This is a genomic window from Planktothrix sp. FACHB-1355 (genome assembly GCF_014748295.1).
Taxonomy (GTDB): domain Bacteria; phylum Cyanobacteriota; class Cyanobacteriia; order Cyanobacteriales; family Aerosakkonemataceae; genus Aerosakkonema; species Aerosakkonema funiforme_A.
This window is the reverse complement of record NZ_JACJUP010000002.1, coordinates 1-54511: the sequence shown is the minus strand read 5'-3', so window position 1 is coordinate 54511 and position 54511 is coordinate 1. Positions and strand designations below refer to the sequence as shown.

35 protein-coding genes are annotated in these 54511 nt (G+C 48.9%); 6 read left to right on the top strand and 29 right to left on the bottom strand.

Annotation, left to right across the window (positions count from 1 at the left end; translation table 11 throughout):
- The 4 genes from H6S82_RS00570 to larA all read right to left on the bottom strand — a co-directional run.
- Positions 1-2469 (bottom strand): condensation domain-containing protein (locus H6S82_RS00570; protein WP_191055936.1); only part of this gene is annotated, 2469 nt, incomplete at its 3' end.
- 25 nt (positions 2470-2494) lie between these two features.
- Positions 2495-7780: a non-ribosomal peptide synthetase gene (locus H6S82_RS00565; RefSeq protein WP_191055935.1), complete on the bottom strand. Its 5286-nt coding sequence runs from the start codon at positions 7778-7780 to the stop codon at positions 2495-2497.
- 66 nt (positions 7781-7846) lie between these two features.
- Positions 7847-8653, bottom strand: a complete 807-nt coding sequence (locus H6S82_RS00560; RefSeq protein ID WP_191055934.1) for an alpha/beta fold hydrolase — start codon at positions 8651-8653, stop codon at positions 7847-7849.
- A gap of 3 nt (positions 8654-8656) precedes the next feature.
- Positions 8657-9949, bottom strand: a complete 1293-nt coding sequence (larA, locus tag H6S82_RS00555) for a nickel-dependent lactate racemase (protein WP_191055933.1) — start codon at positions 9947-9949, stop codon at positions 8657-8659.
- A 522-nt stretch (positions 9950-10471) separates the two neighbouring features.
- Here larA and H6S82_RS00550 point away from each other — a divergent pair.
- From H6S82_RS00550 to H6S82_RS00540, 3 genes are all read left to right on the top strand, one after another.
- Positions 10472-11095 (top strand): glycosyltransferase, encoded by a 624-nt coding sequence (locus H6S82_RS00550; protein WP_191055932.1) that lies wholly within the window; start codon positions 10472-10474, stop codon positions 11093-11095.
- A 289-nt stretch (positions 11096-11384) separates the two neighbouring features.
- Complete coding sequence (locus H6S82_RS00545) at positions 11385-12161, top strand: ParA family protein (RefSeq protein WP_347339445.1); 777 nt, start codon at positions 11385-11387, stop codon at positions 12159-12161.
- Position 12162: 1 nt separating this feature from the next.
- Positions 12163-12825 (top strand): hypothetical protein, encoded by a 663-nt coding sequence (locus H6S82_RS00540; RefSeq protein WP_191055930.1) that lies wholly within the window; start codon positions 12163-12165, stop codon positions 12823-12825.
- Positions 12826-12885: 60 nt separating this feature from the next.
- Here the strand turns inward: H6S82_RS00540 and H6S82_RS00535 are convergent, their stop codons facing one another.
- The 7 genes from H6S82_RS00535 to htpG form a co-directional block, all read right to left on the bottom strand.
- Complete coding sequence (locus tag H6S82_RS00535; protein ID WP_191055929.1) at positions 12886-13671, bottom strand: metallophosphoesterase; 786 nt, start codon at positions 13669-13671, stop codon at positions 12886-12888.
- Between the two features lie 179 nt (positions 13672-13850).
- Positions 13851-15047, bottom strand: coding sequence for a PLP-dependent aminotransferase family protein (locus H6S82_RS00530; RefSeq protein ID WP_191055928.1), 1197 nt, complete (start codon positions 15045-15047; stop codon positions 13851-13853).
- 32 nt (positions 15048-15079) lie between these two features.
- A complete protein-coding gene (locus tag H6S82_RS00525) occupies positions 15080-21622 on the bottom strand; it encodes a non-ribosomal peptide synthetase (protein WP_191055927.1) in 6543 nt (2180 codons plus the stop codon).
- A gap of 9 nt (positions 21623-21631) precedes the next feature.
- Positions 21632-22633 (bottom strand): 2,3-diaminopropionate biosynthesis protein SbnA, encoded by a 1002-nt coding sequence (sbnA, locus tag H6S82_RS00520; protein WP_191055926.1) that lies wholly within the window; start codon positions 22631-22633, stop codon positions 21632-21634.
- Positions 22630-23865, bottom strand: a complete 1236-nt coding sequence (locus H6S82_RS00515) for a nucleotide disphospho-sugar-binding domain-containing protein (RefSeq protein WP_191055925.1) — start codon at positions 23863-23865, stop codon at positions 22630-22632. Before H6S82_RS00515 ends, sbnA begins: the two co-directional genes overlap by 4 nt.
- A gap of 92 nt (positions 23866-23957) precedes the next feature.
- Positions 23958-24992, bottom strand: coding sequence for a 2,3-diaminopropionate biosynthesis protein SbnB (gene sbnB, locus H6S82_RS00510; RefSeq protein WP_191055924.1), 1035 nt, complete (start codon positions 24990-24992; stop codon positions 23958-23960).
- Positions 24993-25034: 42 nt separating this feature from the next.
- Positions 25035-26978: a molecular chaperone HtpG gene (gene htpG, locus H6S82_RS00505; protein WP_191055923.1), complete on the bottom strand. Its 1944-nt coding sequence runs from the start codon at positions 26976-26978 to the stop codon at positions 25035-25037.
- Positions 26979-27183: 205 nt separating this feature from the next.
- Here htpG and H6S82_RS00500 point away from each other — a divergent pair, with 205 nt between their 5' ends.
- Together H6S82_RS00500 and H6S82_RS00495 are read left to right on the top strand one after the other, a co-directional pair.
- A complete protein-coding gene (locus tag H6S82_RS00500; RefSeq protein WP_191055922.1) occupies positions 27184-27942 on the top strand; it encodes a thioesterase in 759 nt (252 codons plus the stop codon).
- The gene (locus H6S82_RS00495; protein WP_191055921.1) at positions 27890-28708 is read left to right on the top strand and encodes a 4'-phosphopantetheinyl transferase superfamily protein; all 819 of its coding nucleotides are present in this window, start codon (positions 27890-27892) and stop codon (positions 28706-28708) included. The genes H6S82_RS00500 and H6S82_RS00495 overlap by 53 nt, the downstream gene beginning before the upstream one ends.
- Before the next feature lie 13 nt (positions 28709-28721).
- Here H6S82_RS00495 and H6S82_RS00490 read toward each other — a convergent pair whose 3' ends face one another.
- The 6 genes from H6S82_RS00490 to H6S82_RS00465 form a co-directional block, all read right to left on the bottom strand.
- Positions 28722-29243 (bottom strand): transcription termination/antitermination NusG family protein, encoded by a 522-nt coding sequence (locus tag H6S82_RS00490; protein WP_191055920.1) that lies wholly within the window; start codon positions 29241-29243, stop codon positions 28722-28724.
- Positions 29244-29581: 338 nt separating this feature from the next.
- Positions 29582-29806 (bottom strand): MbtH family NRPS accessory protein, encoded by a 225-nt coding sequence (locus H6S82_RS00485; RefSeq protein WP_191055919.1) that lies wholly within the window; start codon positions 29804-29806, stop codon positions 29582-29584.
- Between the two features lie 1045 nt (positions 29807-30851).
- Positions 30852-31904 (bottom strand): hypothetical protein, encoded by a 1053-nt coding sequence (locus H6S82_RS00480; protein WP_191055918.1) that lies wholly within the window; start codon positions 31902-31904, stop codon positions 30852-30854.
- 495 nt (positions 31905-32399) lie between these two features.
- On the bottom strand, positions 32400-33263 hold the full coding sequence (locus H6S82_RS00475) for a nucleotidyl transferase AbiEii/AbiGii toxin family protein (RefSeq protein ID WP_191055917.1): 864 nt from the start codon (positions 33261-33263) through the stop codon (positions 32400-32402).
- Positions 33223-34320: a type IV toxin-antitoxin system AbiEi family antitoxin gene (locus H6S82_RS00470; RefSeq protein ID WP_191055916.1), complete on the bottom strand. Its 1098-nt coding sequence runs from the start codon at positions 34318-34320 to the stop codon at positions 33223-33225. Before H6S82_RS00470 ends, H6S82_RS00475 begins: the two co-directional genes overlap by 41 nt.
- Before the next feature lie 221 nt (positions 34321-34541).
- Positions 34542-34805, bottom strand: a complete 264-nt coding sequence (locus tag H6S82_RS00465) for a hypothetical protein (RefSeq protein WP_191055915.1) — start codon at positions 34803-34805, stop codon at positions 34542-34544.
- A gap of 361 nt (positions 34806-35166) precedes the next feature.
- Here H6S82_RS00465 and H6S82_RS00460 point away from each other — a divergent pair, with 361 nt between their 5' ends.
- Entirely contained in the window at positions 35167-35400 is a 234-nt protein-coding gene (locus tag H6S82_RS00460) for a hypothetical protein (protein ID WP_191055914.1), read from the top strand.
- A 69-nt stretch (positions 35401-35469) separates the two neighbouring features.
- Here the strand turns inward: H6S82_RS00460 and H6S82_RS00455 are convergent, their stop codons facing one another.
- The 12 genes from H6S82_RS00455 to H6S82_RS00400 form a co-directional block, all read right to left on the bottom strand.
- Positions 35470-36948, bottom strand: a complete 1479-nt coding sequence (locus tag H6S82_RS00455) for a hypothetical protein (RefSeq protein WP_191055913.1) — start codon at positions 36946-36948, stop codon at positions 35470-35472.
- A gap of 47 nt (positions 36949-36995) precedes the next feature.
- On the bottom strand, positions 36996-37694 hold the full coding sequence (locus H6S82_RS00450) for a YggS family pyridoxal phosphate-dependent enzyme (RefSeq protein WP_191055912.1): 699 nt from the start codon (positions 37692-37694) through the stop codon (positions 36996-36998).
- Between the two features lie 2 nt (positions 37695-37696).
- Positions 37697-38689, bottom strand: coding sequence for a cysteine synthase family protein (locus tag H6S82_RS00445; protein ID WP_191055911.1), 993 nt, complete (start codon positions 38687-38689; stop codon positions 37697-37699).
- A complete protein-coding gene (locus H6S82_RS00440; RefSeq protein ID WP_191055910.1) occupies positions 38686-39300 on the bottom strand; it encodes a phosphoribosyltransferase family protein in 615 nt (204 codons plus the stop codon). Before H6S82_RS00440 ends, H6S82_RS00445 begins: the two co-directional genes overlap by 4 nt.
- A 158-nt stretch (positions 39301-39458) precedes the next feature.
- On the bottom strand, positions 39459-39773 hold the full coding sequence (locus H6S82_RS00435) for a hypothetical protein (protein WP_191055909.1): 315 nt from the start codon (positions 39771-39773) through the stop codon (positions 39459-39461).
- Between the two features lie 215 nt (positions 39774-39988).
- Positions 39989-40762 (bottom strand): cupin-like domain-containing protein, encoded by a 774-nt coding sequence (locus tag H6S82_RS00430; RefSeq protein ID WP_191055908.1) that lies wholly within the window; start codon positions 40760-40762, stop codon positions 39989-39991.
- Positions 40763-40795: 33 nt separating this feature from the next.
- On the bottom strand, positions 40796-41773 hold the full coding sequence (locus tag H6S82_RS00425; RefSeq protein WP_191055907.1) for a TauD/TfdA family dioxygenase: 978 nt from the start codon (positions 41771-41773) through the stop codon (positions 40796-40798).
- A 105-nt stretch (positions 41774-41878) separates the two neighbouring features.
- Entirely contained in the window at positions 41879-43315 is a 1437-nt protein-coding gene (locus tag H6S82_RS00420) for a condensation domain-containing protein (RefSeq protein WP_191055906.1), read from the bottom strand.
- A gap of 65 nt (positions 43316-43380) precedes the next feature.
- Positions 43381-49212 carry a non-ribosomal peptide synthetase gene (locus tag H6S82_RS00415; RefSeq protein ID WP_191055905.1) on the bottom strand — a complete coding sequence of 1944 codons (5832 nt, stop codon included), beginning with the start codon at positions 49210-49212 and terminating at the stop codon, positions 43381-43383.
- 119 nt (positions 49213-49331) lie between these two features.
- A complete protein-coding gene (locus H6S82_RS00410; RefSeq protein ID WP_191055904.1) occupies positions 49332-51407 on the bottom strand; it encodes a S46 family peptidase in 2076 nt (691 codons plus the stop codon).
- Positions 51408-51525: 118 nt separating this feature from the next.
- A complete protein-coding gene (locus tag H6S82_RS00405; protein WP_191055903.1) occupies positions 51526-53349 on the bottom strand; it encodes a hypothetical protein in 1824 nt (607 codons plus the stop codon).
- A gap of 193 nt (positions 53350-53542) precedes the next feature.
- The coding region (locus H6S82_RS00400) for a condensation domain-containing protein (protein WP_242056751.1) at positions 53543-54511 on the bottom strand (969 nt) is incomplete at its 5' end.

Genomic DNA, 54511 nt, shown 5'->3' with positions numbered 1-54511 from the left:
GCCGATATACAGCTCCCCACAAACCCCAGCCGCCGTCATCCGCAGCTCCTCGTCCAGCACATACACCCGCACGTTCCCGATCCCCCTCCCGATCAGCGGCTCCTCCCCCTCCTCGGCGACCGCCGCCGCCGTCGCCACCACCGTCGTCTCGGTCGGTCCGTAATGATTATACAGCCGCCCGCTCAGCTCACGATTCGCACCTCGCACCAGCTTCTCGCCCCCCGTCAACACGTATTTCGCCGCCAGCGCCGTCCCCTGCGACAGCGCTTCCTCGAGCAGCGGCGTCGGCAAAAATAAATGCGTCACCCCTTCGCGCTCCACCGTCCGCCCTACCTCGCGCACGTCCATCCGCTCCTCGTCGCCGATCACCACCACGCGAGCGCCCGCCTCCAGATAAACCCACAACTCCCACACCGAGGCGTCGAAACCCGTGCTCGCCAGCAAAGCCCCTGTGCTCTGCTCGCTCACCTCATAGCTGAGCTTATGCCACTCGATCAGATTCCGCAGATTCCTCCGCTCGATCCCCACGCCTTTCGGCTTCCCGCTCGTCCCGCTCGTGTAAATGACATACGCCAGCTCGCGCTTCTCGTCGCGCCAGCCACACGCCTGCCACGACCACTGCGCCGCCTCGTCCTGCCCGCCGCTCGTCCGGGCGTCGTATCCGACGACCTCCGCGCCCCAGCCGCCATACCGCGCCGCCTCTGCCTGACGACAGACAATCACGCGCACGCCCGCGTCCCGACACAGATACTCCTGACGATGCGGCGGCAGCTGCTCGTCGATCGGCAGATACGCCCCGCCAGCCAGCCACACGCCGAGCGCCGCACAGACGTATTCGACCGACCGCGGCAGAATGATCGCCGCAATCTGCTCCTCGCAAACGCCGCGCGCCCCAACGAGCCGCGCCACACGCAGCGCCTCTGCCGCCAGCTCGCCGTAACTGAAGCGCCGCTCTGCCTCGACGATCGCCGTCGCCGACGGATGCGCGTAACACCGCCGCAGAATCTCCGCCGTCAGATTCGACCCCTCGCCCGCTGCCGCACCAACCCCGCTCATTGCGCTTACCATTTCCTCTTCTTCAGATTTTGTTAATTGGCTGATGCTGCTCAAACTTCGTTGATCTTCCGTAAGAATTCCCGACAAAATCCGAACGAAATTTGCAGCCATGCCCTCAATCACCCAATCTTCGAAGAGCTCCCCCAAATATTCGAAATACCCGGTGATCCCGAATTCCCGATTTTCGAGATAAAGGGTGAGGTCGAATTTTGCGGTTTCAGTGGACAATTGTTCGATTTCAGCCGTTACCCGACCGAAACCGACTGTTCCGGGAATCGAATTCTGATAATCAAAGACGACGTCGATCAGCGGCGTTTGGTTGACGTTTCTTTCGATTTCGAGCCACTCGATTATTTTTTCAAACGGAATGTCCTGGTGCTCGATGGCTTCCAGCATCGTGGATTTGGTTCTTTCGAGCAGTTCCCCGACGCTTCGACAGGCTTTCAAATTCGTTTTCAGCGGCAGCAGATTTACAAAAAACCCGACCTGGTTTTCGAGCTCCGATTTCGTTCGATTGGCAAAGGGCATTCCGATGACGAATTCTTTTTGCCCTGTATATTTCTGCATCAGAAGACTGAAACCAGCCAGCAAGATCATATTCCGGGTCAATTGTTTTTCCCGGCAGAAAGTCTCCAGCCGAGCGCTGAGATCGGGCGGAATTTCGACGCCGATTTTTTTGCTGCGGTCTGAATTTTTGGAGATTTTTCCGGTTTTGAGGGGCAATTCCAATCTGGGAGGTTTTTCGGAAAATAGATCGCGCCAATACTCGAAGGTTTGCTTGTATTTCATGCTCTGGCGTTCGGTTCGCTGCCAAACCGCATAATCGCCGTATTGAATCGACAGTTCGGGAAGTGCGACCTGCGAACCTTTCGCCAGCGCTTCATAAATGCATGACAGTTCATCAATCAAAAGCTGCAGCGACCATCCATCGCAAATGATATGATGCATGACGACGATCAGGACATGCGAATTTTCCGATTCAACGATGAGTCTTACCCTCAGCAGCCGGTCCCGTTCGAGATCGAAAGGACGATTGACCGCTTCGTTTATCAAACTTCGACAAAGTTCCGCCTTTTCGTCCCCGCTCGATTCGTTGAGGCTCGTTCTTTCGAAATCAACCGGCGACTGCGCGAAAATGATCTGCGACGGTTCATCATCGATTAATTTAAAGTTCGTTCTGAGGATTTCATAACGTTCGGTTAAATATTCGAAAGACCTTTTCAACAGCTCTTCACTCAACCCGCCGGCAAAGGTCAGTTTTCCGGCAACGTTGTATTGATTGCTCTGCGGAGTGAGATTTTGGACGAACCACAATCTCTGCTGCGCATAAGACATCGGAAGCACAAAGACTTCGCTATTGTTTCCGTTGGAAACGCCGGCTGATTCAGAAACCTTCAGACTTAAATCGGTCATAATTATCGTCAGTTCGTCGGACTTTTTATTCGATCGTAATTACCGCCTTCCGGTTCGTGCGCGCCACCGGGGAAATCGCGTCACGTTCATTGACAGCCGGCGGCAGCGAAGGCTCTGTTGCGAGCAGCCTGGCTTGCTCTTCAATCGTGAATGAGTTAAAGAGTTTCCGGAACGACATTTCTCGCGGGTAAAGTTCCCTAATACGCGAGGCGATTTGCATCAGGTGGAGCGAGGTTCCGCCCAATTCGAAAAAATTGCTTTCCACCCCGACCCGTTCCAATTTCAAAACTTCCTTCCAAATTCCGGCAAGTTCGGCTTCAATCCGGTTTCGCGGCTCGACAAAAGCGTTTTCGGGCGCGGGCTGATCGAATTTCAGATTTCGCAGCCGGCTCCGGTCGATTTTGCCGTTCGGCGTCAGCGGCATGGTTTCCAGTATCGAAAAATACTGCGGGACCATAAATTCGGGAAGTTTCGTTTGGAGAAATGATTTTAATTCGCCGACCGAAAATTCTTCGCGGCGAGCTGAGTTTAAAACCAGAAAACCCGCTAACTGAATAATCCCCTGATGCTTTTCAACCGTCATCACGACCGCTTCACCGACCGCCGGATGTTCCGTCAGTACGGTTTCAATTTCGCCGAGTTCAATCCGAAAGCCGCGAATTTTTACCTGGCTGTCCGACCTGCCGAGATATTCCAGCCTGCCGTCCGCCAAGAAACGCCCGAGATCGCCGGTTTTGTACATTCTGCCGCCCGGCTCGTTTGCAAAGGGATCCGGCAAAAACCGCTCGGCGGTCATCTCCGACTTTCCGAAATAACCTCTCGCCAAACCTTGACCGCTGATGTAAATTTCCCCCTTATAACCTTCCGGAACAAGCTGTAGGCTTTGATTCAGAAGATAAATACGGGTATTTTCCAACGGCGTCCCGATAGTTATTTTCTCCGCCTTCGGCTCGATTCGGGCGACGGTCGAATAGGTCGTGTCCTCCGAAGGACCGTAGAGATTGAAAACGTTTTCAACGCCGAAATCGACGTATAACGAATTCGCCAGCCATTTCGGCAGCGGCTCGCCCGCGAGATTGATCGTCCTGATATTTCGCGGCAAATTTTTCGTTCTGACCAGTTCGGCGATTGCCGACGGAACCGTGTTGACCAGCGAAATTTCTCGTTTTTTCATTACTTCCGGCAAAAACAACGCGTTTTCCGACATCACGACCGTACCGCCGGTAGATAACGGGGCGAGCAGCTCGAAAATCGAAAGATCGAAATTCAGCGAGGTCGAAGCCAATGTTTGACGGAAGGTTTCCGGGGGGAAGTAATTCCGGCACCATTGCAAGAAGGCGACGACGCTCCGATGTTCAATCGCGACGCCTTTCGGCAAACCGGTCGAACCGGAAGTGTAAATAATATAAGCCAGATTGCCGGGAAAGTTTTTGACAGCCCTTTTTCGCCGCCCTGCGCCGTTTATCCGGATTTCGCTTTCCTCGATCAATATGCGGCGGGCGATTTTATCCGTCCATATTCCGGCGCTTTCCCTGCACGTGATGACCGTCTCGATCCCCGAATCCTCGACGATATATCGAAGCCTCTCAACGGGGTAATTGGAGTCGAGCGGCACGTATGCCCCGCCGGCTTTGAAAACCGCCAGGATACTAACCGGTAAATCCGTCGTTCGCGGCAGACAGATTCCGACCGGCTTTTCTCCGCCGATGCCGGCGCGGATCAGAACGTCCGCCAGATGCTCGGCTTTTTCGTTCAATTCGCGGTAAGTTATTTTTCCGCTTTCCGAAACGACCGCCTCGGCGTCAGGCGTTTTTTCTGCCTGCTCTTCAAAAAAATGCTGGATCAGTTTTGAATCGGGCACCGCCGCACGATTCCCGGAAAGGCTCGAAGTCAGGCTGGCGGCTTCGCTTTGATCGAGAATCGACAGCCCGTTAATCGGAGTTTCCGGATTTTCGACCGAATTTTTCAACAAATTCGACCAAAAACCGATCAGTTTTTCGATCGTCTCTCTTTCGAACAAATCCGCATCGAACTCGAATTTTCCGAGAATACCGTCTTTCGTTTCCGAAACATGCAGTGCCAGTTCGAATTGCGAAGCCAGTAATGGCAAATCAAACCCCTCGAACTCGGCGCTGCCGATTTTTATCGTTTCCTTCTGCGCGCCGAGCGCCAAAGCGTTCAAAGAATCGTTTTCGATCTGATTTTGAAAAACGAACATCGTTTGAAAGATCGGACTTTTTCCCTTTGCCCGCTTCGGCTGAAGTTTTTCGACGAGCAGGTGAAACGGGTAATTCTGGTGTTTTTTGCTCTCGCCGATTTCCCTTTCGAGTATTTTTAGAATTCCGATAAAATTGTCTCGCTCGGAAATGCTTAATCTGAGCGGCAGGGGATTTACGAAATACCCGACGGCGCTCGTCCAGCGGATCGAGGTTCTGCCTGAAAACGGCGTCCCGACGATCTGTTCCGGCTGCCCGGTCAGGCGGTAAAGTATCGAAAAATATGAAGCCAAAACGACCTTAAAAAGCGTCGTTTTTTGACGACGACAAAACCTTCGCAACTCAGCGCCCAAAACCGGATCCAGGACGAAATCAATTTTTTCGCCTTTGAAAACCGGCTCCGCCGCGTTGTTTTTCCTGATCGGAAAGGAGAAAACTGGCAAATCTCCGCTTAATTTTTTCCCCCAAAAAGTCAAAGCCTCCTTTCCCTTTGGGCTTTCCACCCAGTTATTTTGCCAAGCTGCAAATTCGGCAAATTGCGCTGCCGGCTCCGGAATTTCGCGTTCGTCTTTCTCTTCGACGCAGCGGTAATAAAAATCGAGTTCCGCCGCGATGATGCGCAGCGACCAGTAATCGACCACGCTGTGATGAAACTTTATGACCAGCACCCTGCCGGCATCGTTCGATTTGAATAAACGAATCTGAAAAAGCGGTTTTTCCTCGATTTCAAATTTTTCGTAAGCGAATTCGGCGATTGTTTCGGCAAAGTCCTCCCCGCTGTCGGTCAAACCCAGAACTTCCGGCACGGTTTTCGGGCTTTCCCAAAATCGGCTTTTTAATTCGTTTTCCTGTAACACGAAACCCATTCTTAAAATTTCGTGCCGGGCAACGACCTTTTCAAAAGCTTTTCCGAATATTTCGATGTCGCAATCGTTTTTAATCCGCAGAGCGATTATCACGTTGTCCGGCGAATATTTCTTATAAAGCTGGTGGCGGAACCAAAATCCTTGCTGACCGTAAGACAGGGTCTGCCAGACATCCGATCTTAAAACCTCGTCAAACTTTTCACCGGATTCCTGCGAAATTTCTCCCGCTTTTTCCAGCAATTCGCCCAGAGTCGTGCTTTCTTCGATTTCCGTGAAACCGATCGCCCGATTGTTTTTCTCAAAAAGATGGATCAATTCCAAAATCCGCAGCGAATCCAGCCCGCTCAGTTCATACTTTCCGAAAGCGGCAAAACCGTTCGGTTGTTCGACGATCCGGTTCGAGTTTTCGTCTTTCGACAGCCAGTCGTTCAGGTCGGCATATAATCCCGCGATTTTCTTTTCTCCGACTTCTGCCGGCGGAATTTCCGTATTTTCGGGCGACCCGGATTTTAGCGCCCCTTCATTTTTCTGCGCTATTTCCTCAATCGAGCCGTCGAGAAACCGCTCTCGACAACGGAAGCGTTGAATTTTTCCGCTCGTCGTTTTGGGAATCGAATTCGGCTTGGTAAATAATATTTTTCTCGGTTCGATTCCGTGTTTGAAAGCAATCGCACGGCTGATCGCGGTTCTCAAATCCGCCAGCTCATATTTTCGAGGGCGTCTGATCTCCAGCACGACGACCAGATATTCTTCCCGCGCTTCGTTGATCGAAAAAGCCGCGCAGCCGTTCGAGGCAAAAGTCGGATCGAGACCGACAACCGTCTGCTCGATGTCCTGGGGGTAATGGTTGACGCCGCGAACGATGATTAAATCCTTTATGCGTCCGGTGACGTAAAGCATTCCGTCACGCTTAAAGCCCAGGTCACCGGTCGCTAAGTGGTCTTCGCTTTTTCCCGGAAGCCTCGCACGAAAGACTTTTTCGGTTTCTTCAGGGTTATTCCAATATCCGTCCGCGACGCTTTTTCCGCGCACCCAGATTTCGCCGATTTCATTCTCGGCAGCTTCTTTTCCGGCAGTCGGATCGAATATTATGACGCTTTGTTCCGCATCGTAAATTTTACCGGACGAGACGAAATCCCCGGCTCCGACGCTCGAACCGGATGCCGGATCAGGATTCTTTTCTTCGGATAAACCGAGCCGGGAATCTGTCGTTCCTTCACCGGCTTTTCCGCCGGAAACGAACAGCGTCGTTTCCGCCAGACCGTAGCACGGGAAAAAGGCTTTCGGATCGAACCCGCAAACGGCGAATTTTTCGGAAAATGCCCGCATCGTTTCGCTACTCACCGGTTCCGAACCGTTGAAAGCGATTTTCCAGCTGCTCAGATCCAACCCCTTTAATTCTTCCGCAACGATTTTTTTGACGCAGAGTTCGTACCCGAAATTCGGCGACCCGCTGATGGTCGCCTTCCGGTCAGAGACCAGCTGCAGCCATTTGACAGGCGTTTGCAAAAAGGCAGCGGGCGAAATGATCGAGCAGGAATAACCTCCGTAAATCGGCTGGAGAATGCTGCCGATCAAACCCATGTCGTGGTACATCGGCAGCCAGCTGACGCAATGACTTTCCGTATCGTATTCAAACGCCGTTTTCATCAAAGATGAATTATGGAAGAGGTTTTCGTGTTTAACGATGACGCCGCGCGGGTTTCCGGTCGAGCCTGAAGTGTATTGAAGAAACGCAATATCGGCGGAGTCAATTTTAATATTTGCCCAGTTTTGCCCCTGTTCTTCATTCAAACAGTCTGTTTCGACCAGCGTTAAATTTTTATACTTCTCGCCGTCATTGATTAATTGACCGACGGTGTTCGATAAATTTCCGGTCGTCAGTGCCAGCTCCGCCCCCGAGTTTTGGATGATGGAGTCGAGTCTTTCAAAATTCCGGTTATTTCGCGGCGGATAGACCGGAACCGCTATTACTCCCGCGTACAGGCATCCGAAAAACGCCGTTATATACTCCAAACCCTGTGGATAAAAAAGCAGCGCCCGCGCCCCTTTTTCGCAATATTTACGGATTTCGAAAGCAATCGCACGAGACTTTACCGACAAGGCTTTAAAACTTAAAAAATCGAAGCTTGTTCGGTCCCGGTAAAAGTAAAAACCTTTATCGGAGGTTTTCCCGGCACGATAGTCGAGCAGAGCGACAAAAGTTTCCTCATTATCTAAATCCTTCAAATTATGATTTTTTGTGGTCAACACTTTTATTTGCGGAGAAATGCAGGATTCGGTTTTCGAACGAACTTATAAATTCGGTTTGCTGAAAAAAATTGCCGAGCTTTTTTTTAACCTCATATTTTTGACGGCGGCTTCCAGCTCCTCGGCGAAGCTGTTCAGAAACGCCTCGCGTGAGTTTCTGAAATAAAAATGATCGCCTTCGAATAACTTTAGCCCGGCGTAATTTTCGGTGACGCGTTCCCAAGCCGCAAGTTCTTTTTCATTTACCCCGGCATCCGTTTTTCCGCCGTAAACGCTGATCGGCACCTTGAGTTTGGCTTTTTCCCGGAAGACGTATTTTTCACACATTTCAAGATCAGCCCGGAGAGTCGGGAAAAACAAAGCCCGCAGTTCGACATCATTCAGAATTTCAGCGGGGATCCCGTCAAATTTTACTATTTCCCTGATAAATTCTTCCTCCGGCAAATGATGAATCGGCGGAAATTTTCGCGGTAAATGCGGCGACTGCCGTCCGGAAACAATCAATCTTTCCGGCGTTTGTTTTTGATTTTCCGCCAGATAATGCGTCCATTCGAATCCGATCAGTGCGCCCATGCTGTGTCCGAAAACGATAAAGGGCTTATGGAGCAGCGGGGCGGTTTCCGAATACAATTTTTTTATGAGATCACCCAGGTTCTTGACCGGAGTTTCCAAAAACCGGTTCTCCCGACCCGGCAGCTGGACAGCCACCATCTCGATATCTTCCGGGAGATGACGCAGCCAGGAATGAAACATCGAAGCCCCGCCACCCGCATAGTGAAAACAAAACAACCGGCAAATCGCTTCCGGTCGGGGAGCAAAAATCCTGAACCAATCGTTCTTCCGGCTTATCATAAATCAATTCCCGACCGTTGCTTTTTTCTGCAATTGCGGCAAAGTCGTCAGACCCCGCGGGATGATGTAGCCGTCGGTTTGCGCGCCGAATTTTTCAATCGCTTCCTCGATCGTTCTGCTTGGAATCATCCCCATCCTTTCAACCAGCTTCGGTTCGATCTCGGAAATCAAAAAAACCCTGAATTTCTCGGTCTTCCAGCGAATTCCCCAAACCGTCTGCCCGTAAACCTTGTAATTTTCCAACAGCTTTTTCGCCGTTCCATCTGACCCGCCGGGGACGAACCAATCCAGAAAATCCCGTCTTCCCAGACCGTCGACACATTCCGCCAGCACGATCATTGCGCCGTTCTCTTTCAATGTCCCTGCGGCATGTTCCATCGCTTTGTGAGATTGTGTCAAATTGGCGTCTCTCGGAAAGCCGCCCGCGCTGACGATTGTCATTCCTCGTTTGGCTTTGAAGTCGCAAATATTTTTTTCGTAATATTCCCGGCATCCTTCAAGATGTGAATTTTTCCAGTGTCCGCAATAGATTTTCGTTAATTCATTTCTTTGGTTTATTACCGTGTTAATCGCAAATGAAGGCTGCAAAAAACTAACCGCCTCGATCATGTCGGCATGAACCGGATTATTTTCGAGGTTGCCCGATTCAATTCCGACCGTTTTTTCCAACGTATTCCGGTCAAAAGCCAGCTTGTGGTTTTGCTGAATCGTACTTTCTCCGGCACAGCCGGGCAAAATAACTTTTCGCCCCCCCGAAAACCCCGCAATATAATGAAAACCTATTCCGCCTATTTGAATAACTTGATCTGCTTTCAACAATTCTGCATTGACCTTAACTCGCGTTCCCCGACTTGTTACACAAATTTCTGCCAGTCTCGATTCGTCAACGGCATCATGACACTGAACTTCGTAATTTTCCGAAATTTCTCTTCCGAGTACCCATTCAATCTCCCGGGGCGTCGGTTTTCTGTGAATGCCGCCGCCGATTAAAAACTTTACGTCGTTTTTTGCAATTCCGTTTTTTCCCAACAAATCCGCGACCAGCCGACAGATTCTAGTTGACCCAACTAATCTGGTTGCATCCGGCACCGCGATTAAAATCTTTTCCCCGGGTTTCACTATATTCGCCAGTTCCTCGGATTCTATCGGGTCAGCCATGGATTTTAATATTTCGGCGTCGCTCAATTTTCTCTCCCGGACTCTGACGGGTTCGAGAATCTCGAATTTATCCCTTTCAAACCCGAATTTGATCGTTCCTTTGCCGTACTTCAAATCCAATGATTCATTTATTTTCATAACCTCATTTTCGCCTTGAAACAGCGGCTTTAACTTTTTTGTAATGTCGTTAATACAGACAAGAATCACGCGATCGCGAGTTTTTTTGATTTCTGAAAGGAAACAGAATTTTTTGTTGATTTTGATTCCAAAAATTTACAAGGAAGAAAGAGAATCGAATGTTTTTGGTTATAGCTACCGCAGTCGGAAATATGATTTCACCAGGATGTTTTTTTAAAGTTTTCTTTAAAAATTATTACGATGGTTGAAACAATCTACCATGAGTAAAAAAGCAAAGTCAATACTTTATCTCTAAATTTACTTTATCTTTCGGGGCTCTTTTTTCGCTCCCGGCAACCTCAATCCTCACCGGTCAAACTTTCTTTTCAGGTATTTTAATTTTCACCAAATAACAATTTCCATTGAATTTTTTACTTGTAATCCATAATATTTTGTCGTATCTTTCGAGAATCGAAGTTTTCCGGCTGCCTTTTATTTCTTTTACGATTTCCATTCGGCTTCTTTAAAATTTGTTTTTAACCGATGAAAATTACAGCTTTGACCGTTAATTACAATACCCCGGATTTTCTCGAAAGACTGCTTTTCTCCTTTCGAAAATTTTATGATTTGCCGTTTATTGTCGTGGACGGCTCCGACGAATTTAATTACTCCCTTATTTCCGGATTTACAAATCGCTTTAAAGTTCAAATCCATCATTTTCCCTATAATATTCATCATGGTCCGGGCATGGCTTATGCATTTAAAACCATTAAATCCGATCAGATTCTTCTTCTGGACTCGGATCTTATCGTTCTAAAACCCGGCTTTGTCGAGGATTTGCACTCGAAAATCAAACCCGAAAGTTACGGAATCGGCGATGTTCAAAATGTCAATGAAGACGGGTTTAACGTTTCCCGCGGTATCAAATACCTGCATCCCGCCTGTGCCCTCATTAATCGCGAAGTCGCCCTTAAATTCCCTCTTCCAATTCTTCACGGCGCTCCGATGATCGAAACCATGATTGCCATTTGGCGGCAAAAAATGAATATTCTTCAGCATGAACCATGGGTCACCAACGATTTTAGAAACCCCGATAAAATATTTATTCAACATGATTGGCACGGCACAGTCGATCGAACCGGCGGCTATCAAGTACCTAAAAAGTAATCAACCAAATTATTTTCAACGTTTCTTACCCTATTTTTTTTCCAGTAACATAACTTATTAAATCAACTAAACACCCTGTTATCAATAAATATGCCTGTATAAAGAACAGGTGATATTCAGTAGATATTCAGAAGAAGTACAGCTATTACAAAACAAATGAACTAGTAAAGCATATACTAAAGTTATGTTGACTGTGAATATTAACACGACCGGATAAATACTTTGTTATAGACTACCTGTTTGACATAACGACACCAATGGTTTATAAATTTCTGCACATATATTTGTTATGATAAATAATTCGACAAAAAAGATAATGATCGGAGTATTCAAAGGCGGGGTCGGTAAAACAACAACCGCCATAAATCTAGGACACGCTTTGGCTTTGCGAAGGAAAAGAGTCTTGATTATGGATCTGGATCCGCAGGGAAATGCCACGCGCGGTTTGGGTTACGAGGTGAACGAACTGACTCCGACGGTTTATACGGTCATTAAAGGTATCAGCCGGGTGCAGGAAAGTATCGCACGGGTGCGAGAAAATCTTTTTCTGTTACCGTCCAACAGAACAACGGCTTTGCTGGAAACCGAGCTGGCAGGGGAATTCGGGCGGGAAAAGGCTTTGGCGCGGGCAATGAAAGGTTTGGAAGGATTTGATTATATCATGTTGGATTGCGGTCCGGGTTCGACCATAGTTAATGTCAACGCTCTGGTGTATTCGACGGATATTTTGATTCCCATCGAGATCGGTGTTGATTCGGTTGAGGGAGTGGACGATTTCATCAAGGCAAAGGAGGCAATTTGTCAGAAGCTGGAAATTGAAACGAGACTGATGGGGGCGGTCATGACAAAAGTGGATCGGCGTTTAACCCTTACCGAAACCATTTTGTCGCATTGCAAATCTTCTTTTGAGGGCAAATTTTTCGCTCAGATCAGAACGGATACCAATCTGGGTCACGCCCGCGGCTATCATCAGACGATCTTTGACTATGATAAAAACAGCCGGGCGGCGGTCGATTATCAGAAAATGGCAGACGAGGTAATTAAATGGTTTAGGAGGGAAAAGTAAGATGACGACAGCAAAAGGAAAAGCGAGAAAAGGAGGATTTACGTTAACTCCGATCATATTGTCCGAGCCGATCAAATCAACGGATGGCTTTACGAATTTGATTGAAGAAACCGCATCCGACGAGAAAAAAGTAGAATCGAACGAAAATCCGGAAGGGAAAGCCGCCGGTTTCAATAAAGTCAAAAAAGACAAAGCGCCAGAGCCGGTTGAAAAGGAAGAAATTTCGACCATTCAATCGAAAACAGCGGTTTCCGACAAATCGAATAAAAAATTACCTGAAATGACGGGTAAAGGTAAGGAAAACCCGCGGGTGACCGAACACGAATTGCTGAAATTGCTGGACGCCGAAAGCATCGAAGAAATTTACGAATTGTCGGACGTCCTTCGGGCAAGTTCTTTGAAACTTTACGCGACTTTGATCCGGTTGGCGGATTCGAAAGGACGCGCGCGCATCAAAAATCATGAATTGATGTCAAAGGCGGGCATTAAAGGGATCGCCACGCTTTACAAACAGGAACGTTGGCTGATGGACTTGAAACTGTTGGAAAAAAAAGCAAAACCGGGTCCGCATGACGGCAGCAGTTATGTTGTCCACAGGCTTGAAAGTTTGCCGCTGCCGGCGGAAATTTTTGAAAAATTCGACGAATATTTAGCAGGATTTTAGCAAAACCGCCGCCTCTCCCGACCGAACGGCAAACAATTTCGAATTCGGGGTTGTTTAATCTTATTCAAAGCGGGAAAACTCTTCGACGTTTGCAATATATTTGAAAGGATCGATCCTTTTCAGTCCTTTTTCGCGTGGATAGCCGAAGGCGTTTTGGACGTATCTGACACCGTCGATCATTAAATCGCAGTTAATGTGGGTATGCCCGAAAATATGTATTTTCGAGTCGAGAATTTGAATTTGCTGCTGGATTTGCGGGCAAACCGAAACGTATTCCAGACCTTTAAAGCGGATTCTGCTCATATCGGGAAGAAGTTCCCTGCGGGGTAAAAAATGAGAAAATGAAATGACCTTGCCGCCCTTAAGACGGCTGATCGACTCTAAATTCATTCCGGACATAAAATCCGATACGCAGCCCCGAATATCCTTCCAGTCGCAAAAATACAAATCCGTCCAAAGCATGAGTGTTTCATCTTTTTCGATCGCCTCGGGTAATTTTTCCGTCTGATACCAGGATAAAAGCGGAACGAGCCAAACGTCCGCGAACCGGACTGGTTTTGTATGAATCCCGCTGTTTTCGCAAAAACCCAGGATTTCTTTTAACTTCAGAAGCGAGGTTTTCGATTCGCGCTTCGACCAAAGTTCGTGGTTTCCCGGAACGTAACAAACCTCGCGAAATATGGATTTTAAAAACTCGAGGGTTTTGACAATAACCTCCATCCGATCGGCGATGTCGCCCGGAACGATCAGAATATCCTCGTTGAAGAGCGTTTGTGAACTCTGCTGCAATTCCAGCCAGTTTGCCTGGAAATCGGTATGCAGATCGGAAATGGCGAATATACGCATAAAATGAAAGCATATCCGAGTAAACAACTCAAATATGCTTAAAAAATAGTTTCGGTTTTGCGCGCGCGACTTATTAAAAGTTAAATAAAACCGAAATATTTAGAACATATTTTTTATCAGATCGGGACATCGGGCAAATCGAAATAGCCGGCTTAGGTTGAGCGTATATTTCACCGTTTTTATCGAAAACCGATTTCTTCGATTGCCGATGCGATTTTCCCGACGCCGTCAAAAATCGTTTCCGTTCGAGCGTGGGTGAAATTGAGCCGAACGCAGTTCGAGCCGGCGCGGCTTTCGCTGACGTTAAAGAGATGACCCGGAATGAACGCCACTTTTTGATAAGCCAGCGCATGTTCGAGAAGTTTTTCAGTATCGACCCATTCGGGAAATTCCAGCCAGGTAAATAGTCCGTTTGCGGGATTTTGCCAGCGGGCAAAGCTTTGAAATTTTTCGATCAGGGCTTCGCTCAGAGAATTGCGCCGGCGGGCGTACTCGGTTTTCAAATTCAAGAGATGCGAGGTAAAATCCTGAGTTTCGAAAAATTCGTTGATCAGAAACTGGTTTAAAGTTGCGGTATTGATGTCGGCAGCTTCCTTTAAGCTGCCTAACTGGCGCATCAATTCCTCCGGCACGATTACCCATCCCGTGCGGAGTGTCGGAGCGAGAATTTTCGAAAAGGTTCCGACATACAACACGAACTCGGAATCGAGAGCGAGCAGGGGCGGAAGCGGCATTTCGTCGTAATTTAAAAAACCGTACGGATCATCCTCGATGATCGGGAATTTATAGGCTCGCGCCAGACGAATCAGTGACTGCCTTTTAACCAGATCGAGATTCAGGGAGAGCGGATTGTGACCGTCGGCGACGGTATAGAAAAAGGTCGGTCGAACTCCGCTTGCCAGCAGATCGGACAGCGCCTCAAGATCGAAACCGGTATTCGGCAGGGAAGGGATCACGAAAATACGGGGATCGAAGGGCTTTAAAATCTGCTGAAATCCGGTATAGGTTTTTTCTTCCAGTATAACGTCGCCCCGGACGTTCAACAGCAGATGAACCAGCAGATTTGCTCCCTGCTGCGCGCCGCTCGTCAGAAAAACGTTATCCTCGGAGGTTTCCACTCCGCGCGTTTTCATCAGTCTGACGATGTGCGATTTGAGCGACCGCAGGGGCGGTTGATACTGAAGCGAAACCGCGTTTTTTTGTAAAACCCGATCGAGGCACACGGCAAATTCCTTCGCCGGTAAAAGCTCCGGTGCGGGCAGACCGAGAGCGAAGGAAATCATCTGCGGGTCGGACAAGCCGCGCAGCATCCGCTCCATTACCGAAGGGTGATTGCGGGTCGTCCAGCCGGCAAGTTGGAAATTTGAAGGCGGCATCTGAGTATTAACGCCCGTTTTCGGCGATTTGTTCAGCCTCTGACGGTTTTTTTCTGCTTCCGGCGGTTGAGCGCCAGCCTTTGAAGCTTTGAGCGCTCGTTAACGTCGTTATTTTCAATTTGCCGATTTTGATTTTCCTCAAGAAAATCGGCAAATGCGCCGATGCTCGGATAACGGAACAAGTCGATTACCGAGATCGGACGGGCGAGAGCTTTCGATAATTTTTCCCGGAGTTGAAGCAAAAGCAGCGAATGACCGCCGACGGAAAAAAAGTTATGGTGGATGCCGATTTCCTCGACTTTCAGAATTTCCTTCCAAATTTCCGCGATTTTTCTTTCCGATGCAGTTCGCGGAGCCGCAAAAAGTATCGTCGATTCCAGGCTGCCGGACTTCATTTTCCGAAGCTCGACGCGATCCACTTTGCCGTTGGAGGTAAGCGGGATTTTATCAACCGTATAGATAAAAGCGGGAATCATGAAAGTCGGCAGTTTGGACTGCAAATATTCGCGCAAAGCTTCGTCGGTCGGCGCGAAGCCGCCTGCCGGAACAATGTATGCGGCGATGGTCTGCTCGCCGCGTGTTTCGCTGACCGCCATAACCACGGCTTCCTGAACCGCTTCGTTTTCGAGCAAGACCGATTCTATCTCGCCCAGCTCGACGCGGTAGCCGCGAATTTTTACCTGATCGTCGATGCGCCCCATAAACTCTATATCGCCGGAACGCCGGAATCTTGTTAAATCGCCGGTTCGATAAAATCTTTCGTTCCCGCGAAGGATGAATTTTTCGGCATCCAGCGCTTCGCGGTTATGATAACCGCGGGCGATGCTGCGACCTCCCAGGAACAGCTCCCCGGGGACGCCCGTCGGAACCGGATTTAGGTTCCGGTCGAGGATCAACAGGCTGTTGTTGCCGATGGGTTTTCCGATCAGATGCGCGGAAAGTTTTTCGTCCTGTCCGAGCCGGTAATACGAACAAATGATTGTGCCTTCGGTCGGACCGTATAAAATATTTATGTCCGAGTGCGGAAAACATTTCTGCATCTCGGCAAGCAGGTCGCCCGGAACCTTGTCGCCGCCGATAAAAAGCTGTTTGAGCGGTTTGATTTCCGGACGGCTGCCTTCTCGGTCCCGGCGGTTGACGAATTCGACGATCTGACGCATCAGACTCGGAACGGCATGCAGATGAGTGAATTCGGCGAGCCTTTCGACGATAGCGGAAATTTCCAGAATCTCGGTTTTTCCGAAAACCACCGAAGTTCCCCCGTTTAATAGCGGCAGAAGAACTTCGAAAAGGGAAATATCGAATGAAAACGATGCCAGACAGGGCATTGCGTCGGCGGCTTCGAATCGAAATCTGGATTGACTGTAAAGCATCGTCGCGGCAAGATTTCCGTGATCGATGACGACGGCTTTCGGTTGTCCCGATGTGCCGGACGTATAGATCAAATAGGCGATGTCGGAAAAGCCGCTCCTGCCGGTCGGGTTCGAATCGGGAAAAGCCGGCAAATCATCTTCGATTTCCCGAAGCCCGAACAATTCTGCCGATTCCGGATCGAGATCGACTTCAAGCGCCGAATCGGTCAGCACCGACGAGAGATTCGCGTCGGCGATCATAAAATCCAAACGCTCGGGAGGGTAATCCGGATCCAGCGGAACATAAACTCCGCCCGCTTTGAAAACCGCGAGCATCGCCGCCACCGAATCGGCGCTGCGTTTCATGTACAGACCGATTTTCGGGTTTGCCGTAAATGTGCGGCTCAACAGAAAATGCGCCAACCGGTTGGCTTTCCGGTTTAATTCGGAATAAGTCATTTTCCGATCTTCAAACACCAGCGCCGTCCGGGCGGGGAATTTTTCGGCTTGTCTCTCGAAGGTCTCGACCACGGTTTCCGAAAGGTTCAGGTTCAGGGCGGACATTCCCATTCCCAGAACTTCGGCTTTTTCGGATTCCGTCAGCATTGACACCGCCGCTATCGTTTGCGTCCTTTGGCTGGAGATTTCGGATAGAATGTTTTCGTAATGACGGAGAATTTGTTCGATGGTTTCGCCGTCGAACAGGTCGGGATTATATTCCAGAACACCGAAAAGTCTGGCACCCGACTCGTTCATAAACAGCGTGATGTCGTATTTTGAAGAGCCGTTTTCGAAATTGACGGGTTCGAGTTCCAGTTCGGGAACCGTAAAATCCTGGGGCGGCGTATTTTGCAGCCCGAAAACGATTTGAAAAAGCGGAGAATAGCTTAAATCCCGTTCGGGATTGATTTCTTCGACCAGTTTTTCGAACGGAATGTCCTGATGCGCGTAAGCATCGAAACAAACCCGGCGGACGTCGGCGATCAATTCGCCGAGCGTGGTTTCGGACGTTAAGCCGACTCGCAAAACGAGCGTGTTGACGAAAAATCCGATCAGATTTTCCGTCTCTTTTTTGTTTCGACCGGCGATTGGCGTTCCGATCAGGATGTCCTGCTGGTCGGAATATTTGTGTAACAGCAGGTAAAATCCGGCGAGCAGAACCATAAAAAGAGTCGCCCCCTCGCTGCCCGCCGCCGCTTTCAGTGAGTTGACGACCTCCGTTTTGATTTCGATTTGCTGTCTTTTCCCGCCGAAAGTCTGTATCGAGGGTCGCGGTCGGTCGGTCGGCATTTCGATCAGCGCCGGCGCATCCGCCAGCGCGGCGCGCCAGTAATTCATTTGGGATGAAAATTCCGCGCTTTGCATCCAGTCCTGCTGCCAGAAAGCATAATCGGCGTATTGAACCGGCAGCTCGGGCAATTCCGGGTGCTGTTCCTTCGCCAGCGCTTCGTAAACGGCGGCAATCTCATAAATAAAAATTCCCATTGACCAGCCGTCCGAAACGATGTGGTGCATATTGAGCGTGATGAGATGCTCGGCGGGGGCGGTTTTCAGCAGGCGGAATCTGAAAAGCGGCGCGGTTCGAAGATCGAAACAATGCCGTGACTCCTCGGCGATCAGCTCTTTGACTTTTTTCTCGCTTTCCGTGACTGTAAAGGCTTCCTCGTTTTCGACCGCCAATTCGATTTCCAGCTCGGGCAATATTTTTTGAAAGGCGCGGCTCTCGATGGTATCAAACACCGTCCGCAAAGAAGATTGCCGGCGGATAATGAAATTAACGGCTTTATTTAAAGTCTCGACATTGAACGCGCCTTTCAGACGGATCGCCGTCAGAATATTGTAAAGCGAGCTTTGCGGTTCGAGATTTTCGATAAACCACAACCGCTGTTGGGAAAATGAGAGCGGTGTTCGATCAACCCGGCTGCGCTTTTCTATCTCGTGCGCTGCGGAGTTGCGCGGTGAATTGACGGCAAGATGTTCGTCGATTTTAGAAGCCAGTCCGCGCAGATCGGGAACGCTGAAAACGTCGCGCAGCGGAATGTCCAGACTCCATATTTTTCGAATCCTCGAAGTCACCTGCGTTGCCAGCAGCGAATGTCCGCCGAGATCGAAAAAATTGTCTTTTTCAGAAATATGCGGGATTTTGAGGACTTCCATCCAAACCGCGCGGAGAATCTCTTCGGTCGGAGTCAATTGAGCGAGCCTCGCCTCCTTTGCTTCCTTTCGATCGGTCTCCGCCGCCGGCAATGCTTTTCTGTCCAATTTGCCCGTCGCCGTGCGCGGGATTTGCCCGACCGGAACGTAAAAAGCCGGAACCATGTAATAGGGAAGCCGTTTCTGAAGGAAGGTTTTTAGTTCCCCGGCAAGCCGTATGCGGTCGGCGGGGAAGTCGTTACCCGGAACGATATAGGCAACAAGATTCGACCCGTTATTTTGATCCGCAACGGCGAGCACGACCGCTTCCAGCACCGCTTCGTGCTGAAGCAATATGTTTTCGATCTCGCCCGGCTCGATCCGAAATCCGCGAATTTTTAGCTGATTGTCCTTTCTCCCGACGCATTCTATCAAACCGTTCGGTAAAACCCGCGCCACGTCGCCCGTGCGGAACATTCGCGCTCCTTGAATTTCCGAAAAAGGATCGGGCACGAAAACGCCGGCGGTTAACGCCGGTTCGTTCAAATACCCGCGAGCAACGCACTCGCCGCCGATGAATAATTCGCCGAAACAGCCGATCGGCATCAACTCAAAATTTTCTCCCAGAACATAAGCTCCGGTATTTCGGATCGGTCGTCCGATCGGAATGTGAAGCGCGTCCTTTTCCGGCGGGGAATTGATGAAATAATGCGTAATGTTATCGCTCGCTTCGGTCGGACCATAGGCGTTGACAAGCCTGATCTGCGGAAAAACGGCGAACCAGCAGCGAACCGATTCGGGCGTCAGGGCTTCGCCGCCGGTCACCAGCAGCCGCAGCGCCGCCGGATCAGGGTCACCGGCTTCCGGGATTTCGCCCAGAACCATTTTCAGGAACGAAGGCACGAGATCGGTAATCGAAACCTTCTTTTTTTCGATGTACGGAAAGAATTGATGCGGATTCTGAAGAACGTCGTCCGGAATGATTTCGACCCGTCCTCCGACGGTCAACGGGGTGAGAAACTGCCAGACCGACATATCGAAAAACTGCGGCGCGGTTTCAGCGACGACATCTTCGGCGTGCAGTTCGAAGTCCGCGATTTTTGCCCGGATATTATTCGACATCCCGCGATGTTCGAGCATCACGCCCTTCGGTTTGCCCGTCGAACCGGAGGTGAAAATAATATACGCCAGATTTTGCGGGTCGAACTCGATACCCGGATTTTGGTTTGAAGTTTGACCGCGACCGTCTATTTTATCGAGCCGGAGAATCCGACCCGCACCGGAATCGTCTTCGTTCACGAGATCGGCGGCGGTTTTTTCGAGTTCGGCGGTCGTTAAAACGACTCGCGGGCGGCTTTGAGCGATGATGTTTTTGAGTCTTTCGACCGGTGCCGACGGATCGAGCGGCAGATACGCGCCGCCGGTTTTCAGCACGCCAAGGATCGAAGTCAGAAAATCCAGGTTGCGGTCGGTCAAAATCGCCCCGACGGAACCCGGAACAAATCCTTTCTCAATCAGAAAATTGGCGATTCTGTTGGAATTTTCGTTCAGTTCCCGGTAATTCAGAGATTTATCGAGACAGGCAGCGGCGATCCGTTCGGGATTTTGGGCAGCCTGACTTTCAAACATACGGTGAACGAACCAGGCGTTTTCGGTTTTGCAGCTTTCGCCGTTCCAGTCAACCAGCAGCTGCCGCTTTTCGTTCTCCCGGAGAATGTCGATTTGATGTATCGGGATGTCCGGATTTTCAATAACCGCCGCCAGCAGCTGCTCATAATGACGAATGAACCGGACGACGGTTTCGCGCTCGAAAAGCCCTGCATCATACTCGATGGAACCGACCAGCCCGTTTGCGCTTTCGTTGAGGTTAACCGCCAAATCGAATCCCTGCGTGCTTTTCGTTTCATAATCGAGCATATTGAACTGCAAGCCCGAAAAACCGGCGGAATGCCCCGAAAAAGTTTGAAAGGAAAACAGCACCTGAAAGATCGGCGCATAACTCAGGCTTCTTTCGGGTTGGATTTCCTCCACGATCTTTTCAAACGGAATATTTTGATGATCCTGCGCGTTGAGAACGGTTTCGCGAACCTTTTCGAGCAATTCCGAAAAAGTCGCACGCGGACTGAAACGCGTTCTCATAACCAGCGTATTGAGGAAAAGTCCGATCAGATTTTCCGTTCCGGGAACGTTTCTGCCCGCGACGGGGCAGCCGATCGGAATATCCGTCAAATTGGTATAGCGCGTCAGAAGAGCCTTGAAACCGGCGAGCAGAATCATAAAAAGACTGGCGCGGCGTCGGCGGGCGAGTTCTTTAAGTTCATCGATGGTACGAGACGAAAGACTTATATTTTCATGATCTCCGATAAATTCCTGATGCGCCGGTCGCGGTTTGTCCGTCGGAAATTGAAAAAGCGGCGGCAGACCGATTAGTTGTGATTTCCAGTAGCGGAGATGTTCCTCCGTTTTCCCGGCGTTTTTATCGTCCTGCTGCCAGCGCGCGTAGTCGCCGTATTGAAGCTGTAAGCCGGGCAGCACCGGCTCGGTATCCCGGAGCAGGGAATTATAAACGGTGCTGACCTCGTTAATCAGCAGGGCGGAGGAATAGCCGTCGAAAATAATGTGGTGCAGCGTCAACAGGATCACGTGTTCATCCGAATTTTTGACGATGATCTTTCCGGCAAGCAGGGGAGTTTTTTCCAGATCGAACGGCACGACCGCCTGTTGATAGATGATCTTGTTTATTTCCTCATCGCGCTCTTGCTCGTGCTCGCGGCTTAAGTCAACCTTTTCAAAGACGAAATTCAGTTCCGGCACGATCAGTTGCAGCGGCTCGTCCTCGATGACCGGAAAACAGGTTCGCAGAATTTCGTGCCGCTTTATTACATGGTTGAGGCTTTTTTCGAAAATCTCGATTTCCAGTTTTCCCTTAATCAGCACCGGGAGAAGAATGTTGTTTAAGGCGTTCCGGTTTTCAAACTTTTCAAAAAACCAAAACCTCCGCTGACTGAACGAAAGCGGAGGCAGTTTCCGGGTCAGTAAAGCCTTTTTGGGCTTCGGCAGATTCAAGATTCGGGTTACGAAATCGTCCATTTTTACGAGCTAAATTTGCGGTAACGAGGAGAAATTCTCCAGTACCCAATCGTCGGAATAGATCGTGTCGAGATAGCGTTCGCCGCGATCCGGAAAAACCATTGCGCAATTGGACCCCGGCTCGATCCGTTCCGCATATTTGGTCAACGCGCGGTAAACGCCGCCCGACGAGCCGCCGACGAGCAGGCTTTCGTACTTGATGAGGCGGCGGCAGCCGACCACGCAGTCCCAATCCGAAACATGTACGACGTCGTCGATCAGCTCGCGATTCAAAAGCCCCGGCACCAGCGCCGAGCCGTGCCCGGGAATAATTCTTTTCGTCGGCTCGTGTCCGAAAATAACGCTCCCGACGGCGTCCACGCCGATGATTCGCGTGTTCGGGGCGTATTTTCGTGCGTATTCCGAACAGCCCCGAATCGTTCCGCAGGAACTCGTCGAACAGAACAGGTAATCGAGTCTGCCGTCGAGCGCGTCGAGAATTTCGCTGAAAGTAGAATAATGTGCATGGGCATTCGCCAGGTTCGCGTACTGGTTCGTCCAGAAACTATTCGGAATGGTTTCCAGCAATTGGTTGACTTTCTTAATGCGTGCCGCGAGAAACTCGCCGGTTTCGGCGTCAGGCTCGGTAATAACGAAGACTTCGGCACCGAGGACTTTGAGAATCTCGATGTTCTTGCTGGTCGTTTTTTTGTCCACCACGCAAATGAACTTCATTCCCAGATAACCGCAAGCCTGTGCCAAGCCGATTCCCATATTTCCGGAACTTGATTCGATGATTGTGGTGTTCAAATCGATTTTCTTTGAATTGAGAGCCTCGCGCAGCACGTTCAAAGCCGGGCGGTCTTTGATGCTCCCGCCCGGATTGAAGCTTTCCAGTTTGGCGTAGGCGTTGAAGTTAAATTCGGGGTTTATTCGTTTCAAATTGACTAGGGGAGTGTTGCCGATGGTTTCTAAAATTCCTTCGGAAACGCTTGGCGCGGTTCTTTCTCGAATGGTCTGGCTGTTTATCATAACGTTCCTATTGTTGATTTCATCCTCAGCGTCTGTTTGGCGCGAAGCACCGACTCGACGACTTCTCTGATGTTGAATTCGGAAACCGTGCGGTCAATTTCGCTTTTCAGGCGGCTCAGTTGATTTTTTTGTCTTTTGATAAATTCGGCGTCATTCAGACCCGAATCGATTAGTTTTTTGATCTTTACCAGAAATTCAGGCTCCTCGACGGGATCGGGAAGAAAGCTCGCAGCGCCTTTTTCCGCCAAACGGTAGGCAACCTCTTCGCGGTCGAAACAGCGCGTTCCGATGATAATAGTCGGAACATTATGGATGATCGGGTAATGATACGTACCGCTGCCGCAATGATGGATCATCAAATCGACTCGCTCGCAGACAAAATGCATCGGCAAATATCTCGAAAAGAAGTAAAGCGGTTGGTATTTTTTCTCCACGTCGACGAGCGGCACGCTCGATACGACGGCGACGCCCTCACTTAGCAGGTATTTGATTAACTCGTCGATTGCGGGCGGAGCGTCGCCGACTGCAATCGTGCCGTAGGTCAGATAGACGGTCTTCCGGTTTCCGTTCGTTTCGAAGAATTGCCGGAGACTCGAAAAATCCCTCAGGTTTTCGATGTTCGGGTTTTCTTTCGAAACCGACGTAAAGCTCAGTTGTTGATTACCGGCTTCGGCGATGAAATCGTCAATGATAAGCGGTCCGGCAAAGAAATAACCCGGATCGCCGGCAATCTGCGGCGGCAAAACTTCCAGGCTCCTGATTCCGGGGACGATTTTGCCTTCGGCGGCGAAAAGGTCTGTGAACTTTCTGGGCTGCGGGATGCCGAGAAACGAGACTTTCGGTATTTTGCTGATGTCGAACGGATCCATACTGTGCTGGTGTTTCGGATTGACGCGGGTTTCGAATGGAAAAATCCCGGTGCGCTGGATCGTGATTCGCGGTAATTGCGAAACCTGCGCGGCAAACTGCGTCGTCATGCTCATGTCATCTATGACCACGTCCGGTTTGTATTTGCCGTAAGCCTGAATCTCGGTCCTGAATCCCATCTTTTCTGACGGCTGATGGTCTATGTCGAGCACATTGAGATTGAATTTTTTCAGAAATTCGTGCCGGAATCGAGGAACCAGAAAGGCTGTTTCGATGTTTTGCCTCCGGCATTGATAATGCAGTGCGATAAGCGGGTTAAGATGCGCCAATCCGCCCCGGTAAAGAAACGTAAACAAGACTTTCATAGTATTTCTCCTGGTTCATGGAAATTTATGTTTAAGAACGGGAGAAGGGTTGAAAGGGGTTCGACCCGAAGCGCGCGGTTCGAATGCGGCGGTTAATTTCTGTCGAGCCAGTAATCGGGCAGAAACGAGGGAATGACGGTGCCTTTGCTTTTGTTTGAAACCAGTTTGTAAATTAAATCGCTGACGGCAATATCGAGAATTCCGAGACCGAACGGGCTGGAAATAATCACTTCCTCCTCATTTTCGCGACCTTCGATCTCGCCAAGCAGAATTTGGGGCAGCGTCCCGCGAATGAAATTATGTTGTCCATTTTGCTGCCGGGCGAGGTGAATCGAAGTTTGCGCCCGCGAAACGTGATCGATGTCGTCCACGATGTTGACCGAACTAAAAATCACCTGCGGCGTGAAATCCCGAAGCGAAGTGTGTAAAATGGTCGAGCCTTTTTTCAGCAGCGAAGGGTCCGAGATGTGTGGTTTGACGGCTGTCGTAGCGAGACAGACCAGCGAAAAATCCCGGAAAGCCGACGGCACATCGTCGAGGATGACGACTTCGAGACCATCAAAAGATTTTTCGCATTTCCGCTTATAAATCAGCGCATTTTCCGGTTGAATGTCATATACGAAAACCTGCCGGATCGCGCCGAAAACATGCCGCAGAAATCTTAAGGTTTCGAAATTGATAAGTCCGCAGCCGATCTGGCTGAGCTTTTCGATTTGCTGGTCGGTAACGACCTGTGCGGCTGTTAAGGCGGCGCTGGCGGCGGTTCTTTTCGCACTGATTACCGAACCTTCGAACAGGGCTATCGGAATGCCGGTTTCCACGGAGTTCAGGATTATCGACGCTGATGCGCGGTCAAGCCCCTTTTCGTGGTTTCCCGGATAAGAAGCGATCCATTTCATGCCGGATTTTTGAAAGCTGCCGCCGAGATAAGCCGGCAGTCCGATAATTCTGTTTTTTTCGCTGTCGGGGAATCTCAGAAAAATCGAATGCGGTAAAAAATCCTCGTTGCGCCCGTGGCATTTATAGGCTTCGGCGACCGCTTCGATGATTTCGCCCTCTCTGCCCAATAGTATTTCGTTAATTTCGTTTCCGGTCAGAACGACCAGATCGCCTTCATTAATCTTCATATTTTCGATTTCCGGTTTACTTTTTTGAAAAAAATTTCCGAACTAGACGGCGGCGCTCAGCACGGAATTCATCGCCGTATTGAATGAAACGGTGTCGGGAATTTCCGAACCTTCGGCGAGAAAGGCGTAGCCGAGCAGCAGCTCCGCGAAATCGCCAAGCAGGGGGTCTTGCCGGTTGGCTTCGAATCGCTGCCGGAAGCGATCGATAAATTCGTTTCCGGGATTGAGCTCCAGGATTCGTTTCTGTTTGCTTCCGCCGCCCTTGCCTCTCAGAAGTATTTTTTCCATAAATGGACTTTCGCCGATTTCCGAACCGACAACCAGACAGGCTGGCGATTTGGTCAGACGATTGCTGAATCTGACTTGTTTGACGTATTCGGACAGGCGGGTTTCGAGGAACTGAAAAAATTCCGCTGAGTTTTCTTCTTTTGCCTTAATTTCGTCGTTCTTTTCCCCCGCTTCCCCGGCTTCCTTCAATTTGATTTCGCCTTTTCCGACGGATTTAATTCGTTTGTTTTCGAATTCGTGAAGATTATGGACGAGCAGTTCGTCCACCGGGTCGGTAAGATAGAGAATTTCGTAGCCTTTTTCCTCGAAGATTTCGAGATGCGGGGAATTTTTTACGATTTTGATGGATTCGCCTGTCAGGTAATAAATTTCGTCCTGATCCTCCTTCATGCGGCTGACGTATTCATGAAGCGTCGTGAAATTTTCTTCGGCTTTCGAAGATTTGAACAATAGCAGAGAAAGAATTTTTTCGCGGTTTTCCCAATCGCTGCCGACGCTTTCCTTGAAGGCTCTGCCGAATTGATTCCAGAAAATCTCGTACTTTGAAAACTCTTCGTTTTTTAGCCGGAGCAGTTCGTCGAGAACTTTCTTCGTCGCCCATTTTTTGATTTGCGTCAGATGGCGATCCTGCTGGAGCATCTGACGCGAGATATTGAGGGGAAAATCCGTTGAATCGATGACGCCTTTTATAAATCTCAGATATCGCGGCAACAGATCGTTACAATTTTCCATAATCAGGACGCCTTTCGAATAAAGCTTCAAATCGGACTTGGATGCTTGGTAGAACAGATCAGGCGGAGCCTCGCCCGGAATAAACAAAAGTGCCTGGTATTCGAAAACGCCTTCGGCTTTGAAATGAAGAGAAGAAACGGGGCTGCTTATGTCGTGGAAGTGGTGTTTGTAGAAAGCCTCGTACTCGTCGGCGGATACTTCTTTCGGGTTTCGAAACCACAGCGGTTTCATCGAGTTCAGGACGGTTCTTTCCGGAGATTTTTCATAAACTTCGTTTTTTTCCGGAGCATTTGTTTCGGGTTTGTCGGGCTGGTGTTCGAGCACTATCGGGTAAGAGACAAAATCCGAATATTTCTTGACGATTCCGGATAAAGTCCAGCGGTTCGTATAATCCTCGATGCCTTCGTCGGCTTGAGCCGGTTTGAGATAAAGCCTGATCGTCGTTCCGCATGATTCTTTGGTCGTTTCTTCGATCGTAAAGCTTCCTTTGCCTTCTGAAATCCAGCGAAAGGCTTTTTTTCGATCCGCCCGGCGCGTGATTAACTCGACCTTTTCGGCGACCATAAAGGCTGAGTAAAAACCGACGCCGAATTGTCCGATAAGCCGGTAAATCTGTTCCTGATTGCGGAGTTGTGCGATTTTCTCGCGCAGCGTCGAGGTTCCCGATCTGGCGATCGTTCCGATATTTTTTATCAGCTCGTCGCGGCTCATGCCGATTCCGTTGTCGCTGATTACCAGAATATGATTCTCCATATCGGTCTGGATGAGGATTTCGAGTTTCTCGGGATCGAAACTTATTTCCTTATTGGTTAGCGATTCGAACCTGAGGCGGTCGATGGCGTCCGAGGCATTCGAGATCAACTCGCGCAGGAAGATGTCCTTGTTGGTGTACAAGGAATTGATCATGATGTTTAAGAGCTGGGCGGTTTCCGCTTGGAATTCGAAACTTTTTGCTGTGGCTGACATATATTTTTCTGAAAGACTTGTAAACGTTTTTATTTATCTATAAGATTTGGATTTTTGGATTTCCGACGGTTCGGGTATCGGTAATTACTCCGATTTGCGAATTCGATTTGATTCTTCAGGCTTTATCATGTAAACAAAATATACTCAGAGGTTTAGAGCCGAGTCGTCAGTTTTTTTCGGCAAAAATTAAAATCGGGATAAAATTGTGAACAGAACTGAAAAAGAGAGGTGGTTTCCGGAAGTGCGAAATGATGCGCAGGTCGAGCTGCGGCTTTTTTGTTTTCCTTTCGCCGGAGGAAATTCTTTTACATATAGAACTTGGCGTCATAATTTGCCGAATTGGATAAATGTTTGTCCGGTTTTTCTGCCGGGTCGGGCGAATCGGATTAACGAACCCGCCTTTACCGACCTTCACGAACTGACGGCGACAATATTTGAAAATATCCGGGATTACGTCGATCTTCCGTTTGCGGTGTTCGGCTACAGCATGGGAGCGATAATCGGTTTCGAGCTTTGCAGACTTTTGCAGGGGGCGGGATTTAATGCCGAACATCTGTTTGTTGCTGCTTCGCCGCCTCCGCCGCTGACCGGACGCGATCCCGTCATCTATGATCTTCCGGTGGAGAATTTTAAGGAAGAGCTTTTGAAGTTCAACGGAACTCCGAAAGAGATACTTGAAAATGAAGAGCTTTTCGATCTGATGCTGCCGCTTTTGCGAGCTGATTTCGAGCTTGTGGAAACATATGAATACCGCGCCGGCTCGAAGCTTAAGTGCCCGATATTTGCGTTTGGCGGAAGTTGGGACGACGAAGTTTCCGAGGAAGAATTGAAGCAATGGCAAAGTCAAACTGATTCTGAGTTCGACTGGGCGATTTTGGAAGGCAATCATTTTTTCATTAATTCCTGTGCTGATGAAATTTTGGCTCGGGTCAGTGATGCTATTTCAGCTCGACACAGAATTTGACTGGAAGATGAGTAATTTCCTAAGCGAAAATGACTTTACGGTTTCGAAGTGGTTGAAAGTTTACCCGAGTAAGCTAGATTCGGGCTGCCTCGACGTTTGGCGGGTTTATCTCCCCGCAATCGAGTTCGAAGATATAGAATCTTTACTTTCCATCGATGAAAGGAGCCGGGCAGCAAAATACAGGTTTGCGAAAGACCGTAATAGTTATGCCGTCAGTCGCGCCGCACTGCGTCTCATTTTGGGAAGGTATGTTCAGGAAAGCCCTCGGAATTTAAGTTTTTCATCTAATGCTTTCGGAAAACCCTCGCTCGTCGGGGATTTTGGAAATCCGATATTTTTTAATGTTTCGCATTCTGCCGAGTTTACGCTGATTGCAGTCGGCTCATGTCCCGAGATCGGGATTGACATTGAATATGTGAGGGAACTGGATTATTTGAGCCTCGCTGAAAGTGTCTTTTCTCACCGTGAGCAGTCGGTTCTGAAAGAACTTTCGGCAGACCGGCAAAAACATGCTTTTTATACTTTCTGGACGAGAAAAGAGGCTTTCATAAAAGCGATCGGCTACGGCTTATCCTTCCCCTTGAAGGAATTCGATGTTGCGCTTTTTCTGGGTAAGGAACGGCATATAACGATCCACTCGACCCAAAAGGCATTTGATACCGGTTGGGAGATTTTTGATATTCAAACCGAGGCTCAATATTGCGCTGCGTTGGTTGTTCCAAGCAAGGCATTTGAGAGGATCCGGGCTTTTGATTTTAAATTATGAAAATCTGTGGAGCCTAATTGCTCTTCATAACATATTTTCTGTCAACTGAGACGTGAACCTGGTAGTTTATGCTCGAAAGTAGTATGGAAACTCTTTGGTTGTGGTTTAGTTTTTTTTTGAAAATGCCGACGAGGTTTTGTAAATGAGGTCTTGTGATGATAACCCTGTCGCCGGCTTTGAATTCGTTTTCCAGATCAATCAGATCGTCTTCCGAACTTCGGTCTTTGATCATGTTGATTATTTCTTCGTCAATCGGACAGGGAGTGTCTCCGTAGCTGACGATTTTGTGAACGCCTCTGGTAAAGCGTACTTGTTGTAATTTTTCTTTAGCTTTGAATTTAGCAAAAATGTATTGAGGAAATAATGGGTTTAGCTGGTGCTTAGTTCTGCCCGAAAATTTGTTTTTGATTGAATTTATTATTTTGGGAACGAAGGTTTCGATTCCGCTTACGCTCAGATTGTAATAAGCGCGCTCCTCCTGTTTCGGTTTGGTTTGGATAACGTACCAACTCGGAATATCTAACCACGTGGTCATAAAATCCTCCTAATTTCTAAGAAAAACCAAGTTTTTTAGACAAAATTCCCCCAGGTTGGCAAAGAGTTCGTGAAAGGGAATCTCTTGCTAACTTGTTATCGAGTGACTGATGTCGGTGCTCGGTTTAGTTTTTTAGTTAAGGGGCGTTATTGTTTTGAAAATGATCACAGCTGCTTTGTGCAGTGTGGGATGTCGCTTCTAAGCACGGAATGGCTTAGATTTTGAAAATTTGCAGCTTCGAGGTACCTGAAAATTTCCGGAGAAATGAGTTGGGTAACTCATTATGGGTACTTCGGAAGTGGCAAATTTTCAGTTTTTTGAGAAAAGCCCGTTGTTTGTTAGTTGTTTGCCGCAGTTTTTTCCATTTGTTTTCTGAGACTAAGCGGACGCATGTCCGTCCATACTTCCTTAATGTAGGAAAGGCATTCCTCTTTTGTTCCGGTCTTGCCGACTTCATTCCAACCAGCCGGGATTTCGCGGTCGGCGAACCAGATTGAATACTGTTCTTCGTGGTTCATGACAACTGCATAGCGGATGTCTTGGTCCTGGTATTCATCAGACATATCATGTTTCTCCTTAATTTTGGGTTTAAATGAAGGATTCCCGTCTATTATGTAGTGTGGGAATCCGGAAATTTTTGCCCCGCTGGGCGAAGTTTTTAGGAAATCTGCCGTCCTTTTTTCCGGAGAATTCCGGTTTGAAATTATTTGAGCCGATAGCTCAATAAAGTCAGGTATTTGGCAAAATTTCTGATTTGGATGGCAGCTCTTGATGATAGGGTGGGATAAAGCTACCGCACATTACAAATGTTATTTGTAATACTCTTAAAAGTTCCAATTAAACGTCTTAGATACTTGCAATCAAGGATATAAGCTTTTAATAATTTTTGTCAAGTGAAGGCTGGGATTTTTCGAAAGCAGTTGTTTCCGGGTATACCAAATTCTGAAAACCGGACTTTCTTCTTGTTTAGCGATTGGTTCAGAAGAATGAAGTTGAGTTGTTTTTTTCGGACAACTCAACTTTGGGCTGATTCCGATCTTCGGACTTTTCCACAATTTCGCTGCGCGTTACTCGCTTCTTAGTTTAAAAAAAAGTTTAAAGAAAGGGTTAAAAGGATAAGGAATTTAAATTTGTAGGTATTTAGTTTATTTTCATAAATTTACAGGAATCAAAAGGGAAGTCAGAACTACATATTTGAGCGCTATTTTTAAAATCGTGAAGTCAAAGCTACATATTTTTTGGCGATCGTGTAGTCAAAGCTACATATTTTTTGGCGATCGTGTAGTCAAAGCTACATATTCGTGAAGTCAGAGCTACATATTTTATGCCGCAAAAATTCGAAAAGGGAAGTCAGAACTACATATTTTGACTGTGCGGGAAGTCAGAACTACATATTTCGTGAAGTCAGAACTACATATTTCGTGAAGTCAGAACTACATATTCGTGAAGTCAGAACTACATATTTGCACACTGTATGTGCAACCTGTGGAAAACTTTTAATTTTAGGTTTTCGGATTCGCGTGAATTCAAAAACCTAAAATTGTCCTGGTGCCGTGTTTATTGGTAATTTGCGAATAATATAATTTTGACTTGACGAATTTTTCAAATTTATGCAAGTTCCTTAGCTTCTTTTTGTTTCTTGTTGGCGGCGACCACTTCGCTGACAAAATTCGGGTGCGGAAAAAGGAGGAGACGGACGTCGGCGATTTTGTTTCGCCGTTTCGTATCCATGATTTTTTCCAGTTCGTATTTCAGGAGAACGGTTTTCTCCACCATCTCTTTGAGCGCTACTTCGACGTCGCGCAGATTATGTGACAATTTAGTGTACGTCGTCAGACCAAAATTTCGGATGACCGTTGAGAGACGGATTGTAAATGGCTGTGAGAAAGTCGCTTGTGTGAAGTGATGTGACATTCTCTTATGGAGCTGCCTCGAAATTACGTTTTGATAGCCCATGCTGATTTCGTAATTGAACTGACGAAATGTGCGGTTGCGGATGCTGATCGTTACCAGTGCGTTGAATCTTACAAAAGCCTTGGTCTTTTCTCCCTGACCCTCCCAATCCTCTCTGGTTTGTAAACCAATTGTGTCGAAGATGCTTGAAACCAGTACGTCATGTCCGCTCACGTCGGTTAACTGCAAATTGGTTCCAACGCAAACCATTAACGCTTCCTTGATTTGTTTAATCGAATAGCTGTGTCCGGTGCGTTTGAGTTCCTGCTGGAGCTGGTAGAGCGTGAAAGTTACTCCGGCTTCATTGTCGAGAAAAACGCCCTGACCGGCGGTGGCGATTTTGCGCAGGGCATCTTCGACAAGCTCCTCGCGTTTGCCCGGAAAATAATCGCGTGAAACTCCGTCGGAATCTTTGATACGGGCGGGTGATATGCGGACGCGGTAGCTCTGTTGCCGGCATTCAAAATCCCTTTCGATTGGCTCCAGAAATTTTTCCTGAATCCGTTCGACGCGTCCCCAGACATATTTGGGAATGAAGTCATAAAGTTCGATTGTGTTGGAGTAATCCTTTTCGGATGGATGGACTAATTCGAAAAGTTCGAGTTGAACGGGTTTCGATTTGCTGTAATCCTCGATGTTCGGTTTTTGTCGGAGAATCTTCGCAGATTTTATCTGGGCGGATTTTTTCTTTTCGGAATAGTCAGTCATTGGCTTTAGGTTTAATGGGAATTGAAATAATTCAAAGTTTATACTTTTTCATAAGCTACACTCTTTCAAAAACGGTTTCAACTAAACCCGGACATACCGAATGGATTTGAATTGTCTCCGATCTTTCCCGAAAACGATTAAACCTGCCTGGTTTCCGGCGGTTTTGAATTTTTTTTAATTGCTTGCGGAATGCGCGGATGTCTGATTGATGATCAGACACTTGATCCGGCGAGATCATGAGCCGCGAAGCTTTCTATTTAATATTCGTTCTTCTTAAAGAATCTGACCGTCTGAGTGTATTTGTCGAAGTAAACGGCGAGTCGTTGGTAGAATATCAAAGAAATGTGGAAAAAATACGACGATGAATTTAAGTGAGCTGCTTTGGGAAAAGTTTTTGACGGGCAGTCTGTCAGATCGGTGGCGGGGAAACAAAAGGCGTTTTTTTTCTAAAATAACTTGACCATCTTCTAGTTTGATTCCAAATTTTTTCGGCGTTCAAATCTGCTCAAGCATTCCTCTTTTTAATTGCCGGAGCATTGAAATAATATCAGGCAATTCTTCTCCGAGCTTCCCCTCGCTTCGATCGATGATTTCGGCAAGCGAGGTCAGTCCTTTGTTTTTCTCGTCCGACAGCAGTTCGAGAATTGCGGGTTTGGTTTGTTCGTTAAAGAGCCGCTGCATGTCCCTGCCCAGTAATCTTGCTCCGACTATTCGCAAGTCAAAATCCTCTTCATTCATTAAATCAGAATCGTCATAAAGCCGATCCTCACTGATAATTTCGAGGTAATTTTTCATCATGAACCAAATATCCTGTATATCCCTGACTCTGATTTGAGGCTTATCCGCGTAAGAAATAAACTTCAGGACGGCTAACCCGGCAGGGGAAACGACTCGGATTTTTAATTTTTCCGTTAGTTTTATGATGATGGAGTTTTGGAAAGCCTCTTTAAACCCGTTTGTCGTCATCACAAAATCCCCGTCCGGCGGAAAAGCGATCTGTCCCGGCGGAGACTCCAATTTTCCGAACGGGACAAAGTCTATTTTCATTTCTGCCGCGCCCCGACCGAACCATAAACGATGGTAGACCTTCCGGTCGATTCTAAATTTTTCGGGACCGGTCAGCTCGTCTCTGATTCGCTCGAACTGCTCCCAGCTTTCCACCGCGACACCGAAATCGATATCTGTCGTCTCCCGGTAAATACGAACGTTAAAAACGTGCGCGAAAATTATATCGCGCGCTGTTGCCCCGACGATAAAAATCGGGATTCCGAGTTTTTCCGCAGCGTCAGTCACCAAACCGATGATCGCAACACTCTGTTCAGGCAGCGCCCTTCGTAAGTTCAGCCAGGTATCGCTCATAAATCATCTGCGCGGTTTCCAAATTTCGTTCATCCCCCGTCGCTATCAAATCGGCATAAACGACCAGCGGCGGCGCGACCGCCTCATCGCCGGACTCCGCACCGCCAGTCCAAAACTTTTCCAGAATTTCAATATTACCCTGCTTGCTCCTCACCAATCCGTATTTAGCCTGAAGTCGCGGCAGAAGCGAATCGGCATATATCGCAACTGTCGCCGGACGAAGATGATTCGTCAGCAGCTCGCCCCCTTTTTCACCGCCCCACACAGCGTTGTAATCTTTAATTTCCACGTCGTCCCACCAGCGTCCCTCAAATTTTCGCGAAATAAATCTGACCGGGTTGAGGCTTGGGCGCAGCCGTTCAATATATCCTTCCACCCAGCGTCCCAGAAGTTCACGCTTTTTATTTAATTTGCGCTTGCGGGTACCGCTTTTTCCCGGTTGGTAAAGAAAATGCTGCTTTTCCAGATCTTTAAAAATATCACTGACCGTGCTGATCGAACCGACCCGAGCGCGGTCGGCGATCGTTCTCATATCTTTTTGAAGCAAATCCGGCTCGGTCAAAAGGGCAAAAACGATTTTCAAGCCCGCTTTATCGAAGGCGCGTGACGGTTTTTCACGAACCATGAGAGTTTTTTTGCCCGCCACAAAGACATATAAACCCGGTTCATTGAAAAAAGCATTTCCGGCGGTGTCGCCGAAAGGAATGTTCAATTCGCGTAACCGGTCGGCTTGCTGAGGCGTGACCTGCCTCGTAATCAAAACGATTTTCCCTGGAGATTCCTTTGATTTTTGAAATAAATTATTGATCGATGCCGGAGTGAGATTTTCTTTAACCTCCGCCTTCAAAAATGCATTTTCCGCGCCGTCCGGCAATTTATGCGGATATTCCAGACTGACTGCCAAACCTTCCGATTTTCCAAATGCTTCTTTTTGGCGCAGTCGTTTTAATTCAACGCCCGTAGTCGTTTTCAGAATTTCTTGGACTGCCTGAAAGATTTCGTCATTTTGCATGTCAATCACTAGATAAACCCAGCCGTTTGACAATAATACAGGCATTTTGTTCGATAATCAACTATTTTCGGTAATATAGAACAAGTTGAATTATCGAACATAAAAAATCCTTTTTCCAGATTAGAAACAATCGCGGATTTAATCGTTTCCGTCCCGGAATTTTGCCTGGTAATAAGGGCGGTTTCATTTTATTAATTCAGCATTCTGAGATAAGGCATCTTTTTATTTGGGAACTTTTTTAGTTTGGCAGAATGGTAAAAGCTTGTTCATTGTCGCTGTGGGTTTTTCCCAAGCGTTGCGCAGAGATCGCCGCATCGAATCCGACAGCCCGTTGCTAGCGGAAACAGTCGGCAACCGTGTTCGCCGCTGAATGGACTTTGACTCCACACCTTCGATGCGTTTGCCGTAATATGCCCGTTGCGTTTGATGTGCGACAATTGACAGCGCGGACAACTTATTGTGTTCGCCTGAGTAATTTCTGGGTTGTTCATAGTTGAATCAATTACCAGACTTTGCTCTTTATTTTTCAAATAGCATTACTTTTTGTTCACTACCGAATTTCGTAAAAGTTGGAAAATGAAGAATCACTCTGACAGCAAAGGGCTATACCGAATTTAATATCCGAAATTAATTTTGCTCGGTTACTTGGCTGATTTAGGACGTTAAAGGGAAATGATAATATTAAACCATTGAAACAGTTTAACTTAGTCCCATTTCTGAGCAGTTGTAAACTATCTATCGCGTCCGATAATGAAGCTTATGTAATTCTTAAAATTTTTATATTGCAATCCAGTGACTACGGCAATATTCACATCGGACAGCTTGCTCGGTCTTTCGCTTCCACCTTTCTTTTTCATTTAAAAACAAACGGGGCGACCACACGATCGCCCGATGGGAAATGCAGTTTCCAGAATCCTTAATAAAGCTCAACCGAACGCCAGACAAACGGCGCTCGCAAGATCTTCCACATGGCGTTGGAAGCACTTTATCGAGCGTCCGAGCAATCAGTTATCCGGGTTGCTTTTTCGTCTGGCAGAAACCTTTTATAGTGCCGAAAAGCCGGACTATCGGCGACAAAAAAACGGGAAAATTTATCCTGTTTTATTCGTTCTATTTGCCTTTTGAAATCTGTATAAAAGATTACCGATTCACCGATGTTTGACAGCTTTTGTGAAGATCGGATTTTCTGCTAATTTAAAGCGGCGTCAGAGGAAAACTATTCGCTAATTCTTTATTATGGTTAATCTGAGGGATTGATTTTGTTAAAACCTTTTTAGAAAAAGCTTCAGGAACGCCTCCCTGATAATTTCCGTTAGCACAAGCCAGACAAAGCGAACCGAGCGCTTTTAAGGCGTTACCGACTTTGGTTTCGTCGAGAAAATTAACTGAATCGGCGTTTATTTCACGGCTCAATAAATGCAGATCGCTTTTCATCCGGTGAACGATTAAATCGCTTTTCGAGGGAATATCAATGCCGTAAAAACAAGGGTGCGCGATTGGCGGAAAAGTGACGAAAACATGGATTTCAGCGGCTCCGCGTCGTCGCAGATTGGTAATTACGCTGGTCATTGTGGTTCCGCGTATAATGGTGTCGTCAATCAACGCAAGCCGCTTGTTTTTAATAAATGAATTAAGGTAGCCGTACTTCTGCCGGGCTGCGTTTTCGCGGCAGGTTGGGTTCGGTTCGAGAAAGCTTCTGACGGGCGCGGTTTTGATTATACCGCCGAGCGGTTTTTCCCATATCAAAGCCAGTTCGGCGGCAGCCGGAACGGCTGTTTCGGGAACGGGTGTAATGACGTCAATCTGCGGTTTCAGGGCTTGAAAGGCGATCGCCAGTTCGTTTCCGAGTCGGCGGCGAAGTTCTTCGACCTTTTTGCCGCCGAGAATTGAGTCGGCGGCGGCAAGATAGACGGGTTCGAGCGCGCAGAAGGCAGAGCAGGCTCTGGTAAGCCGGGAATCGAAAACATTAAGTTCCCGGGAAACAAAAATTAATTCGCCGGGTTCGATCTGGCGGACGGTCTCAAATTCACCAAAATTTTTCAAAACCGTCGTTTCCGAAGCGAACAATTGAAACCCGCCTTTCCTTGATTTTGCCGCGTACGTTAGGGGGCGAAAACCAAGCGGATCCCGGAAAGCAAACAAACCGCTGTCGCCGAGCAGCCCGATTACCGAATAAGCCCCGCGTCCGCGCAGTTCGTTCATCAATCCGGCGATTGCCGGTTTCAGGATTTCTTCAAACATCCGGAAATCTTCGACAGCATCGTGGAAATTCCATTTTCTTGAAATTTCGTGAACGAGAAAATTTAGAATCAGTTCGCCGTCGTTGTTTGTTTTAAACGGAATTCCCTTCGCTTCGAGTGCTTCGCGCAAACCGTCCGTCTGAAGATGCCCGTTGAAGGAAATAGCGAAACCGGTTTCCTTATGTAATAAAGGCTGCGCGTCGCGAATCAGATCATCCTTGTTTGCGGTGGTGATGTAACGCGCGTGCGCGACTCCCATCGAACCCTTGAAGTTGCCGGTTTCGTAAATCTTCGGAAACGCATGGTGATCGCCAAAGAATCGCGTTTTACCTTTTGAATCGACGATTGAAACTCCCCAGGCATTCGGACCCCGGTGCTTGAGCTCGGCTATTCCTTCGAGAAGCAGCTTCCCGACGTTCGATTGATCCGCCATTCCGATTATTCCGCACATAAATTGTTTCCGAATTTCCCGAAACCCGGTTAATGAGGCTTTTGCTTTCTATCTCCGAAGATTCCCGACCCTATCCGGACGACAGTCGCGCCTTCGCTGATCGCGATCTCGAAATCGCCGCTCATTCCCATCGAAAGCTCCGGCAAAGGAAATTCCGCTCCCCATGCGGCACGTAACTTATCACGCAATTCGCGCAGGGCGGAAAAAGTTTTATGACAATCCGGGGGCGGAGCGTTTAACGCGGCAATCGTCATTAATCCGTTAACACGAACATTTGGTAAATGGTTCAAAAGTTCGCCGAGCGGCAGGACGTCCGAACGGGCAAAACCCGTTTTACTCGATTCGGCATTAATATTGACTTCGAGCAGAACGGGGATGACGACTTTTAGCTTTTGGGCGGTTTGATTAAGCGTTTTCAAAAGCCGTTCACTGTCAACGGACTGAATGGAATTGACCACCGGCAAAGTTTTGCCGATTTTGTTCCGCTGAAGATGCCCGATCAGATGCCAGTTAATTCCGGCGTCGGGAAAAGCCGCTGCTTTCGCCCAAAGCTCCTGCGGGTAGTTTTCTCCGAAGTCACTTAACCCGGACTCGATCGCTTCGCCGATCGCCGCCGGTGTTTGAAATTTGGAAACCGCGACCAGTTTTATGTCGGCGGCTTGGCGACAGGATCGTTCCGCCGCCCTTGCAATTCGATCTTCAATACGTCGGAGATTATCGGAAATCATCGTTAGACTATGACCTTTGCGGTCGGTGGTTCCGAGGGAAGCGATGCGTCCTGGTAATGTTGATAACGACCATCCCAGATGCTGATATATTTCCACGAGGCATCGAACAGGACGGTGGCGATTTTTCCGGAAGCGCCGAACCGGCGGGCATATTTCAGGGCGACCAGAACATTCGCTCCCGAGGTCGGTCCGGTCTGATATCCTTTCTTGACGAGCTTCTTCATCATTTGCCAGGCTTCGTCACCGGACACGGTGACCACTTCATCCACCATATTTTCATTCAAGTTTCCACCGATTTTGCCCGGACCGAGACCCATCAGATTGTGGTGGCGATGTTCGAACGGGCGGGCGTTTCGTTTGGAAAACAAAGGCGCGGATTTGTCCACTTCGATCCCGATTTTGAGCAGACCGGGAAAGGCGTTTTCGAGTTCCGTGGCAACTCCCGTGTAGGTTCCGCCGGTACCGATACTGCACACGAACGCCTGGGGTTTGATACCGGATTTTTTAAATTCCTCGACCACTTCCCTGCCGATCGAGCGCATCGATTGCCAGTTCATTTGCGTTCCCGCCTGATTCAGGTAACGGGCTTCGGGATTTTCCTCGACAAATCCCAAAGCCACGCGTTCGGCTCCGAGAAGGAACTCTTCGGCGGGAGATTCGATGATTTGCCCGTGCCACGATTTGATGACGTTTTTACGTTCCTGCGTCATTCCTTCCGGCATAATGATGACGGATTTATAACCCTTTAGGTTAGCAGCCCGCGCCAATGCGCCGCCGCCGTTGCCGGTCGAGGCGTCAACCAGCGTCATGCCGGGTTGAATCTGCCCGGATTCTTCGAGTTTTTCGATTATGTATGTGTAGAGCCGGTCTTTGGGCGTGCCGGTCGGGTTTAGATACTCGCACTTGCCCCAAACTTCAGCCGCTCCGGTTTGTTGAAATCCCCGAAGTGGGACAAAAGGCGTATTTCCGACCTGTTTTTGCTGCTCGTATTTCATGTTAAAACACCCTCCAAAACCTGTTTGGCGACGACATCCACACATCCGAACTCATCTATTTTGATGCCGACTCCCGTTTGAACCAGAATTCCGGTTTGAGCGTAAACTTTTTCGACCCCGCCGAAACCGATTTTTTCAATCAGAGCAAGAATCTCGACGACTTCGGCGTCGGATTTTCGGATTGCCTCGACCAGCGCGATGATCGTTCCGCCGCTGGAAATCGTGTCCTCAATGATCGTCACCCGATCTCCCGGCAAAACCCCGTTAAGATACAAATCTCCTTCCCGGTATTCCGATTTCATATAAACCCTGGTGGTTGCCGATTCGGGTAATTGATACGGATACCAACGGGCGACAGCCAGCGGTTTTTCGGTTCTCTCCATTACCAACCCCGCCAGAATTGCGCCCTTATCCTCTTCGGTTACAATTTTATTGCCCGCGAAAATGCCGGCTGAAACGAACCAGTTGACCGCTTCACGAACCACTTCCGGGCGCAATGCCGGTATCTGATCGCATAATTCGTTAACGGTCGTGTATTTACCATCATTCCAAACGGTTTGCGCGTTTTTGTAAACCTCGGTCAAATGGTAAAAATCGTGTGAAAACGCCATAAATTTATCCTCCGTGTTTTTCAAAATCAGTCTTTGATGCCCTGCGGGTCTTTAATTAGCCGGGGCGGGAACGAGTTTAGAAGCCGATTGGTAAACCAGTCCCGCAAATCGGCGACTGTTGCCTGAGTCAAAATCGTTTTTCGTGTTCTGAGCTTCGATTACCAGACTTTGCTTCCCGCCGGAACCATCGTTTCGGGGATCAGCAACACGGGCTTGTTTTCTCCGTCGCTGGTCGCCAGGAATCGCGCCTGGCTGAGAATCCCTCGAATTTTCACTGGCTCGACCTTCGTTAAAACCGGAACCTGTTTACCGATCAAATAACCGGCTGGAAAGTCGCCGGCGATGCCGGAGGCGATTTGCAGCGTTTCGCCGTCTGCGGTTTCCAGAACGATGCGGTGGAGTCTCTGTGTACCGGTAATATGTTCGGCGGAAACCACTGTCGCGATGACGATCCCCAAATCTTCTTCTTTCATTTTGTTTCTCCTTAAATATGTTGTTCGAAGCGCTGCCGATGTATCGGCTCGAAGCGTTTATTTTTACTTTTCCCGAAAAAATAACGGAAATTCACACGGCGAGAGCCCTGCGGGTTGAGAGTTAAGCCCGATTCTTTCGCAAATATTTACAAAGCGGCTGTCTTAAGACACCGCGGAATCGCCGCCGGACGGGGCGCCGTTAAATTTGAATTCCGCTAAATTTGACTGTTAGACCAATACCGGGGTTGATCGGTGTGGATGAACATACTTACGCTGATCGACGTGTCGAGGGCGGTTACGTAATGCCACCAGAAGATGGGAATGTAAAGCAGCTCGCCGGCGGCAATGACCGCCCGGAAGGCTTTCGCTTCCCGGAATAGTGGAAATTCGTCAGCGTCGTAATGCAGCGGATCGACCGGGCTGACCCAGCAAGCCTGGTTGAGTTCCTTTACATAAAGCTTTTCGGTTTCATCGGGGGAAAATAATAAAAATTCCTTTTTCCCGTGAATCTGCGCGTTCAGATTGTGATAATTGTCGTTATGAATCGTCGAACGCTGTCCTTTGCCTCCGATCCAGAGCCGAAGCTCGCCGTATTTTTGTGAAGGAATGTATCTCGGAAACTTGAAGAGCGGCTTGAGCGGACTTAAAAATTTTGCGATGTTCGGGTGATCGAAGGGCAGGTTTCCCATATACGGATGTCTCTGCCCGGTTTCGGAAGGTGTTGAAATTAGTTTGATGTAATCGTTCAAACGCATTTCTTTTTTCCGACCTTTGCCGAAGAAATAATCGAATTCGTCGTCGCTCTCCCGGACGGTGACCGTCGCCGAACCGAATTTCAATTTAATCATTTCGAAATTAAACATCCGGAAAACCGACCATCGATCGACGATTCCGGTCATAATGATCGGCATCCGGAAATGGTCGGTCTGTTCGACGAATTCGTCGAAGCTCGGATTGCTGACGCGTTTTACATCGGTTGATTCCACCATAACTTTTAAATTTTTATGTTTCGAACATTCGTTTTACAGATCGTTTCGGGTAAACGGATCAGCCATCGAGAAAAGAATTTCGCGGGGTTTCGTAAATTCGTTGCGGGCGTGCGCCGTCAGAATGTTGTCGAGCAGAATGATGTCGTTTTGCTGCCATTTGAAGGTCACCAGCTCGTTTAAATAAGCGCTTTGCAGCTCCTCCAGCACGTGATCCTCGATTTTTGTTCCGTCTCCGTAATAAGTGTTGTTCGGCAGATCCTCTTCAGGAAAGGCTTCGAGCATGATCTCACGGATGTTCGGATCGAGCGTCGCCACGTTGAAAAATGTGAGATGGTTGAACCAGATTTCTTCTCCGGTGACCGGATGATCGATGACGACCGGGCGTATTTGTCTGGTTTTAAGGTGGTTATCCGGTTTCCATTCAAATTGGATAAGGTTTTGCCGGCAGTAATTTTCGACCGTATTTTTGTCGTCGGTTTGGAAGACGGTTTCCCACGGAAGCCCGAAACCGTCCCCGAAATTGCGGACATACATCCATTTCTTATCGCGAAATTTGTTGACCGTTTCGGGCGAGAGGCGGCGTAAAATACGGCGGCAGTCGGCGATCGGCGTTTCTCCGCCGCTGTTGGGCGGAATCGAGCAGTAAAAGAATAATTTCTGCGGAAAGGTTTTGGAGTAAGAATGTTCGTTGTGCGGAAAAATCTTCTGGCTCGGCGGATAATCGGTCGAGGTATAAATATTGTTTTTGACGGTGTGACGCGGCGATGAACGCTCGCGATAATCCATCACCCGGTCGGACACAATCGCCGTAAATTTCTCGAATCCGTCCAGATGCGAATCCGCAAAACCCCGAAATAGAATCGCTCCGTGAACGGACAGCCCGGTTTTTATCCAATCACGATTATCCGCCGCCCAGTTCAGCAGGCTGAGGTTCGCGTTTTTCGGCGAAACAACCAGGGGAAGCTCGTTGCCGGCGGTCACGGTTTCAAAATTGACAAATTTATCCATCATAACGGTTTTTATAAAACAGCAGAAATCAGCGCAACCGATGTTTTCGGAAAGGTCGATAAAACATCGAAATCACGAATTTTGGTTTTTTTTTGGTTTCCAACAAAATTACCCTCCGGCGGTTTCATTTTCGAACGAAGCCTTTTTATCGGATAAAGGATTCAGTTCCCACAGTCCGGCTTGCGGGCGGCGGGATAATCCGAGCAAAGTTCGCTTGAACAGTTCGATGAAATCGCGGATGGTCGATTCTTCGAAAATTTCCGCGTTGTACAGGAAACCGCAGAAGATATTCTCGTTCTCCCACAGTTTAAGATAAATGTCGCTTCCGGTCTTTTTCTCGACGGCATCGAATAAAGCAAAATCTGCCGCGTCGTCTGCCGCGTCCCTGATCGGCGTTCTTCCCTTATAATCGAGAAAAATCCGCAGCAAAGGCTGCTCGTTGACGGCTCCGTAGTTTGAAAGCTCTCGGTTCGGGTAAAGAAGTTCGAGTAGCCTGCGAAATGGAAATTCTTGATTTTCCTGCAAAAATAACATCTCTTCCTTGACTGACCGAAGTAAGTCTCCGACCGTCGGATTGTCCCCCGGTTTTACGCGCAGCGGAGCGATATTCACAAAGCTGCCGATCAACCGTTCGGTTTCCGGCAGGGTTCTTCCGGCAACCGGAATGCCGAGCGTCGTTTGACCGACATTTGTTTTAAACATTAAGGAAACCGCGAGCGCTGCGGCTCCGAGCATCGGAAGCGTCAATTTATTTTCCGAGCAGAACTTGTTGATCCGTGCCGTTTCATCGATGGAGAATGACGCTTCTATTTCCCCGGCGCGGCAGAGGGATTTTTCCGGTTTCGGTTTATCCGGCGGAAGAACGGCGTCAAGATGCGGCTCCGACAGTTTTTCGACCCACTCGGCACCTACTCTTTCAAGTCGTTCGGGAGAAAGAAACCTTTTTTGCCACCCGACATAGTCACTGTAATGAAGATTTAGATTAGGAAGCCGAGCGGTCTCTCTCGCGGACAGCATTTCATTCAAAAATATATAAAGCGACAATCCATCGAAAATGGTTTGGTGAAAAACAAAAACCACAAGATTCTGCTCCGGATTCAGATCGAATACACGGCATCGCCAGAGGGGATTGTTGAAAAGGTCGAATCGCTCGGTTTCAATTTGCGAGAGTAGTTCCCTGATCCGCCCCGCTTGCTCCTGCCCATCGGAAACCACCAGTTTTTCAATAGATAAGACGGTTTTCAATTCCGGGAGCACGATTTGTCTGATTTCGCCGTTCATTTCGAGCAGACAGGTTCTCAGCACTTCGTGTCTTTCAATGATGCGGTCAAGCGACTGTCCGATTTTCTCGGTGCTTATTCGCTTGTTTACCAGTAACGGGATGAGCGTTACGTTGTTGAGATCGGTAATATTCTTCTCGGTAGAAACGATTCTTTCCTGACTTTCCGACAAGGGAGACAGTTTCCGGAGCAAAACCGACTTTTTGTCATCAGTCAGCCTGTAAATCCGCTCGACGAAGTTTTTAATAAAATTTTCCTGAAACATTCGGTTGCGATTAAGTTTAATGTTTAGTGAGATTCGTTATCAGACGCGTTTTCAAGATTGAATGTTTAATTTCGCGCTCTCGAGCGCATCGCTTTCTTTCTGCGGTCAGCCCAGTTTTCGTAAGAGATTTCCTCATCCGCCGTTCGGTTTTGGGAGTCGAGAAAAGCGGTCAGCGCCCGGACGGTGGTGTGTTCGAACAAACGGACGAGCGGGAAATTTACGCCGAGTTTTTTTTGAATCCGGTCATGAACCTGAATTATCAAAAAGGAATGTCCGCCGAGATCGAAAAAGTTGTCATTCGTTCCGATCCGGTCTATCTCCAGCACCTCCGCCCAAATTCCGGCGATGATCTCCTCACTGCCACCCGACGGAGCGACGTATGATTGGTTGAAATCATCTCTCGAAATGACCGGTTTCGGCAGCCCGTTACGATTAACTTTTCCGTTCGGCAGATGCGGTATACGGTCGAGCTTCTGAATACTCTGCGGAATCATGTAATCGGGCAGTTTGGTTTTCAGATGATGCCTGATGCTCTCACCGGAAACCGCGCCGTCTTTCTCGCAGACGTAAAAACCTACCAGTTTTTTATTTTCCGTCGAATCCTGAAAGACGCCGACCACACATTCTTCTATGCCGCCAACTTCGGACATGACCGTTTCGATTTCACCCAATTCGATACGATAACCGCGTATTTTTATCTGTTCGTCTTCCCTTCCCCTGAATTCGAGGGTTCCGTCGCTTCGGTAACGCCCGATGTCGCCCGTCCGGTAAATCCTTCGACCGCCGTTCCGATCGAACGGATCGGGCAGAAATTTTTCCGCCGTCAGTTCCGGACGCTTATAATAACCGCGCGTTACGCCGTCGCCGCCGATGAAAATTCCGCCCGGCACACCCGGCGGCACAATCTGCAGGTTTTCGTCCAGAATGTAAACCGTATTGTTCGGTATCGGGGTTCCGATAGAAACGTTGTTCAGAGTATCGCTTTGATTCATTTCGGCGACCGAACACCAGACGGAAGCTTCCGTCGGTCCATATTCGTTATGCAGTTCCCTTTCCGGCATTAACTGGAGATGCTTTCTGACGAGCTCGTTCGTGCTGGCTTCCCCGGCGACGATCACGACTTTCAGGGATTCGAGCCGCGAAAGATCGCTGTTGGTCAATATAAAATTATAAACGGAAGGCAGGCTGAGCAATGTCGTCACCTGATGCTCGCCGATCAGGCGGCTGATGTTTTCCGGGTCTTTTTCAAAGCCCGACGGCGGGATTACCAGCGTGCCGCCTTCTAACAAAGTCCAGAAAATTCCGGCGATCGAACTGTCAAAGGAAAAAGAGGAAAGCAGCAGGTACACCTCGGGTTTGGTTTTGTAGTACAAATGCCGGGCGGTTGTGGACTGCACGAGATTGCGGTGGGAAACCATCGTGCCCTTCGGTTTTCCGGTCGAACCCGACGTATAGATCATATAAGCGAGATTGTCGCTTTCGAGCCGGTTTTCCGCCAATTCGGAGCCGGAAGTGTCCGCTTCCGCCACCAGCGAGTCGTAAAGCAGTAAATCACAGCCTGCATTTTCGAAAGTGTTCATAAAATCGGGCTGCGTGATGATGAGACTGACTTCGGCGTCCGCGGTCATATATTTAAGTCTGTCGGCTGGATAATCGGGATCGAGCGGAAGATACGCGGCTCCGGCTTTGAGGATCCCGATAATTCCGACGATCGCGGTGATCGAACGACCCAGGCAAAGCCCGATCACTCTTTCGCGCCCGTCGGGTCTGCTTCGCAGCCGCGCGGCGACCCGGTCGGAATACATTTCCAGCTCGCCGTAGGTCAGAAATCCGTTCTCCGCTTGGACCGCGATTTTTTCGGGAATTTGGCGGGCTTTGCGGGAAATGAGGTTATGGATGAACTCGGTTCGATCGAACTCGACCCGCGTATCGTTCCAATCGTAAATTATTTGTTCCCTTTCCTTTTCATCGAGCAGACTGAGGTCGGAAATTCGCAGCCCCGGATTTTCTGCCACCTCGGTCAGCAATCTTTGGTAACTGCGGAGAAACCGCGTGACGGTTGCCCGTTGAAAAAGGTCGGAATTATATTCGAGCGAGCAGGAAATCTGCCCCGAAACTTCCACCAGCCGTAAAACCATATCATACCGCGCTCCGGCGGACGGTATATCGACGCTGCTCATTGAAAGATCGCCCAGTTCGAGCGTCCCGATCGCCATATTCTGTAATGAAAGCATGACCTGAAAAATCGGCGGGTGACTCAGATTCCGGTCCGGGTTGAGTTCTTCCACGATCTTTTCCCAGGAAACGTCCTGGTGCGAAAATGCCGCCAGCGAAACTTCCCTCTCCTGTTTGACCATTTCTCCGAAGGTCATTTTTCCTTCGACGAATCCGCGAATGACGAGGTTATTGATAAAAATTCCGATCAGGTTTTCCAGTTCCCGCGAAACCCTTCCCGCGACCGGCGTGCCGATCAGAATGTCATTTTGCCCGGTGTATTTGTAGAGCAATCCCCGAAAACCCGCCATCAAAGTCATGAAAATCGTCGCGGAATTGTTTTGACTTAATTTTTTTAAATCGCTGACGAGGTTTTCGTCGAATTTCAAACTGACGACGTCGCCGTTGATGGTTTGCCGCAGCGGACGCGGCTTATCAGTCGGCAGATTGAGAAAAGCTGGAATCCCTTCCAGTGTCCGACGCCAGAAATCCAGTTGGCTTTCCAAACCCTCGCCCCTCAGCCATTCTCTCTGCCAGCTCGCAAAATCGGCGTATTGAATTTCCAGCTCCGGCAGATTTGGTTTCGAATCGGTGGAAAAAGCCCTGTAACATTCTCCGATCTCCCGCACCAGAATGGCTGTCGACCAACCGTCGAACACGATATGGTGAAGCGTCATCACGGCTATATGTTCGGTATCGCCCGTTTTGATCAGGATCGTGCGAAGTAAATAGCCTTTCGTCAGATCGAAACCTTTTTTCAATTCCTCGCCGAGGAGCTGACGGATTTCTTCCCGCGCCGCCGGAGAATCGGACGGGTCGTTCAGATCGATGACCGGAATTTCAATTTCATTCTTTAATTCTTCGACGATCTGAACCGGTTCATTGTCTTCTTTAACAAAGGCGGTTCTTAAAATTTCGTGACGCTCGATAATTTTGTTCAGACTTTTTCTGAGCGCCGGAACGTCGAGGCTGCCGGTCAGCTTTATCGCCAACTGGACGTTATACAGCGGGCTGCCGGGATTAAGTTGTTCGAGAAACCATAACCTGCTCTGCGAATACGAAAGCGGGGCTTTCTTGCCGTAACCTTTCGCCGCGCGTTTTTGAATCGGCGGGCGCTGGGCGTTTTGTCCCGTTCGCAGGCTGGTTTCGAGCCACCCGGCGAGCGTCCGGATCGTCGGATTCTCGAAAAATTGATTAATCTCCAACTCCGTTTTCCAAACCTCGCGAATCCGGGCGACCACTCTGGTCGCGAGCAGCGAATGACCGCCGAGCTCGAAAAAATTGTCATCGACGGAAACGTCGGAAACTCCGAGGATTTCGCTCCAGATACTTATCAACAGGTCTTCATTGAGGTTGGCGGCGTTGTTCCTGTTGGAGGATAGCGCCAGCCAGTCCGGTTCGGGCAGCGCCTTCAGATCGATCTTCCCGTTGTTGGTCAGGGGCAGTGCGTCGAGCCTGACGATCGCCGTCGGCAGCATATATTCGGGAAGGCTCTGTCGCAGTAACCGGCGCACATCCTTGAGAGCCGGGGCGTTTTGCTCCGATTCCGGCACGACATAGGCAACGATTCTTTTCTGCCCCAGATTATCTTCCCTGACAGCCGCCGCCGACTCCACAATATCGGGCAGTAATGAAAGGTTGAATTCGACCTCGTTCAGTTCGATCCGAAAACCGCGAATCTTGACCTGACTGTCTGTCCGTCCGAGATATTCCAGATTCAAATCCGAATTAAATCGACCGAGGTCTCCCGTACGGTACATCCGTTCACCGGGCGTTACGGCAAACGGGTTCGGCAAAAATCGTTCGGCGGTCAGTTCCGGTTTTTGATGATATCCCCGTGCTAAACCGACTCCCGAAATGTAAATTTCACCGGTTAGACCGATCGGAACCGGATTCAAAAATTCATCGAGCACGTACAATTTCTGGTTAGTTACCGGCTTGCCGATGGGAATGTTGTTTTTCGGTATGCTCTTGACCTCGTAAACGCAGCAGCCGACCACGGTTTCTGTCGGTCCGTACTCGTTGAAAAACCTGACGGACGGGTAATTTTCCCGCCAGAAAGAGACGATTTCAGGCTTCAGCGCCTCACCGCCGACGACCAGACAATCGAGATTCAAGTTGCCTTCAATCCGTTTTAAAGCCCCGGAAAGAAGCTGCAAATGTGAGGGCGTTATTTTTAATAAATTATATTGGCTCGTCGTCGATAAGGACTGCGCAAGTCCTTCGACCGACGGCAGCTCGGGGATGATCTCGATCGTTTTTCCTGCCAGCAGCGGCGGGAAAATGCTCGTCAGCGTCAAATCGAAGCCGAGCGGCGAATGAAACATTGTCAATTCGTTTTTCAAAGGGTATTTTTCGAGACACCAATTGACGTAGTTTATCAAGCCGGCGTGTTCGACGACGACGCCCTTCGGAAAACCGGTCGAGCCGGACGTGAAGATGATATAAGCGCTCTGGTTCGGCAACACCGGCAGGCTGGGGTTAGTTTCATTTTGCGCTTCCGGTTCACCGAACTCTTCATCGAGGCAGATGATTTTCGCTTCCGGCGCGGCGTCGTTCAAAAAGTCGAAATAAGGAGTTTTCGTCAGAAGGAATTTCACGCCGCAATCCTGTAATATGTAGCCCAGTCTTTCCGGTGGATTCTGCAAATCGACCGGTAGAAAAGCCGCTCCCGCTTTAAGCACTCCGAGAACCGAAACCACCGTCTCGATTGATCTTTCGAGCGCGATTCCGATATTTTCCTCCGGTTTGACGCCGCTGTTTATCAAAAAATGCGCAAGCCGGTTCGACATTTCGTTAAGCTCCCGAAAGGTCAGCGAAAAACCGGCGAGATTGACCGCGGTCAAGTCCGGGTTTTTCGCCGCCTTCTTTTCGAAAAGCTTATGAACCGGTTTGTTTTTCGCGTATGTTCTGGTTTTGCCGTTGAAGGTTTCTACCAAAAGCCGTCGCTCTTCCTCATCGGGCAGCAGCATTTCGGAAATTTTGTTTTCGGGATGGAAAACCGCCTGCCACAAAATATTTGTCAAATGGCGGGCAAAATCCGTTACCGCCCCGGCGCTCAGGTTCGCGGGATCAAAATAGCAAGCGATCTTAAACCGGCTTTCATTCTGAAATATTTTGATTTTCAAAGGCGTCCTGAAATCTGTGCATTCGGCGTGAACTTTTTCGAATTCCAGCAGGCATGGCATCAATCGCGAGCGGGTCGCTTCGACATCCAAGCCCTGCTCTTTCGCAAAATCGGCAAAGCCCAAATTTCCCTTCGCATAATCCTCTTTCAAAAGCCCTTGAATTTGTTTCAATAATTGCTTGAAATCAAGCCGGGGATCGAGATTGTTTTGAAAAACCAGTAATGCCGAATCCGAAACCGTTTGATTTCCGTCTGATTTTAAGGGCGGTTGACCGAGCGAGACCAATCGGCGGCTCGAATATTTATACAAACAAATATTCAAAGCGCCCAGGAAAACCGTGTAAGTCAAAATCGGCGAATCGTTCGTCAGACGGATAATCCCGGCTTTCAGCTCGGGTGAAAGTTCGATTTCAACCACTTTCGAAGTGTTTGAAACTTCCCCGTCTTCAATTTGCATCGACTGAAACGAAGCCGTCTCCGCATCCGTTATCAAACGGCTGCCCCAGTAGAGCTTTTCTGCGGATTTATCGAGTTCAAAACTGATTTGATTCCCCATATCGGTATAAGTTTTCCGGCTTTCGATTCAATAAATCGCCCCGAAATTCTGTATGTGTCGGTTTCCCCTTAAAGTTCGAACCGCCGCTTCGTTTTCGGGCTTGGCGGTCAAGACAGCCGCTATTTGTCGAACTCCAATTCTTTTGAAACGTAATCCGCGCGATAAAGCCTGAGCGCCAATCTGATGGCTCTGCCATCGACCGCAATGGCTCTGCCCTCGGTTTCGTCGTATTGATATTTCCATAACAGCGAAGGCATATTGGAATCGAAAAGCAGCCCGACCAACTCGCCATTCGTATTGAGCACCGGCGAGCCGCTGTTTCCTCCGAGCGCGTCGTTGGTCAGCACGAAATTAAAGGCGGTTTTTCCGACGATTTTCCGGTTGTTGGTTTTCCAGAGATCCGAAATTTCGTAATTTCCGGCGTAATTGTTTTGTTTCGCCATTTTGTAAAAACCGCTGAAAGTAGTTTCCGGTGCCAGGCTTTTTCCGTTTTCCGTATACCCCGCATTTTTCCCGAAGCTGAATCGGAGCGAGAAATTCGCGTCCGGGTATTTTTTATTTATTCCGTATTGATAGATCGAATTAACGAATTTTTGATAATTTTCCGCTTCGGGCAAAACGAAAACGGTCTGGTGTTTTTCGCGAATTTCAAGCGCCCGTTGATCGACCCAACGCATCAGCGCAACCATCGGGTCGGTGGATTCGTCCAGTCCGCTTTTGCCCTTTTCGATCAATTCCGTTCTGAACTTCGCCGAATCGAGTTCGGTTTTCAACAACTCGGCGGCGCGTTCCCCGGGCGTTCGGTTTTCGAGAATTCTGACGACCGTCCGATGATTATCACCGAGCACGCGCTGCATTAGTTTCAGTGAATTTTCAAGTTTCGCCGCTTCGTTCGCCTCGCGTCGCGGAACCGTCGTTTTCATAATGGTTTCGAGCCGGTTCAACAAATCGTCGTTAAACCCCGGCAGCCTTTCGCTTTCGGGTTTGGACTTTTCCGTCGCCCAACGAATATGTTCCCGCGCCGCCCTGAAAAACACGGTATCCAGCCCCCAGCCATCGTCGAGAAATCTTCTTTCGGCTTCGTACTCGGCTCTTTGCGTATAAATACCCTCAAGTTTTTGCAGTGCGGCGGCGTGTCCTGGATATTCCGCCTCGTTCTTCAATTTGTTCAATAAATCCTGTTCGTTTTTTTTCGTTTTCGCCGTCAGATTGTTCCTTTTCATCTGCGCCGTTCGACCTTCGAGGGCTTTGATCGTGTTTTCGAGTTCAAAAAGCCGGCTTTGAACTTCCGCTTGCTGTTCGGCTCCCGTTTTGCCGTATTCGACGAGTGCCGCCATTTGGGTTTTCAAACGGGTGCTGACCAGCGGAAGCTCCGTATTCTGCAAAAATTCGAGCTGGAACGACCCCAGATTTCTTTCGGACGAGATCGGAAATCCGGCGACCACCAGATTTTCGTTCGGTCTCAGATCGGTTTTCGAAAATTTAATGAACTCATTTCCCTGCACCGGTCGGTCGTTTTCGTAAACCCGCAGGAAACTCATATCGAGCCAGTAGCGCGGAAAAGTGTAATTTTCGCGGTCGCCCCCGAATTGCGCGATCGATTTTTCCGGCAGCATGACCAATCTGACATCCCTGAAAGTTTTATAACCGTAAAGCGTGTGTTTCGTTCCGTTAAAGGTCGATAAAACTTCCGTTTCCAAACCGGTTTCCTGCTTTGTTTTGGCGGCAATCTGGCGGCTTTGGCTGATTATCGTGTTCCGCACGATGTGCGGCGGCATGTCGGGTTTGAGATTGCTGTTTATCGTTTCGGTGACGTCCTTCTGCAATTCCATAACCGAAATCGTCGCCTCCGGCAGCTTCAGTTCCTGCGTTTGATCGCCTGCCTGATAACCGTCGCGGATATAATTTTTTTGGCTGGTGACCAGCTTTTGTACGTAATCGATAACCGTATGCTGATTGGTCAGCACCAGTCCGTTCGGAGATACGAAAACGCCGGTTCCCCCGCTATTTAAACGCACCGTGGATTTTTTGATCCGCTCGATTCCGCCGTCGTCAAGCTTGAACCGGTTTTTTATTTCGTCGGGAATCGAACCCGGTTCCCAAAAACCCTCCATCGCCGAAATCTTTACCGTTAAGTTGAAAAGCAGACAAATCAGGATCAGATTTGAAAACAGAATTAGCACGTTTTTTTTCATTTTTCCCCCTTCTTTCGAACCCCATCCGGCTTTCTTCCGGAATTATCGAATATGAAATTTTCTTCACAACATCCTTTATTTTGGTAATTTGGTCGATGCCCGAAACGTCTCCGGCGGCTTATTGTTTCAGCCAGGCGTCGCGAAGCTTCAGCTGTTCGGGAGTCGGATTTTCCACCTCGACGACCGAATAAATATCCTCGCGGACGTTTTTAATATTCATGGTCAGGTCTTTTTCCTCGCCGTTGCGTTTGACGCGGATGACGATCGATTGATTCAGATTTTCCCGCACGACCTCGCCCGCGCCGGCGAGACCGTTTTTCGCTACGTCGAGCCGTCCGAAGTTCAGGATGACGTCGCCGCGCTGCAAACCGGCGCTTTCGCCTAACGAATTCATACCGACTTTGGTGACCGTCGTTCCGGCGGGCGTCGGTTCGAGCGTGATGCCGAGCGTCGGACGCTCGCGAAACGTTTTTTGAACGCGATAGCCCGCGTATCCGAGGACTCTTTCATAAGGAAACGGGTCGGTTCCGTCGATATATTTATTAAAAAATTCGACGTAACTTTTTTGGGTCAGCCGTTCGATCACTTTTCGAAAATCGTCCTGCGAATACCCGCGCCCTTTTTTATAGGTTTCCTGATAAAGCCCGCGCATCGCATCGTCGAGCGTGTAGCGGCTGTCGGTATCGTGTCGAATCTGCAAATCGAGCAAAACTCCGATAATATGCCCGCCGAGCACAAACGAATAATCGGTCTCGAGCAAGCCCAGATAACGAACCGCCGACAGGATCGAGGCGTCCGACGGCGTCAGAACGGTTTTCGAAATATTCGGTTCGATCGAGTTGACCGATTCGTTGAGCCGCATCATAAAGTCTTCCCGCCCGCCGTTCCTGGAACGCAGCCGGGTCACCGTCATGTAGTAACGGGTGATTCCTTCGGCAAGCCAAAGCATTCGGGTATCGACATTTTGCGTATAATCCCAGTTCCAGTATTCGACCGGTCTCATCCTCATCAGGTTCCAGGCGTGGAAATAGTTGTGGATCGCCGAGGCAAGCAGTCGCGGCGGACTCGTTAAATCAGGCGTCGGGCGAACAATGTGCAGATGCGAGCTGGACGACTGAATTTCAGGCAGGTAATCGGGCGTAAAACCCTGCAGTCTTTCCTTGAAAATATATAAAAAGTTGTATTTTTCGTAAGGAATTTCCTGAAAAATATCGATCTGCACCTGGGCAATGCCCTTCAGTTTGGCAATATATTCGTCCTTTTGCTGTTTGGTGTACCAGCCGACCGGGGAAATTGCCAGATAATGCGGTTTCCCCTGAATTTCGAATTGTTCGAGATCGTATTTCCCGACCATGGTTTGCGCATCGGCGACCTCATCATAATTGTCAGCCGTAAATTCGAACGGGTTCTCCGTGTCCTTGAGCGTCGTAATGACCCGCCAGTCGGTCGGCAGATCGAAGCGCACGCGGCTTTTTATCTTTCGCTGGTCGTTGACCATCACGAAAAAGTGCATGCCGGTAAAAAAACCGATGTCGTTATCAAGGTAAGCCTCATTTCCCGAAAGAATGTTCGCCCGGTAATCGAACTGTAAACGAACTTCCTTTTCACCGTTCGTTTCGACGATAAAAACCTGCCGCTGAGGCATTGAATGTTTCAATCTTGCACCGGCGGCATTTGTAATGCTGATGTTGCCGACGTTCTTAAAGTAAAAGGCGGTCGTAAAGACCCCGGGACGATACATCGGGAATAAAATTTTCAGGGTTTTCCCCGAAACGTTTTTGATTCTCGTTTCGACGTGAAACAATTGCTCGCCGAGGCTTTTTACGGAAACCTGATGATGGACTTCCATCGAAGCGCCCTTGCTTTGCGAGACCCCGGCTAAAAGCAGCACCAAAACGAAGATCGTAAATAAACTCTTTTCAATTTTTCCAAAATTTTTCATCGGTTTCTGTCTCCTGGTTTGTCAACTCCATAATCAAATTCTCAAATAGCTTTTTACGTTAGAATTTCGTCAGCCCGCGATCGGATTCGCCAAATCGCTTTATCGGATTTCCGCCTGATGAAACCTCTCTGATATGAACGTTTTATTTTTTCATTAACGAGGCGAGGATTTTCCCGCCGCCGGCAAAACGCTGCTAAAAGGCGAATTCGTCGTGGAACAATGATTTTTCGATTTCCTCGTCGGGTTTATATGTCCGGATGTTCTCGCGTACGAAACCGATTTCACCGAGCCTCGCCCGCCCCTCCTCGACAAGCGAAAACAGAGCGCTTTCCAGATTCGTCAACAGCCCGCGCACCGTCTCCGGTGTGTAAATAGCGGGCGAATACAATAAACGGAACAAAATCTCATTTCCCGGAACGACCATCAGCAAAAGCTCCGACTGCGGCGGATCGAGATACATGAATTTCGAAACTTTCAGAGCTTTTCCGGTCTCGGAAACAACTTCTTCGATCGGGTAGTTTTCAAAAACGAGGATGCTTTCGAACAGCTGCCTGTCCGCACCCAGTCCCGCCCATTGCCGGATTCTCCAAAGCGGACTGTATTCGAATTCCCGACTTTTGATCTGCTCGCTCTGCAATTCCCGCAGCCATCTTCCGCGTTCCTCTCCCGCACGCACCCTGACCCGCACCGGCAGCGTGTTGATGAACAGACCGACCATCTCCCCTGCTCCCGCCAATTCCGCCGGTCGCCCGCTCACCGTCGCCCCGAACAGCACCTCGCGCTCCTGGCTGATCCCGCTCAGCACCAGCGCCCACGCCCCCTGAACGATCGTGTTGACCGTCACCTTCTCGCGCTGCCCGAACGCCCTCACCTGCTCGCTCCGCTGCTTCGTCAGCCGCACGCGCTCCTCCGCGCTGCGCACCGCGCCCGCACCCGCCGCACCGTTTCTCTTCGCCAGCACGGTCGCCCCGCTCGTGCCGCCGAGCGTTTCGCGCCAGTAGCTTTCCGCCTCCTGCAAATCCTGCCGCTCGAGCCAGCCGATGTAATCGCGAAACGGACGCGCGGCAGGCAGCGAGGGGACGCCGTCGCCGCGACAAAAGCTTTCATAACAGAGAAAAACCTCGCGCAGCAGAATCGGAACCGACCAGCCGTCGAGCAGCAG

What these genes read in the sequence shown, in the direction of transcription:
- H6S82_RS00530 (WP_191055928.1), bottom strand. Translation starts at nt 15,047, where the DNA reads ATGCCGCCTTCAAATTTCCAACTTGCCGGCTGGACGACCCGCAATCAC.
- H6S82_RS00485 (WP_191055919.1), bottom strand. Translation starts at nt 29,806, where the DNA reads ATGTCTGATGAATACCAGGACCAAGACATCCGCTATGCAGTTGTCATG.
- H6S82_RS00470 (WP_191055916.1), bottom strand. Translation starts at nt 34,320, where the DNA reads ATGCCTGTATTATTGTCAAACGGCTGGGTTTATCTAGTGATTGACATG.
- H6S82_RS00460 (WP_191055914.1), top strand. Translation starts at nt 35,167, where the DNA reads ATGGGAAATGCAGTTTCCAGAATCCTTAATAAAGCTCAACCGAACGCC.
- H6S82_RS00545 (WP_347339445.1), top strand. Translation starts at nt 11,385, where the DNA reads ATGATAAATAATTCGACAAAAAAGATAATGATCGGAGTATTCAAAGGC.
- H6S82_RS00405 (WP_191055903.1), bottom strand. Translation starts at nt 53,349, where the DNA reads ATGAAAAATTTTGGAAAAATTGAAAAGAGTTTATTTACGATCTTCGTT.
- H6S82_RS00475 (WP_191055917.1), bottom strand. Translation starts at nt 33,263, where the DNA reads ATGAGCGATACCTGGCTGAACTTACGAAGGGCGCTGCCTGAACAGAGT.
- htpG (WP_191055923.1), bottom strand. Translation starts at nt 26,978, where the DNA reads ATGTCAGCCACAGCAAAAAGTTTCGAATTCCAAGCGGAAACCGCCCAG.
- H6S82_RS00435 (WP_191055909.1), bottom strand. Translation starts at nt 39,773, where the DNA reads ATGAAAGAAGAAGATTTGGGGATCGTCATCGCGACAGTGGTTTCCGCC.
- larA (WP_191055933.1), bottom strand. Translation starts at nt 9,949, where the DNA reads ATGAAAATAAATGAATCATTGGATTTGAAGTACGGCAAAGGAACGATC.
- H6S82_RS00535 (WP_191055929.1), bottom strand. Translation starts at nt 13,671, where the DNA reads ATGCGTATATTCGCCATTTCCGATCTGCATACCGATTTCCAGGCAAAC.
- H6S82_RS00540 (WP_191055930.1), top strand. Translation starts at nt 12,163, where the DNA reads ATGACGACAGCAAAAGGAAAAGCGAGAAAAGGAGGATTTACGTTAACT.
- H6S82_RS00560 (WP_191055934.1), bottom strand. Translation starts at nt 8,653, where the DNA reads ATGATAAGCCGGAAGAACGATTGGTTCAGGATTTTTGCTCCCCGACCG.
- H6S82_RS00450 (WP_191055912.1), bottom strand. Translation starts at nt 37,694, where the DNA reads ATGATTTCCGATAATCTCCGACGTATTGAAGATCGAATTGCAAGGGCG.
- H6S82_RS00410 (WP_191055904.1), bottom strand. Translation starts at nt 51,407, where the DNA reads ATGAAAAAAAACGTGCTAATTCTGTTTTCAAATCTGATCCTGATTTGT.
- H6S82_RS00445 (WP_191055911.1), bottom strand. Translation starts at nt 38,689, where the DNA reads ATGAAATACGAGCAGCAAAAACAGGTCGGAAATACGCCTTTTGTCCCA.
- H6S82_RS00440 (WP_191055910.1), bottom strand. Translation starts at nt 39,300, where the DNA reads ATGGCGTTTTCACACGATTTTTACCATTTGACCGAGGTTTACAAAAAC.
- H6S82_RS00480 (WP_191055918.1), bottom strand. Translation starts at nt 31,904, where the DNA reads ATGACTGACTATTCCGAAAAGAAAAAATCCGCCCAGATAAAATCTGCG.
- H6S82_RS00490 (WP_191055920.1), bottom strand. Translation starts at nt 29,243, where the DNA reads ATGACCACGTGGTTAGATATTCCGAGTTGGTACGTTATCCAAACCAAA.
- H6S82_RS00425 (WP_191055907.1), bottom strand. Translation starts at nt 41,773, where the DNA reads ATGATGGATAAATTTGTCAATTTTGAAACCGTGACCGCCGGCAACGAG.
- H6S82_RS00415 (WP_191055905.1), bottom strand. Translation starts at nt 49,212, where the DNA reads ATGGGGAATCAAATCAGTTTTGAACTCGATAAATCCGCAGAAAAGCTC.
- H6S82_RS00525 (WP_191055927.1), bottom strand. Translation starts at nt 21,622, where the DNA reads ATGGACGATTTCGTAACCCGAATCTTGAATCTGCCGAAGCCCAAAAAG.
- sbnA (WP_191055926.1), bottom strand. Translation starts at nt 22,633, where the DNA reads ATGATAAACAGCCAGACCATTCGAGAAAGAACCGCGCCAAGCGTTTCC.
- H6S82_RS00515 (WP_191055925.1), bottom strand. Translation starts at nt 23,865, where the DNA reads ATGAAAGTCTTGTTTACGTTTCTTTACCGGGGCGGATTGGCGCATCTT.
- H6S82_RS00455 (WP_191055913.1), bottom strand. Translation starts at nt 36,948, where the DNA reads ATGGCGGATCAATCGAACGTCGGGAAGCTGCTTCTCGAAGGAATAGCC.
- H6S82_RS00550 (WP_191055932.1), top strand. Translation starts at nt 10,472, where the DNA reads ATGAAAATTACAGCTTTGACCGTTAATTACAATACCCCGGATTTTCTC.
- H6S82_RS00495 (WP_191055921.1), top strand. Translation starts at nt 27,890, where the DNA reads ATGAAATTTTGGCTCGGGTCAGTGATGCTATTTCAGCTCGACACAGAA.
- sbnB (WP_191055924.1), bottom strand. Translation starts at nt 24,992, where the DNA reads ATGAAGATTAATGAAGGCGATCTGGTCGTTCTGACCGGAAACGAAATT.
- H6S82_RS00430 (WP_191055908.1), bottom strand. Translation starts at nt 40,762, where the DNA reads ATGGTGGAATCAACCGATGTAAAACGCGTCAGCAATCCGAGCTTCGAC.
- H6S82_RS00420 (WP_191055906.1), bottom strand. Translation starts at nt 43,315, where the DNA reads ATGTTTCAGGAAAATTTTATTAAAAACTTCGTCGAGCGGATTTACAGG.